Origin of the sequence: Bacteroides sp. AM16-24 (assembly GCF_003471885.1) — a bacterium.
GTDB lineage: Bacteria > Bacteroidota > Bacteroidia > Bacteroidales > Bacteroidaceae > Bacteroides.
In genome coordinates this window covers 57,672-102,385 of record NZ_QRKI01000007.1, presented here as the reverse complement: position 1 = coordinate 102,385, position 44,714 = coordinate 57,672, and the positions used below count along the sequence as shown (strand labels likewise).

The window sequence follows — 44,714 nt, the reverse complement described above, 5'->3', positions numbered from 1 at the left end:
ACCTCCCGATAGTTCTGATAAAAACTGCCTGCTCTCATGGTCTATTTCATGCAGGAATTTAGTCCGAATACACCTGCCAGAGCAGATGCTATGGCAATTACAACTTTGATAATGACACTCCAGGTCGAGTTTGATTTTTTTTCCATATAACTGATTATTTATTAATTGTCAACAGTCAACTGTCAACTGTCAATTTATCCCAGTGGATCATCCTCTATCCCCCCGTCGCCTCCGGCATTTCCACCTCCGGCGTTTCCTCCGGGAGTGGATGTTCCTGAAATATCCACGGTTGTCTGTCCGGCTTTTTGTGCTTTCAGCACAGCACGGGTGGCGGCACGTGTAGGTACCGGTGAACATTCCATACCGGCAAAGATGTCTTTTAAGTCTTCTCCGGGAATGAATTGAATATTGACGCCTGTGATATTGGCGGCGGTGAACTTTTCGGCCGTTTCCGCTCCACGGCTGGTGAGTTGCAGACGGAATTTTCCCAGGTCTCCGAAATCCACCTGTTCGCCTGCACGTAGGCCTTCGATCATATTCTCTACGGTGGCGATGATGACTGCGGATACGTCCGCCCTGCTGACGGTGGTCTGTGAGGCTACACGTCTGCTCAGTTCCTTCAGGGTCAGTTCGCCTGTAATTTGCGACTTGGCATAAGCCTTGGGCTCTTCGTCCGCTTTCTGCGGATTCTTGAGCATTGCAATACTGTAATTTTGCATAAACAAGAATAATTTAAAAAATTAAAATTAAAAATTAAGACTCTCTGTGTGGTGGGGAGGACAGTTCGTTTCTCCCTTCCGACAGGTCAAAGATACAATAACGGGAGGGTGTGAAAATGAGTGACATTGAGAGGTGATAAACCTGCTTCGGAATAAGTGATATCTGATGATTTTTCAGTACTTTTATAGCATAAAAGAACTTGAAAATTAATCAGAAAATTATCAGAAAATGAAGAAAATCGTTTGTGAACAGACTGCGGATGCCGCCATCGAAGAATGGCCCGTCCGTCCTTATTCCAAGAGTGAACTGGCGCATGCTTATGCTCCCGAAATCGGAGAGCGTTCCGCCCTCAACCGCCTGTCCCGCTGGATACGATTAAACGAGGCGCTGTCCCGTGCCTTGCGGGAGACCGGTTACCGGCTGACCCAGCAAATTTTTACGACCAAACAGGTGGAACTGATTTTCTTGTACTTGGGAAGGCCGTAGGGAAGTTGGGAATGGAGAGTTGAGAGTTGGGGGATGAACGCTTGCGGGAGTGAAGGGCTTCACTTGCGCAAGTGAGGGCGCACACTCCCGCAAGCGTTGGCATTCGCAGCCGCAAGTATGAGTATCCGTCATCCTGAGCGTAGTCGAAGGATGACGGATGGTTCTCAACTTCCCCAAGGTTTCTGGTCTTTCGCCATGACCCTGCCTTGCGCTTCCGCTATTATCTGTTTTTCGGATTCCCGTTCGTCGTAGCGGCCGCAGGGCTGTCGGACGAAGAGGACGCTGCCTGTCTGGCACAGGTCCTGGTCGCGCACCTTCAGCATGTCGAGCCTTGTATAAGCCCGGTCCTGCTCTTTGATGCGGGAAATGGAGAAGATGAAGTCGGCGAGGTTGGCCCAGTTGGCGCTGCCTGAGATGGTGTACATGTCTATGTCCTCCAGCTCATTCTTTCCGTTCTGCTTTTTCAGGCTGCGCGGATGGGCTACGATGATGACCCATATATGGTTGGTACGGCCCCATGCCTGCAACTGCGTCAGCATGGCCTTGATGGCTTGCGTCTCGGTGTTGTAGCGTCCCGTTTCCACTTCCATAAAGAGGTACGGGTCGATGATGAGATATTTCAACGGTGCCGTGCGGCGCACCATGTCGGCCCGTGCGAGGATGTTGGCGGGAGTGGGGGAGACTTCATGCAGGTCGAGGTGAACCATGTGCTCGTTCAGATAACTGACGATGGGTTGCAACTGCTCCCGGGTATAGTTGGCGGTGTTCACCTTGCCCAGCATCAACTGGACGAGATGCGCCATGTGCTTGTTCTTGTCCGGCACTTCGAAAGAGAGATAACAGACGTAACGCCCGGTTTTGGCCATCAGCCTGCAGGTGAGGTCGTTCAGGAAGTCTGTCTTTCCGCTGTTGGGCTTTCCGGTGCCGATAATCAGGCCTCCCTGGTCGGTGGGGTGAAATACGTGGTCCGTCAGCGGGCCGTAGCCTACGTCATACCCGTGGTCGTATTCACCGTTCAAGGCGTCCAGAATCTCATCTGTCCGCTCGCTGACGGTGATGATATCCGAGGTGTGTTGCGGGCGTGCCGCTTCGATAATTTCATGTACCACTTCCACGCCGTAGGCGGCAAGTACGTCGGAGATATCCTTGCAGTCGCCGGGCAGCGTGGTGAGCAGGCAGCGGGCGCCGAAGTAGTCGGTCAGGTGTTTGACGAGTGTCCGTCCGGGCAGGTCGCGGTCTCCGCAGATTACGATGTCCTGCACCTGGTCCAGCCAGGAGTCGAAGGCTTCGAAACTTTTGGGCAGGTCGCTTGCCGCCCCGTTGGGCACGCTGATGACGTAAGGGTATCCGGCTTCATTCAGGGTCAGCACGTCCTTTCCTCCTTCGGTGATAATCAGGCGCCGGATGTGTTCTTCGGACACGCGTAGCGGATTGATGCAGTCGATGTGATAGGGCGCACAAGGAGTGGTGGGAGAATCCTGGCTCCAGAACTTGGTGTATCCGGCAGGCTTTCCGTCGTCCGTGCGGCTGGCGGTGGACGGATCGCACGAACGGTACTTTACATTCACGGGTTGCCCGTTGACGTAGTTCACATAGGCGATGCAGTGATACATGGTTCCGCCGGATTTCTTCTCATCGTCCTTGCCGTAGCAGCGGTGCGTGAGGCAGCCGATATGGGCGCTCATGGCTGTCTGTAGCGAGATGCCCTGGTCGGCAAGGTAACGGCGTGCTGCCAGTTGGTCCGGGTCGGTTGTTTCAGGGTCGTCGGTCAGGGGCTTGATTTTAGAGAATATTTCGGGCGGAAGGCTTTTGTAGTCTTCAGGAATCATGGGCACTTCCGATGCGTGTTTTCCGCTATCGCCTGTTGTGCTGCTGCTTTTGCAGGTGTAATTTACGGATTTTCCCATGCCGGAAGATGCCCGGTTCATACCGGAAGCCGCTCCGCCGTTGCTGAATGAAGAATTGGAGTAGGGGCGTTCTTCCCAGAAGTCCTTGAGCTTTCCGTTGAAGTCGCATCCGGCATAGAAACAATGATAGGCTCCTGTCGCTTTGGATATGGAAAGATGTTTCTTTCCGCATTTGGGGCACTCGGCTACGAAATTCTTTCCTGCGTTTTTACGATCGGGAAAGTCACTGAGATAATAAAAGGGTTTCAATAGATTTATGATTTATAATTTATGAAATTGAACTATCTGTCATTCTGAGCTTGTCGAAGAATCTACTCTCTATGTCCATTGGTTGCTTAGCACATTCCAAATGGCTTTTGCCGAGGGTCTGGGTTGCGCTTCTTCGGGTATGTTTACTGTCCCTTCATCGACATCGTCATAGAATCTCATTCCCGATTCCGGGTCTGTCCATTCAAACTCACTGAGGGGATGATTATTCCGTTGATTCGTGCGGTTCTCTTGAGCCGCCTGTTCCCGCTTCTGCCTGCCGCCCCGTGCCGCATCGTTCAGCAAATGCTGCCCATGCGCCGACTTCAGCAGATTGTTCAGCCAGCAGAGCCTTCCGGTATGGTTGGATTTCATGAACCGGGCTTGGGAGGCGAAGTAAGGAATCAGCAGTTCGTTGACCATATACACCAGATTTTCGCAGGCGTGTTTACGTGTCAGCCCTTCGTGCGTCTGGAACCAGTTAATCAGGGGAGTCAGTATCTGCGCTTTCTGCGCGGAGTCCTCGTTGATGAGATGGAAAAACTCTTTGGCGGCAGCCAAAGATTCCGGCGTAACGATATTTTTCTTATCAGAATTATCATCTAAAGGTGTATCGCCGGTAGGCGAAAGTTCTTCCGAAGAAGAACTCCCTTTAGTATATATATTATATATATTATCCACCGCAGAAGTTTGCGCAGGAGTCTGCGGTAAAATTTGCGGTAATCCGGGTTGGATATCAGTCTCATTTGTCAGTTTTTCGGATTCGTTGTCATGCCATAGCGGTGAATAAAAGGCAGTGATCTGTTTCCGGTCCTCATTCTGGATAAATCCAAAAGACTGGCAATTCTTCACGGCTTCTATGAGTGCCTGTGTGGTGGTGAATCTTAGTGAGAGTCTGATGTCGTAGAAGTTTTCCACCGGATAAACTTGCTCGCTGTTCATATAAGGAGTCAGTCCGAGGTAGAGGTTCAGAAGTTTTGGAATGGCTGAATCTGTAATCTTCCGTTTTTTCCACAGACCGATGGTCTTTTGGAGTTCCGTTATGGAGATGGTTGTTTTTAGTGCTTTCATCGCTTTTTGTTTTTGAAATATGGCCCGAAGTTAGAGAGAATTCAAAAATGCATCGTACCAACATGTTGGTACGATTGCCCCGATAATTATCGAATATTAACATTTAATTTATATAAAATCATGCTTGAATCAGCAGAAGACTCATGTGAACATGAGAGTTTAGGTGAATATATCAATCAGCTCCGTCTCCATTTGGGTGTGAGTATTAAGCAACTTTGCGCGGACTGCCATATCAGCCGCCGCACCTATTACGAGAGTTCGGGCTGGTAAAGATTTAAAACTGAGCTTTTATGTTCGCATATTCAATGCTTTCCATGAGTATGAAACGGAAGAGGAATTCGGAGAAATGTGGAGGGAGATTGCTTCGTTGCTGTTCTGAGTGTTTACTACCACAGCGGTATCTTCCTTGTTAACTTGTTACCTGAAGCCTTGTCAACCGCGAAACTTGAGTTATAAATAAGTGGGTATTGGTTAGGAAAAAACGGATAGATTTTGTTACTTTGCAGGTAAACAAAGGTGGAAAGAAAATAATGGATATGATGCAGCAGAGACAACTTTACCCGATAGGGATACAGACTTTCTCGGAAATCCGTGGAAAGGGCTATTTGTATATAGACAAGACGGAGTATGTTTATAGAATGACGCATTCTGATTCTAAGTATGTATTTTTGAGCCGCCCTCGTCGTTTCGGCAAGAGTTTGCTCGCCAGTACGCTGCACGCTTATTTTGAAGGTCGTAAGGATCTGTTTGAAGGTCTTGCCATTGAGAAGTTGGAGGCGGAGTGGGCCCGGTATCCGGTGCTTCACTTTGATATGAGCATAGCGAAGCATGTGGATAAGGAACGACTGAACGGAATGTTGAACTATATGCTGTCCGGATATGAGCGGGAATATGATTGCCGTATAGCGGATCCTGACGCTAACGTCCGTCTGACAAATCTGATAAAATGTGTTTTTGCGCAAACCGGCAAGCAGGTTGTCGTCCTCATCGACGAATACGACGCCCCGCTTCTCGACGTTATCCACGAAGAAAAGAATCTTCCCGTGCTTCGGGATGTGATGCGCAATTTCTATAGCCCCCTGAAGGCTTGCGACCCTTATCTACGTTTTGTATTCCTCACCGGTATCACGAAGTTCTCCCAACTGAGCATCTTCAGCGAGTTGAATAATATCAAGAACATCAGCATGGATGTGTCATACGCAGCTATCTGCGGCATCAGTGAAGAAGAAATGCTGACTCAGATGGATAGTGATCTGGATTTGCTGGCTGCACGCATAGGTGTCTCTCGTGAGGGAATGATTGCGAAACTGAAAGATAACTATGACGGTTATCATTTCACCTGGCCTTCGCCCGATATTTACAATCCTTTCAGCCTGTTGAACGCTTTTGCCGACGGTAAGATGGATTCTTATTGGTTTGGTAGCGGCACGCCTACTTATCTGATAGAGATGCTGAACAAGTTCGGTGTGGTCCCGTCGAAGATAGACGGCGTGGAAGCCGTGTCCGCAGAATTCGACGCTCCCACGGAGCGCATGGCCAGTATCACTCCGTTGCTCTATCAGAGCGGCTATATCACTATAAAAGATTGCGATAGCGAATTTGGCATTTACACGCTCGACATTCCTAATAAAGAAGTTCGCACCGGATTGATGCGTAACCTGATACCTTCGTAGTTTCTCTCCACCATTCCCTATTGCGACAATGCCGATTCGGAGGGTCACTACCAGCAAGTGTTCTATATCATCTTCAGCCTTCTGGGGTATTATATAGATGTAGAGGTGCATACTCCTCGAGGCCGTGTAGATATTGTTCTCCGCACTCGTACCACACTGTACGTCATAGAGCTGAAGCTTGATAAGACAGCGGATGCTGCTATGGACCAGATTAATCTGAAGAATTATCCCGAACGCTTTGCGCTGTGCGGTCTGCCGGTGGTGAAGGTGGGGATTAATTTCGATAGCGAGCGGAGGACGCTGGGGGATTGGAAGATAGAGTAATTCGAATCTATAAGCTCTATTATAAAAGTTAAATCAATAAATCTATGATTATTGAGATAAAAGTTTTATTTTTGTGTAAGAATTAAATGCGTTAATTATATTATCAATGTCAAATCGTAAAGAATACATACTGCATTCCATTAAGGAGACAGTAGCGCAAGTTATGCCAACTGGTGCTAAGGTGATTCTTTTTGGGTCTCAGGCTCGAGGAGATGCTCGTGAAGATTCTGATTGGGACATTCTGATATTGCTTGATAAGGATAAATTGGAAGAAGCCGATCATGATAAATATTCTTATCCTTTATTTGAATTAGGATGGCACATTGATGCACAGATTCATCCGCTCCTTTATACCTTTAAGGACTGGTTAAAAAGGAATATTTCTCCTTTTTATAGAAATGTAGAACAAGACGGAATAGAATTATGCTAAGTATTGATGAGAAAAAAGCAATTATTGATTATCGCAAGCAGAAAGCTTATGACAATTTGAATGAGGCTAAAGAAGTCGCAAAATTAGGCTTTTGGAATTTGGCAGGTAATCGACTTTACTATTCTGCATTTCATATGGCTTCTGCATTATTATTAGATAAAGGTTTCACTGCTCGTTCTCATAGTGGTGTCATTCATTTGGTAGGTGCCCAATTTATAGCGAAGGGGCTTTTGGATAAGAGTTATGGGCGTTTGTTTTCTCGGCTTTTTGGATTACGTCAATCTGGTGATTATGACGATTTGTATGATGCAACAGAAGATGAGGTTTTACCTTATATAGAGAGAACGTTAGTCTTTATTACAGATATGGAAAATCTGATAACTCTTAAGGAAAAATAAAATTGATAGCGAACTGTAAGCCCTCAAATTAGGATTCAAAAATGCTGCCCCGTCATAACAGTTAAATCAATAAATCTATTTTCTTTAGTAGAACATGTTACCGGCTGAAAATCAGTCGGAGCAGTCTTTGCACGCAGAAAATAGGACATCCGATAAAATGAACAAAGTAATTAATTTCCATGAACTTCACGATCCGGTTTGGTTTGAGAAGGTAGTTGTGTACCTGAAAAGCAGGTATACAATGGTCGGCTCCCGGGACTTGTATGAGTATTATTACAACCATACGCCTTTAAGGAATGCCTGTCTGATAACCGTGGACGACGGACACAGTACATCGTATGATGTGATTTATCCGGTTCTGAAAAAGCATAAAGTTCCCGCAATATTCTTTGTGTCGCCGGAAATAGCTAAACGGGAAGAGGCTGTTAACTTCTGGTTTCAGGAGATCAGGGGGTATGATGAAGATAAATTAAGGAAGATTGCATTCGACTTCCTGAATATAACTCCTACTGAAGCAGAGATACAATATATATTTGATAAGACCTCGATTGACAATATGTGGGAAATAATATCCCGTTATCGTAAGTTGTATCACGTAGAGCCTAAAGCAGCTATGAATATGACTGTGGAGCAAATCCGGCAGATTGATAAAGAAGGTTTGGTAGAGATAGGAGCCCATACGCTGACTCATCCTTTCCTGGCAAGGGAAACGGTTGAAAGATCGATGAATGAAATAAAAGGTTCCATCAGTCAGTTGGAAGGATTATTGCAGCATCCCGTCTTGACCTTTGCTTATCCTAACGGGCGACCGGTTCTTGATTTTGGTGAGCGGGAAATGCAAATGCTGACCGATACATCCATCAAGTTGGCTTTCTCTACCCGTCCTCACAATTTCTCACTGTCCGATGATGTCTTTGCCATACCGAGATATGGATTGTCATGCGGTTCGATGAATTTTGTCAGGTTGAAACTCTTTTTGGGTAAATATTATCCTTTGTTGAGATATGCCTTAAATAAATAGGTCAGAAATCTTCATAATATATTCGTGGTATAAATAATCAGTGGCAGATGTTTTTGGAGTTAATTAATAAATCTTATTGGGTTATAGGATTCATATTGTATATTTGTTTCTCTGTGTCAATAAAGTCTTCAGAGTATTTTTATATGTATATTGTCTCTTTTGCTACTTTTTTTATTCTTGGTATTATTATTAATATATGGAGAAAGAGCATATCTAATTTTACAAGACAAAATCTATTTTTCACAGTTCTGGTGTCTTTGATCATAGAATCTACATTAATTCAGATGGTTTCCTTTTATATTGATGGTGATACTTTCATATTTTCTAAAATAGATGCTTTAATTTATTACAGGGAATCGTTGAAAATGTGTAAAATGAGTATTATTGAAAGTTTTCGGTATTTAACTAATAATTATGATTTTGATGATTGGGGAACTTCTTTGTGGATTTCTTCTATATTTCGTATTATACCCTCTAAATTATTCTTGAATTTCTCCTATTACATTTTAAGTTCTATTTCAGCAATAATGATGTTTGATATAGGGAGATGCTTAATGCCTAAACGGTATGCTTATATTGCAGCATTAACGTTTTCAGTATCCTCCTTCTCTGCAGCTCAGGGTTCAATGGTTTCAAAAGAGATAATTACAGTCTTTTTAGTGATAACATCGTTCTATCTGTTTTATTCATTTTTGAGACGAAAAAATAAGATATATCTTGTTTGTTCTCTTTTATTTCCATTGTTACTATTGTTTTTTAGGATTCCTGTCGCTTTATTGTTGATATTTTCCTTTGGATTAACTTTAATTTTGATGTACTCTAAAAGGATTTTTAGTATCATACTGGGGGGCATATTGTTACTAATGATATATTCAAGTTCGTTCTTTACAATGACAAATGAAAGATATCTGCGTGGTGGAGATACCGAAGCTATTATCGAACAAAAAATGGAAATGGCTGGTGGAGGGGGAGTTGTCAATCAAATGGCTGATCCCTTAGCTGCCTTGGCTGGCCCTTTTCCTTCTATTATGATGTATACAATAAAGAATACTTCTTTATTTGCTTCTGGGCTTCTTTATAGAGTATTACTTACGGCCCCCTTTTTTTTAGGTGTATATTATGCTTTTCGCCACAAATATCAAAGGATATATCCTTTAATTTTTTTCTTTTTGACTAATGCTATAGGGGTAGTAATTTCTGTTAAAGGACTGGAATTTAGATTGTCATTTCCTCATTTATCAATGGTGTATTTAGTTGCGTTCTGGTGGTTATCGAGATATGATTACTGGCAAATAAAGAAAAGGTTGCCTAGTATAATTATATGTGTATATCCTATTATTATTGCTGTGATTTGCTTTGTTTGGAATTTGAGATATGCTATATAAGAAATATCGTTGTTTATTGAAAAATGGATTGATTGAATAATTTTGCTTAATAAATTTTAAAAATGAAAGACGTTGTTGTTATTGCAGGGGCTCTTGGGAGTTCTTTCTCTATATGTAAAAGTATTAGGAGTAAATATTTGATAAAAACATATATTATATTTCTAAATAGTGATATAGAACATTTTTCTTGTCCAACAGGGCTTGTTACCGAGACTGTTAATTGGGTTGCAGATTCTGCTAATATTTTTTTTGAACGTATAAATGAATGGTATAGTTTGCATACATTCAAGGAATTACCTGTACTCTATTGTACTTCTGATGAAAGTTGTATGTTTGTTGCTCAATTTAGGGAGTGGTTTGAATTGAAATTTATACTAACGATTCCTGATAATTCAATAATAAACATTTATAATAACAAAGGGAAGTCTGATGTCTCTATAAAAAGAACCGACCTATTGGCTCCTAAAACATTAACTATCAAAACTCATGATGATATTGAGACCGTTAAAAAAGCGTTTAGGTTTCCTGTTATTATAAAGCCTATCGATTATCAAAATCAAAGAAAAATAGGTTTTAAGGTGAAAGTGTGTGATAGTATCGATGATTATTCTTTGCAATCTTTTGGTATATTATCTCGTAGAATACATTTCTTGTGTCAAGAATATATCCCAGGTGGTGATGATAAATCTTGGTTCTATATTTTTTTTCGAATGGCAAATGGTACAATTGTAGATTGTATGGGGAAGAAAATTGTCCAACATCCAAGAGGAAAAGGCAATATGGCTATGGGAATAACATGCCGTAATGAGAAGTTAGCTAAAATTAGTCAATCATTTCTTAAAAAAATAGGCTATGTAGGTATTGGGGGAATAGAGTTTAAAGAATATATGGGAGATTTCTATTTTATTGAAATGAGTACACGCCCAGAGGGCTTTATTCAAATTTCTAATGTTGCTGAAACTCCTCTGCCGCTGATTGCTTATTATGATGCCAATTTAGAAGTGATGGATGTAGGGCGGCAGTTCATTCAGAAAGATGATAGGGTATATGTGGATATTATAATATATCTGATAGAGATTATAAAAAGTAGAAAATATATAGAATTAATCTCACTTCTAAAAATATTATTTGCAAAAAAAACAACTTTTAATCCACTGCCATTTTCATATTATATGCTATGTTTGAAAAACTTTTTTTTGGTGTTTTTGAAATGAATTGTAATCTAAATACAAATAATAAGATGATGAAGATCATGGCTGATGAATCTAATGTGTATAAATTGTTTTTTTAAGATTATAATAAATGAGATGAAGAATTGCTTTATCGGTAGGTTTTGTACAATAAGAAAGGCTTTGCTAAAATCAGATAATCTGAGAACTCGGTTAGCTACTAAAAATATATTATATGGTTTTGCAATTAAAGGTCTATCCATTCTTTTTTCTTTACTATTAGTTTCTTGTACTTTAAATTATGTAAATTCAGCGGTATATGGCATTTGGTTAACTCTTACATCTATAATTTCGTGGTTCTCCTTTTTCGACTTTGGTCTAACACATGGTTTTAGAAATAAGTATGCTGAAGCAATGGCCAATGGCAATATAGAAAGTGCTAAGCAATATGTGAGTACTACAATGGTAATGCTAATATTAATATTTTGTATCTTTTTTCTGGTTGCCTTTTTTCTTAATGTTAACTTAGATTGGAATACTATATTACATACTGATGATATTAGTAATCATGAAATGAGACAGACGGTTAATGTTATTCTGATATTTTTCTGTTTACAGATGGTTTTAAGTATTTCTAACACAATCCTTATTGCAGACCAAAAGCCGGCGTTGTCTTCGTTTTTGCGGTTAGTAGGGCAATTTGGTTCATTAGTTTTGATATATGTATTTACATTAACAGTGAATAGGACATTGGTGCCATTGGCTTATGCTATATCAGGAGTGCCAACATTAGTGATGTTTGTATATAGTATATGGATGTTTTCTCATAAATATAAATTTTTACTTTTTAGTATCAAGAATATAAATTTAAAGCTTTTCAATAACATATTTGGATTGGGTTTTAAGTTTTTTTTAATTCAAACATCAATGTTAGTAATATATCAGTTTGCTAATGTGATTATTTCTAGAGAATTAGGGGCGGAATATGTAACTCAATATAATATAGCATACAAGTATTTTAATATTGTATATATGGGATATATAATAATAATACTTCCTTTCTGGTCAGCATTTACAGATGCCTATACAAAGAATGATTATTCTTGGATGAGAAAAAGTTATAAAGTACTGTCCAGAATTCAAATGGCACTTTTTATACCAATTGTTCTCTTAATTATTATTTCTCCCTATGTCTATAGAATATGGCTTAATAGTAGTGTGGAAATTCCTTGGCAATTATCAATTGTTATGGGTATATATATGTTTATTATTAGTCGTGCAAATTTATATATGCATTTGATTAATGGCATGGGAAAGGTTGTAATCCAATTGATAATATACGTATCCTGTTCGCTATTTGCACTTCCTGCAATGCTTTTTATGTGTAGATTTAAGGGGCTTATAGGATTAATTTCAATTATGGCATTTGTAATGTTGCTACAAGCGATATGGGGACATATACAATTAAGTAAGTTGTTGAGGCAAACGGCTCAAGGTATTTGGGCGAAATGATAGAATAGACAGTCGAATTTAACTTCTTCGTTAAGCCATATTGGCATGAAATACAGAGTATTGTAGTTGAAAAGTTACGATTGTACATTTTATAATAGCAGATTGCTTTTTATGAAATTTGTACTCTTATTAGAACGTATTTTTGAGACTTTATTTTAAATATTTATGAGAATATGAAAAATGTAATTTATTATGTGAGTGGTGCCTATTCGGATTGTGAGAATTATCGCAATTTATCTATTTCTCCTTCTGCTATAACTAAGATTAATTATATTAAATCTGTATTGAAAGAAATAGGCTTCTATGTTTCATTATGTTCTTTTGCAGAATGTACAGGGGAAAAGAACTGTATGAATTTTACCGAAACGGTAAAAATTGATGAGCAGGAAGAAGTTTATTATATGTTTTCGTTTGGGAGGACAAATTTTGCATTAAAATATTTATCTCGAATAGTTAAAACGATTCAACTTTTTATTTTTTTCTTATTCAAGGTTGGTAACAATGATAAGATTTTGATTTATCATTCATTGCAGACACAAAAGATAGTAAATATTGTAAAATGGATTTGTAAACGCCAAATATATTTTGAGGTTGAAGAAATATATCATGCCAAATATGGATCTTCTGAAGTAAAAATTAAATCAGAAATAGAACATCTAAAAAGAGCGAAAGGATATATTTTTGTTAATGACATTATTCAGAAGAAATGTGGCATAGATGGTAGTTCAGCAGTTTGTTATGGATGTTATAATATGCCACAATCTGTAGTGCCTAAATGTGTTTTAGACGATAAAATACATATAGTATATGCTGGTGAAATAGGGCCTGTTGGTTCGGATGTTTTCTTAGCGCTTGAAATAGCAAAATATCTTCCATCCAATTATCATATTCATATATCAGGCTATGGAAATAAACAAGATGTCAATATGCTTCAGGAATGTATAATGAATATTAAAATGAGTAATTGTTGTTTGGTAACTTATGAAGGATATTTGCCTGAAAAGGATTATCTAAATTTTCTTTCAAAGTGCGATATTGGCTTGTGTACAAGAGTGCTGGATGATGAAATGTCTGACTATGAGTTTCCGTCCAAAATATTAGTTTACTTGAATAATAATTTGTTTCCAATTTGTCCTCCAAAGCGTTCTATTCAAGAATCTCAAATAAGCAATTATGTTGTATTTTATAAAAAACCATCAGCAATAGCTATCGCTAAAGCTATTTCATCGGTTGATGTAACAAAAAAAAATAATTATCAGGAAGTATTACAACGGCTTCATTTGGAGTTTGTACAACAAATGAAAGGTATATTTGCTTCAGAAATATGATGCCTCTGTATGGCGGTATCGGAAAACGCCAAAGTGATAGAGACTTTGAAAGATTATAAATAAGTGGGTATTGGTTAGGAGAAAATGGATGAATTTTGTTACTTTGCAGGTAAACAAAGGTGGAAAGGAAAAAAATAGATATGATTCAACAGAGACAACTTTACCCGATAGGGATACAGACTTTCTCGGAAATCCGTGGAAAAGGCTATTTGTATATAGACAAGACGGAGTACGTTTATAGAGTGACGCATCCGACTCTAAGTATGTGTTTTTGAGTCGCCCTCGTCGTTTCGGCAAGAGTTTGCTCGTCAGTACGCTGCACGCTTATTTTGAAGGCAGGAAGGAGTTGTTTGAAGGTCTTGCCATTGAGAAACTGGAGGCGGAGTGGACCGGGTATCCTGTGCTTCACTTTGACATGAGCATGGCGAAGCATGTGGATAGGGAACGGTTGGAGCAAATGTTGAGTGTTCAATTATACAGATATGAAGAAACGTACGGTAAAGTGAATGAGGAAGTGACCTTGAACGATCGTTTCTCCGGACTCATCCGCCGGACTCACCATCAAACCGGCCGGCAGGTTGTCGTCCTCATCGACGAATACGACGCCCCGCTTCTCGACGTTATTCATGAAGAAAAGAATCTTCCCGTGCTTCGGGATGTGATGCGCAATTTCTACAGCCCCCTGAAGGCTTGCGACCCTTATCTACGTTTTGTATTCCTCACCGGTATCACGAAGTTCTCCCAACTGAGCATCTTCAGCGAGTTGAATAATATCAAGAACATCAGCATGGATGTGTCATACGCAGCTATCTGCGGCATTAGCGAAGAAGAAATGCTGACTCAGATGTCCGATGACCTGGATTTGCTGGCTGCACGCATAGGTGTCTCTCGTGAGGAAACGATTGCGAAACTGAAAGATAACTATGATGGTTATCATTTCACCTGGCCTTCGCCCGACATTTACAATCCTTTCACCCTGTTGCTCTATCAGAGTGACTATATTACTATAAAAGATTGCGATAGCGAATTTGGCATTTACACGCTCGACATTCCTAATAAAGAAGTTCGCACCGGATTGATGCGTAACCTGATACCTTCGTAGTTTCTCTCCACCATTCCCTATTGCGACAATGCCGATTCGGAGGGTCACTACCAGCAAGTGTTCTATATCATCTTCAGCCTTCTGGGGTATTATATAGATGTAGAGGTGCATACTCCTCGAGGCCGTGTAGATATTGTTCTCCGCACTCGTATCACACTGTACGTCATAGAGCTGAAACTTGATAAGACAGCGGATGCCGCTATGAAGCAGATCAACCTGAAGAATTATGCCGCACGCTTTGCATTATGTGGACTGCCAATAGTGAAAGTAGGCATTAATTTTGATAGTGAACGGCGGACGCTGGGGGATTGGACGATAGAGTAATTGGGTTTATTATAGAAAGCTGCAAGATGAACGGGCTTCGTCCCGCTAAATATATTATAGCTATACAGTGAGTGCTTACAGTTAAATGAGATGTGGAATGCGGGAAAGGCGCTCTGGAAAGTTTGGTGATGATCTTCTATATAATTTCTAAAAAGATTTGGGTGTTACAAAAAAAATAGCGTCCTTTGCCATAAAGAATAAGAAGGAATAAAGTCATGAAAGTATCCGAACCCTCAGCAGCTTATAATACACCTTATCTTCAGGGTCTGAAGAACAGGTTGATAGCTTCTATTGATGAAACCAACGATGAGGAGAAGTTGCAAGAATGTCTTGAACTGCTTCATGAAAAGACTATGCCTTGCTGTTTTACAGAAGAGGAGTTGGATGAAGAAATTAGACAGTCTGAAGCAAGCGGCGTTGCTACTGATGAAGAAGTAGCTGCTATGTTTGCGAAATGGGGACTTTAAAAATAAAGTGGCAGAAGAAAGCACAAGCTAATTTCAAAGAGATAGCTGCTTGGTATGCGTATAATATGGGATATACGGCTGAAATGCATTTTGCCAAAGATACTTATGATACAATTAAAACATTATCCCATTTTCCTCAGATAGGAACTCTTGATGAAAGACGCAGTACGTCTAAAACAAAATATTATAGTTTTTTATCTCATCCCAAATGTAGAATTTTTTATCGTTTCACTAAAACTACTTTATACGTGGTGACTATTCATTCCACACAAATGAAGCGTAGCTAATCTTCTTTCCTCTTAAGAAGCTTTATTTATGATAGACATTTTTGATGCCTTCTATCATGGAAAGCGTGTGTTTGTGACTGCTCATACCGGTTTCAAGGGAAACTGATAACATGGCACTTCTGCTAATAAATATTGCCAAATAATTTAATTATTAATCAAAAATATAACTCGATGTGGACTACAATACCATGCAAGGTATTATAGCCATACAGGGAGTGCTTATGAGTATATGAAAGTTTTAATAGTAGCGAACAAAAACTCCGGTAGCTTTTCTCCTTTTGTAATAGAACAAGGTAGTTCAATTGCCTACGAAGGAGTTGAAGTGGAGTATTTTGGTGTCATAGGCAAGGGGTGGACAGGTTATTTATCCTGTAGAAAGAAACTGATAAAAAAAATAGAGGAGTGCAAACCGGATTTGATTCATGCACATTACGGATTGTGCGGCTTATTAGCAAATTTGCAAAGGAAAGTGCCGGTGGTTACCACCTTTCATGGTTGTGATGTTCAGTCGACTACAATGCTTCGTTGTTTATCAAGACTGGCAATGTACCTGTCTAAGTATAATATTTTTGTTTTGAAGAGCATGCCTGATAGGGCCGGATATAAAAAGAAGAATTATTCTGTTGTACCTTGTGGAGTGGATCTGTCTGTTCTTAAACCGATGGATATGGAGGAAGCTAGAAAACTTTTAAACTGGAATACAAAAGATATTTATGTGTTGTTTGCGGGTAGTTTTGATGAGCCGGTGAAAAATCCTCTTTGGGCTAAGAAGTGTATTGCGCTGGCGGGTAACTACAAATTGGTGGAACTGAAAGGGTATAAAAGAAGTGAAGTTAATTTACTCATGAATGCTTGTAACTTATTGCTTGTGACATCTATTAGGGAATCTGGCCCGTTAGTAGTAAAAGAAGCGATGGCATGTAATCGTCCTATTGTTTCGACAGATGTAGGAGATGTGAGATATGTATTAGGTGAAACTAAGGGCTGTTATATTACTTCTCGTGATGAAACAGATTGTGTTGAGCAGATAAGGAAAGCGATTCAGTTCTCGATGAAATATTCACAAACAGATGGGCGTGACAGGATTATAGATTTAGGGCTGGATATTCATGAAATTGCAAAAAAAATTATATGCCTGTATAAACAGTTTTAAAAAGTAGAAATATGTGTGGAATTTGTGGAATTATTAATTTGAAAAATAAGCCTATCCGGCAGGCGACGTTATTCCCCATGATGCAACGTATGAAACACCGTGGCCCCGATGACGAAGGGATTTTTATACATCAGAATGTGGGCCTTGGTTTTGTCCGCTTAAGTATTCTTGACTTATCGGATGCCGGTCATCAGCCGATGAATGACGGTAGTGGCAGATATACGATTGTATTTAACGGTGAAGTTTATAATTATATAGAATTGCGGGAGGAACTGAAAAGGCAAGGGCTCAGCTTTTGTTCGGGAACGGATACGGAGGTGGTTCTGAAAGCTTATATACATTGGGGAGAGAAATGCTTGGAACATTTCAATGGCATGTTTGCCTTTGCAATATATGATGAAGAGAATGATGTGCTTTTTGGAGCAAGAGACCGCTTTGGCGTGAAGCCATTTTATTATTGCATGACTGAGGACCAGTTTGTTTTTGCTTCGGAAATACCTCCTATCCTGGAAACGAAATGCATAAAGCCGAAGGCGAATAACCAGGCGATTTTTGACTATTTGGTTTTCAACCGGACTGACCAGACAGAAGCAACCTTTTTTGCGGGAATAAAAAAGCTACAGCATGGGCACTCTTTCACAGTCAAGAATGGAGAATATAAGAGCAAAGAATGGTATAACCTCAGAGAACGGGTAGAAAAAGCAGCACCTTTTGAGGATGAGCAAGCGTATAGAGCTTGCCTTAATTCCTCCATTAAGTTACGGCTGAGGAGTGATGTCCCGTTGGGGGTATGCCTGAGTGGAGGTTTAGATTCGTCATCTATAGCCTCTATTGTATATGAAGACTTTGGGAATACCGGTTTGAATACCTTTTCTGCGGTTTACAATAAGGGGGAGCATGGAGACGAGTCGGAATATATAGATGAATTCAGGGGAACTTTAAGGAATATGTTTTTTACGCATCCCACAGTGGAAACCCTATATCAAGATATTCCCAATTTTGTATATATTCATGCGGAGCCTGTGCCTTCTTTAGGACCGTATGCCCAATATAAGGTTATGCAGAAGGCAAAAGAGAATGTAACCGTCACGCTGGATGGGCAAGGGGCTGATGAGGAACTGGCGGGTTATCATTACTTCTATGGATTTTACTATAAAGATTTGCTTCGTTCCTTCCGGATGCGTAAACTGCTTTGCGAGATGAAAGGCTATTGGCATGTGCACCGCTCTATCTATGCTTATAAAACTTTCCTGTATTTTCTGCTTCCCAAGCGTATGCGTACGTTGGCTCGTGCCAACGAATATGGTTATATCAGTCAGAATTTCATAAAGCGCTATTCGAAGCGGAACAATATTGCCGGTAATCTATATGGTTCTTCTTCTTTGAATGATGCATTACTGGATCACTTTGAATATAAATTGGAGCATCTTCTGAAGTGGGATGACCGGAATTCGATGGCAAGTTCAGTTGAGTCACGGGTTCCATTTCTGGATTATCATTTGGTGGAGAGAACTTTGGCAACACAATCTTCTGAGAAAATCAAGGATGGGGTCACTAAGAGTATTCTCCGGAGAGCCATGAAAGGGACATTGCCGGAGAAAATCAGAAACCGGATGGATAAAGTAGGGTTTGACACTCCTCAGGATGAATGGCTTAGAACATCGGTATTTCAGGAATATATAGAGACGCTAATTAGTAGCAAGTCGTTCAAAAACAGAGGATACTTCAATGTACAAAAAGTGCATGAACTTTATCAAAATCACTTAGACGGGAAAATTAATGTTTCTAAGGAAATCTGGAAATGGATTCATCTGGAATTATGGTTTAGAGAATTTATTGACAAATAGTTCATTAAATCACTTTGCAGGCTCATAATCATATATTTTGTTGATTCGGCTCAATGTGAGCCGGAAAAGATATTACTACAGAGCTTTTTGAGCCGAATTGATAAATAGGTAAGATGTGTGTAGTAGTTGAGGACTGCTAAAATAATAAAGAAAATAGATGATAACTGTAGGTGAAGAAATAGATGTGATTGCTTGGAGAGAGTTGATGAGTACTTCATCAACCGCTAACTTTTTTCAGTCAAAAGAATGTTTCGATTTCTATTCAAGCCTTTCTTTTTTTGAAGCATTTGCATTGGGAGTTACTGAAGACGGGGCACTGAAAGGTGTAATTGTAGGGTATATACAAAAAGAGGGGGGAAGATTGAAACGATTCTTTTCCAAGAGGGCAATTATAACAGGAGGGGCTCTACTGGCCGATGATATAAGTGAGGATGCATTGTTTCAATTATTAATATATTGTAGAAAACGACTAAGCAGGAAAGCCATTTACATAGAGTTCCGTAATTTTAATGATTATGGTATTCATAAGAAGGTGTTTCTAAAAAGTGGTTTTAGTTATGTTCCGCATTTAAATTTTCACGTTGATTGCTCTTCTGAGGATGTTGTGAACCGGAATATAGGTAAGAGCAGGAAGAGGGACATTAAGACATCTTTAAGGGATGGAGCTTCATATTTGGTTAATCCTACTCTAAATCAAATACATGACTATTATGATATTTTGAATGAACTATATACCACAAAAATCAAAACGCCTTTACTCCCATTTGCTCTTTTTGAAAGATTGTACGGTGAACTCTTTGCCAGATTTCTTCTAATTGAGTTGAATAATAAAGTTATTGGAGGAACAGTTTGCGTGGTTTGGAATGATAGAGTTATGTATGAATGGTTTGCGTGTGGATTAGATAACAAATATAAAAATATATATCCATCTACTTTGGCAACATATTCAGGAATAAAATACGCATTTGAAAATGGAATATCTCGCTTTGATATGATGGGGGCAGGGAAGCCTGAAGAAGGATATGGAGTACGTGACTTTAAAGCAAAGTTCGGAGGAAAGCTGGTAGAGCATGGACGGTTCCTATGTGTATTGAATCCTGTGCTGTATAATATTGGGAAAATAGGAATTAAAATAGTAAAGATAATAAAATGAGAATACTGATAGACATAGGGCATCCGGCGCATGTGCATCTGTTTAAGAACTTTGCCCATGAAATGGAGAAAAGAGGACACGAATTGTTGTTTACTTGTCGGGATAAAGAATTTGAAATTGCCCTCTTGGAGTATAATAAATTGAAATATGTTTCTTTTGGAAAAAAATACAAATCAATTGTAGGGAAAATATGGGGAATGTTTAAATTTGATTATTTAGAATGGAGAACATGCCTACGATTTAAACCGGATATATTGCTGAGTCATGGTTCCATTTGTGCTGCTCATGCGGCTTGGCTGATAGGAAAACCTCATATTGCATTTGAGGATACTTTTAATTTTGAACAAGTAAGGTTATACAAACCTTTTACAGATACAATTCTTACTTCTGATTATGACAATCCATTAAAAAATGAACGAAATGTAATACAGTATGCTGGTTACCATGAATTGGCTTATCTTCACCCTAATCGTTTTACTCCCAATAAATCGATTCTAAAAGAGTTAGGAGTTGATGGAAATGAGAAATATGTGATTATACGTTTTGTCTCGTGGAATGCATCTCATGATATTGGACATAGAGGAATTTCATTTGACAATAAGTTGAAAGCAATAATGGAGTTAAAAAAACATGCAAAGGTGTTTGTTTCTTCTGAAGGAGAATTACCTGAAAGATTAAAAACACATCAAATTGAAATAGCTCCTCATAGGATGCATGATGCGATGGCGTTTGCCAGTCTCTTGTTGGGTGAAAGTAGTACAATGTCGGAAGAGGCTGCTATAATGGGAATTCCTTCTGTTTATTTGCATACTGGTACGATTGCATATACTAAGGAACTTGAAGAGAAATACCAATTAATATACAATTATTCTGAATCTTTAGAAGATCAAGAAAGAGCTATAAAAAAAGGTATTGAATTACTTCAAATGGATAAACAGGGATTGCATGATAACTGGTTGAGAAAAAGAAATAAATTATTAGACGAAAAAATAGATGTGACCGCTTTTTTGGTTTGGTTTATAGAACATTATCCGGAAAGTAAAAGCATAATGAAAAACAATCCGGATTATCAATTAAATTTTAAATAATGGATTTCACTCTCAAAACCTACCATTCCTTACTTTGCGCTCTGCAAAAGGCAGATTACCGTTTCTATACTTTTGAGGAGTATTGCGAAAGGAAAGAAGATTTGTCCGATTCCAAATTTGTCATTCTGCGCCACGATGTGGACGAAATAGCGTCTAATGCGCTTAAGATAGCACTCTTGGAGCATGAGTTGGGAATCCGGGCTACATATTATTTCCGGATTGTGAAACAAAGCTTTGACCCTGACATCATCTGGAAAATAGTGGCTTTGGGACACGAGGTGGGCTACCATTATGAAGACCTGGTTTTTGCTGATGGTGATATGTCCAAAGCTATCGGGACATTTGCAACTCATCTTCAAGAAATACGGAAATTTTATCCGGTACGTACTGTGAGCATGCATGGCAGTTCATCTTCTATCTATGATAACCGGACGTTATGGCAACACTACAGGCTTGCTGATTTTAATCTTATCGGAGAACCGTACCTGACAACTGATTTCCGGCGGGTGTTTTATCTGACTGATACCGGCTACGCCTGGGACGGGAAGAAGTATGCGGTGAGAGATATAGTGGAAGACCATTTTGGCATATCATTCCATACGACCCGACAAGTTATAAATTGTATCGGCAGGAATGAATTTCCGGAACGATGTATGATACTTGCCCATACACTTTGGACAGATAGCATGTGGCAATGGACCTTGCTCCATCTCCGGGAATTTTTTAAGAATCGCGTGAAAAGGTTTTCAAAGCATAACAAAGCGGTAGGTTTCCTATATAGTCACTTCGTAAAATATTATTGGACACATGGCAAATCATTTTAAAACCAGAGAGCCACGGCTTATTCCTTTTTTCGACCATGATGAAAAGAGCCTTTGGCATACTATCCGGAACTCCGGCAAGAGGCGGCAGATGAATCCTTTGCATTTTGCTTTCAGGAAGATGAGGAATATCATTCTTTTCCGTTTATCTTTTTTTTGTCCGCTGAACTCATGGCGGGTGAGAATGCACAGGTGGAGGGGAATACATATTGGGAAGCATGTCTATGTCGGGCAGCTTTGTGTACTGGACAATGCGTATCCTGAATACATATACATTGAAGATCATGCCTCGATGGCGGGGGAGGTATCTGTCATAGCCCACGTAAACCCGTGTGAGCATTTCTCATTTATGCTGGAAGCTAAAGTGGCTCCCGTAGTCATTAAAGAGGGGGCATGGATTGGCATCCGGTCTGTCATCTTACCGGGAGTCAGCATTGGGATGAAATCAATCGTTTCGGCGGGTACTGTGGTGGATTGTGATGTGCCCGATTATACATTGGTGCAGGGAAACCCTATGAAAAAGGTTACTACTTATAAAAAATTATCGGATATTTATGAAAGGAATCGTTCACTTGACCAATGACGTGGAGACCACTTCCATCGTGAACGGTGGCTTGCGGGATGACACGGGAGTGAAGGTCTGGAAAGAGGGATTGCCCCGCTTGCTTGAGCTATATGCAAAATATGATGTGAAGGCAACTTTCTTCTTTATAGCGGACTTTGCCGCGCAACATCCGGAAATGATAAAGAGGGTGCAAGGAGGCGGACATGAGGTGGCGGTACACGGTTTAAGCCACGAGCATACGAAAGCGTTCGATGTCCTGTCAGCGGAAGAGCAGGTGTATCATTTGTCGGCGGCAAAGAGGATTATTGAGGATATTGCCGGAGAAGAGGTAGTTTCATTTCGCGCTCCGGCTTTACGGGTGAATGGGAATACGCCCCGGGCGTTGAAAGAAACGGGGTATCTGTTCGACAGTTCGGTGGCTCCGCAGCGGATGGATATGTTCATGTCGTTGGGCAGTAAAGGAAAACTGCAATGGCTAAAGGCTCCCAGAGTGCCTTATCATGTGAAGCAGGATAACCTGGCACGACGGGGGGACATGGAACTTATAGAGGTTCCGGTGTCTTCGTTTATAGTGCCTTACATCGGGACGTTCATGCGCATCTCTCCCCGGTTAACTTGTTGGATACGCCATTTCCTGTATTGGGAGACGAGGAATACAAACAAGAGGATTAATTTCCTGATTCATCCCAATGAGGTGATTACAGAGGAGGACATGCATGGGAAAATAGAACGCCAGGCGGACAGTTATATTTCTTATCTGTTTTCGGACGTGCTGAGGCATAAACTGAAACTGCGGAATCTGGGCATACCTGCATTGGATTTGTATGAAAAAGAAATTGCTTTCTGGAAGAACTGCGGTTACGGGTTTGAAAGAATAAAAGATGTTAGAGTAGGGGAATGAGATTCGTTTTTTTAGTTTGCTTCTTTATTTTTTCTTCCAGAGTATTCGCCCAATACTCGGATGGAACTACCGGTTTGCTCCATACACCCTCGGCTGAGATGCAGCCGGTGGGAACGGTGATGCTGGGCGCAGGCTTTCTGAATAAAGAATTAACTCCCAATTCCAACTCTCTTGCCTGGCCTTATCATACCTATAATTATTATGTCAATGTCACTTTTCTGTCGTGCCTGGAACTGTCGTATATCTGTACGTTGTTTAAACGGAGTGTAGGCGACCTTCCCAGGAAGTGGAGAGGGCAGGACAGGCATTTAGCCTTTAGGCTGAGGGTGCTGAAAGAGGGACAATTCTGGAAATATATGCCAGCGGTGGTGCTGGGAACTTCTGACCCGGTGACGGGATTCCAGTCGCCGGGAGAAGAGGGTAATGGGCATTTCAATAAATATTATGTTGCGGCAACCAGGCATATACAAACAAGAGGAGGTGAATTGGGTGTTCATCTTTCTTATCTTTACAGTGCCAGGAAAACATATAGATTGAATGGCCCTGCGCTGGGAATATCTTATGACTTTGCCGTTTTGAAAGGATTCCGCCTGATAGCGGAGTATGACGCAAAAGATTTTTATGTAGGTTTCCATTACCGGGTGATACGTCCGTTGATGCTGCAGGCAATGCTGCAGGACGGACAATACTTTTCGGGAGGGTTCACCTTTCTGATTCCGCTTAAGTTGTAGAAATAGTAAACAATAAAAATAATCAATGAACAAGATGAAAATGTGGGGAGGCATAGCCATGATGTTATGCTTCCTGACCGGCTGTACTTCCACAAAGCAGATTGCGTATTTGCAAGATACGCCGGAGAATTATAAGCAGGAGATAGCGCAGGAGTATGAAATCAAAATCCATTCGGATGACTTGCTTTCCATTATGGTGAATAGTAAAGACTTGGAACTGGTGCAGATGTTCAATCTGCCAAGCGTGCGCTATGAGTTCGGAAGTAAGGGGGCCTATTCGGGAGGGTCCAGCGGAATACTGGGTTATCTGGTGGATAAAGAAGGAAATATCGATTTTCCGCAACTGGGAAGAATCAAGGTGAAAGGAATGACCCGTTCGGGACTGACGGACTATATCAAGGAACAACTGATCAGTAAGGGGTTGGTGAATGATCCGATTGTTACCATTCAGTTCCTGAACTTTAAAGTTTCGGTGATGGGGGAAGTTAATAATCCCGGTACATTTGAGGTAAGCAGTGATCGCATTACTCTATTGGATGTGCTTAGCCGGGCAGGAGACTTGACAATCTACGGCAAGCGTGAGAATGTGAAGGTGATTCGGGAAGAAAACGGGGAACGGCTGGTGGCTACCGTGGACTTGCGGAGCAATGACTTGTTCGCTTCACCTTATTACTATCTCCGGCAGAATGACATCGTATATGTGGAGCCTAATTCGGCAAAGGCGGGGCAGAGGGAGATTAATCAAAACCGATCTATCGGTACGTTCGCTTCCATTGTATCGGTATTGATTTCATTGTCGGTACTTATATTTAAGTGAGTTGTGAAAAGAAAGCAGTTTAATCAGAGTAATATTTTATGAGAAAAGATAAATTTGAAGATTTTGACTTTATAGATTTCAATGAGAGCCGGTCGGAGGAGAGCACGGTGATGGCTGATATGATTGGTGTATTGGCGCATCATCGTAAGTGGTTTATACTTTCGGTTGCCGTGTGCCTGCTGGTCGGCTTTATCTATGTGAGAAGCACACCGAAAACTTTTTCACGCACAGCCACCATATTGGTGAAGGACGAACAAGGGGGCGGGAACATGGGTGAATCCGCCGCTTTCCGGGATGTGTTTTCATTGGGTAACAGCAAGGTGGACAACGAAATGGGGTTCTTTAAAAGCAAAAGGCTGATGATGGAGGTAACCCGGCAACTTCGTTTGGACGTCAGCTACAAGGAACGCAACGGGCTGCGCAAACGGGAACTTTATAACTCCACTCCGTTTACGGTGGTCTTTCAGGATGCGGAACCCGGCCAGGAAATCAGTCTGACGGCTACGGCGATTGACGGGAACAGGGCGTTGTTGTCGGATTTCGTACTGGATGAAAACGATTTTGACGAGGTGGTGACGGTGCAGATGGGTGACACGACGGATACTCCGGTGGGGAAAGTTGTTGTCGCTTCGACGCTGTTCATGAACGAGGAGTATATGGGCAAGCCCGTTTATGTGAAGAAGGGCAACCGGAAAAACGTGTCGGACAATTATAATGCCAATCTGCAGGTGGAAGTGGTTGACAAATCTTCGCTGATTAACCTGACCATAGAAGACGAGAACATCGGGCGTGCGGAGGATGTGCTGAATACATTGATTGAAGCCTACAAGAATGATGCGATAGAAGATAAGAACAAGGTGGTGATTAATACCGCCAATTTCATTAAAGACCGCTTGACGATTATAGAGGCGGACCTGGGCGTGATTGACACGGAAATAGAGGATTATAAACGGGAAAATAAGCTGACGGACGTTACCTCGGAAAGCGCACTGCTGCTGCAAAACTCCAGCCGTCTGGGAGGGGAGTCGCTGAGCATTGAAAACGAGGTCGTTATGGCCGAATACATAAAGGATTATCTGCAGGATAATTCGAAAACCGCTGAATTGATACCGTCGAGTATCGGCATCAATGACAATGGTATCCAGAATCAAATCAACGAATATAACACGACGCTAACTAAAAAGAACAAACTGATGGCTAACAGCAGCGCCAATAATCCGATAGTGCGGGAAATGAACGCGAGCCTGGTATCTATGCGTGCGTCCATCTCAAAGGCTGTGGACAATCTGGTGGCGGGATTGAAGATGCAGGTGCGGAATATGAAGCGGAAGGAACTGGAGAATATGAACCGGAAAGCGTTTGTGCCCACCCAGCAGAAGTATGTGATCAGCATCGAACGCCAACAGAAAATTAAAGAAGAGTTGTATCTCTATCTGCTGAACAAGAAGGAGGAGAGTGAACTGCAACTTTCCATCACGGAAAGTAATTGCCGCATTGTGGATCCGGCGGACGGACCGGACTTGCCTGTTTCGCCACGTAAGGCACAGGTGCTTCTGATTTGCATCCTGCTGGGCTTTACGATTCCGACTCTTTGGCTGTATATTCGTTCGTTGCTCAATACTACCGTGCAGACAAAGAGGGATTTGAAAGCGGGCGTGAGCGTTCCTTTCCTTGGGGAGATTCCTCTGAAAAAGGGGAAGCGTGAAAAGGATATTGTTGTGAAAGAGGGCAGTCGGGAATATATCTGCGAAGCGTTCAAGATACTCCGTGATAATCTTGACTTTATGGATACGGAGAAGAAAGCGGGCGGAAAAGTGGTGCAGGTGACGTCTTTCAATCCGGATTCGGGCAAGACTTTTATCATTGCCAATCTGGCCATGAGTATGGCACTTTCGAATGCAAAGGTAATTGTGCTGGACCTGGACTTACGGAAGGGCTCGCTGACGAAGAATTCGGGCATCGGTACTAAGGAAAAAGGTATGTCGGCTTACCTGAGCGGCAAGGTAAATCGAGTGGAAGAGATTATCCGTCCTTATGAAGAAGGAAGCCGCCTGGATATTATTACTTCGGGGGCATTGCCTCCCAATCCGGCGGAGTTGCTGAAGAGTGATAAGTTGGATGAATTGATAGCCGGACTGAAAGAAACTTATGACTACATTCTGCTGGATAATCCTCCTTACGGCATGGTGGTGGATGCATCGCTTTGCGCACGACTGGTGGACCAGTCTGTGTATATTGTCCGTGCGGGAATGTTTGACAAGCGCTTGCTGCCGGAATTGCAGGAACTTTATGATTCCGGTAAGATGAAACACCTGAGCGTGGTGCTGAATGCGGTGAACTATGAGAAGGGAGGCTATGGTTATGGCTATGGCTACGGCTACGGTTACGGCTATGGCTATGGTAATGATAACGATAGGAAGCCAAAGAAAACGGCGTTCTGCAAAAGGGTTTTTGGTATTTAATGCGGGTAGGTTATGTTTTTCTTACGGCATAAAGTAAAGTTGATTGAGACCGGGTTCTTCCGGGGATATACAGATTTTCACAGCCATATCCTTCCCGCTGTGGATGACGGCATCGGCACGCTGGAGGAGGCGTTGGAAACGCTCGGATACTTCACCGAACTGAAAGTGAATAAAGTGATTCTGACCCCTCATGTGATGAACGGGGTGGGAGAAGACCGGGAGAAAGTGACCCGGGCTTATGAAATGCTTTGCGGACAATATAAAGGGGGGATTATTTTGAATCTGGCGGCTGAATATATGTTGGATTCCGGCTTCAGGGAACGGTTGGAAAACGGCTTGAATCATCTGGAAAAAGACAGGGTACTGGTGGAGACCTCTTATCTATCGCCACCGAATAACTTGTACGAACTGCTGTATGACATCGTGATGGCCGGCAATACACCGGTCATTGCCCACCCCGAAAGGTATCTCTATATGAACCATGCCGATTTCCACAAACTGAAGGACAACGATTGCTTGCTGCAACTGAACCTGCTTTCATTGGCGGGGTATCATGGAAAGCAGGCATTGAAAAATGCGGAGTACTTGCTGGAGGAGGGCATGTATGACTTGTCGGGAACGGACCTGCACCACTTGGGCACTTTTAAAAAGTGGATAGGGGCATTGAAGGTGACGGATAAACAATTGGACCGGTTGTGCCGGCTATGCTTCAGATGAGCTTGTGCGGGAAATACCGGTGGTGGCTGACGCTTTTCTTGATATTCGCCGGTACTCAGGATAAACTCTATGCGGATGATACGTATGCACGGATGTTGGAGAAGTTGGGCTTTGAGGATGTCCGGACAAGAGTGCAGGGAAATACCTTATATATAGCGATGGAGAATACCGCCTATCGGGGTACTTTCGGGGGATGGGCTGAGGCGTTGCGTATGCTGGATGCCCGGATCGGGATCGTTGACAGTGTCGTTATTGTAGCCCTTGAACAACAAGTGCCGCAGGTGAGAATCTGTGCGCGGGTTCATCCTCTGGAAGTGGTGGAGGTGGATTATGATATAAGCGAAGCGTGGAGAATATTACACGGCGTTCTGGTTGCGAATTCTTCTTTCGGAAAGATTGACTGGGTGTTTTATCCGCAGGTGTCGCTGGCTAATCACCGTTATGACATTATCTATGAGGGAGCTGTGAATTTAGCTCCTGCCTTCGAAGTGTCTTTGTGGAAAGGCGCGCAGGTCACGGCCCAGGTAGTTATTCCTGTGTGGAATAATATCTCCGGTGAGGCGGACCGTGTGCGCCCGGGATTTATGACGTTCAGCCAGACGGTAGCCTTCCATCCCCGGCTACATGCAACCGGGGGGATCGGGCTGTTCAATAACAACCGGGCAGGCGTATGCGGAAGTCTTGAATACAGGTTGAATAATTGTCTGTCGGTAAAAGGGAGGTTTGGTCTGACAGGCAAGTCGAGCTTTGAGGATAAAAAGTGGAATCTCTCCACTTGGAGGAAAATAGACGGTTCGCTGGGGCTTTCCTACTTTGAGGCTTGTAGCGCCTTGCAGTTTGAAGGTTCGTTGAACCGTTATGTTTACGGGTATTACGGGGCAAGGGCGGACATTACCCGTCACTTCCGTGATTATGCCATCGGCGTTTACGGTATCGCGGTGGAAGGGGGATACAATGCCGGTTTCCATTTTGCCATCCCCATACAAGGGAAGAAAGCATACCGGCGCAAATGGTTCCGTGCAAAGCTGCCTGACTACTTCGATTGGGAATACAACGTGCTTTCCAATAAGAAAGAGTGGAGTGAGGACCATTTGAAAAGTTATGATACCCGTCCGGACGAGAACCATAGCGACCGTTACTGGCAGGCGGAATACATACAGAGAAATATAAACCGGGAAATAGGAAAATAAATCCATTTACTAACAATTTTAAAAAAAGTAAGTTATGAAGAAGTTTAATTATTTGTTTATGAGCATGCTCGTCTCGTTCATTGCGTTTACCGCTTGTGGAGATGACGATGAAGAGACTCCCGCCGATCCGACTATTACGGTGACGGAAAGTTACTCAATCGAAGGTGTAGTTTCGGGGGCAACAGGGGTTAAGGTAGAGTTGTTTAAAGGTGCAACGTTTGCAAAGAATGTGACCACTGACGGTGCCTATTCTTTTTCTGATCTGGAAAAGGTAGCCTATACGGTAAAAGCTACGGCTGCCGGATGCATTGATCAAAGCGTAGATGTTGCCTTTGGTGAGAAAACCTCGCAGGTGCTTGATTTTGCGATGGTCGTGGCTTCTACTGAAACCAAGGCAGTGGATGAAGTGGTTGGGCAAGACAAGGAAACGACTATTACTAATGATGAGAGTAACCAGTCGTCGAGTGCTGCTGAAACGGCAGTTACGGTTCCTGCTTCTACTACGATTACAAATACGGAATCCCTTCCTGAAAATGCGACTTTCTCTGTGACGGCTTATGTGCCTGCTGCCCCTACTTCAGATGTTGCGGAAGGTGCAAAGACGGAAGAATCTGCTGTGTTGGCATTGAACTGCCAACCTTCGGGTGCGAAGTTCAGTCAGCCTGTCACTTTGAGCGCCGACTTGAAGGAAAAGGATATACCTGCATCTAACATGAAGCTGGTGAACGGTTCGGAAAGTGTGTCTGTTAACTTGGATGGTACGGTTTATAGCGCTCCGGTTACTCACTTCTCTACCTGGACTTTCCAACTGGAAGCTCCGGTAAACATTGGTGCGGCTACTACTGAGGCAGCTAATAAGACGAAGTATCTTAAGGTGGGTGATAATGCGGTTACTTATGATGAAAAATGTGGCTATGAAGTTGTAAGTAATCCGTTCTCTTCTTCCAAGATTGTAAGTGCTTTCCTGACTACAAGATTCGGGTCTAAGGTCAAGAGCGTCACTAAATCATTCAAGGCTAACTCAGAAGCTAACGGAACTTTGTCATACACTGTCAGACAGAGTTATAAACCTGCCACTATCACGATTGGCGGAAAAACGGTCAATGTGAAGGTATATAGTGCTGCATCCGTAGAAACAACAGGATTCAAGGCTGAAGAGCATGATGGAGGTAGCGGTCAATAGACAGGACATTGCTTTGTTACGGAGAAAGATGTAAGTGAAACATATATAATAGCGAATAAAGGGTATGTTAGGAATAAATCCTAATGTACCCTTTTTTTATAGATTATCCTTGATGTCCTGCAATTCCACCAGCTTATTCACAATAGCGTAAATGGTGAGACCTGCCGGAGAATGTATTTGCAGTTTACGGGCGATGTTCCGACGGTGGGTGATAACGGTATGGATGGAGAGGTAAAGTTGGTCGGCGATGGCTTTATTGGTCATGCCTTTCACAACGCAGGTTATTATTTCTTTTTCACGCTGGCTGAGGGTTTCCTGCTCATTTTCTTTCTCTTCTTCTTCGTCGGTACAAAGCAATTGGTTTATTTTAGTGGAGATTGTTTCTGCATCATCGCAGATAGAGAGGTGGTCGTCGTACTCTTTTAGTGAATTATTGTCGATGACCGAGCATACAAGTGCCAGATATTTAGTTTCTACCTTGCCGTTTTCTGTTTTGAACGTTGCAATGTCAAACCAACCGCCGAAGGTTGGATTGACAATGAGGACATCCGGTGTGTTCAAGTGGATGTAACTCTGCAGGGATTCTGGGGAAGAGATTTCTATTGGATGTACATTCAGGTTGGGCAAACGCTTTAGTACTGTTGTAAGTCCACTCCGGATGATGACTGAAGTCTCCGCAACTGCTATTTTTATAGAAGAGGCATTATTGTTCATTTTTCAATCTCCTTTCCAATTGTGCCACAGCAGGAACAAACATGTAGTCTTCTACCTGGCAGTGTGAAGCAAGGTCATGTTCGCAGTTGAAGATATCGAAAAGAACGGCGTTGAGCTTGTTGTTATTCTCTTTTTCCGGATAATATTTAATGATGATATTTTTCAGCTCTGTCAATTTGGTCTCTATCTGATTGTGTTTACTGGCAAAGGTTGCTATGTCGTAATCCTCGGCAAGCTTGCCTTCCAGGAGTTTTTCTACATAGGTGAACACTGCCTCGTTTTCATACTCCATGTGGCGGCGTACTTCTTTGGCATATTCATCGAAAAATTTCAGAATAAGATAGGCGATGTTGTCGGTTCCTGAGCAGTCGATGGACTCGATGAGCTTACGTCGAATGACCGGCAACTTGAAATCAAGAAAATAGGTGTGTGCCTGTTTCAGATAGTCCATGAGTGCAGGGATGGAAAAAGCGTCTTCATCTTCACTATAGGTATAGGCATATTGTTCTTCACTGATGAAATTGGCTACTGCGAGAAAGGTGCGGTAGTCTACGCCTTGTGCCTCACAAACGTCTTTTACACTCTTATCTCCAAAACCCAGTGAGAGACCAAAGCGGCTCATAACCATTAATAAGGAGTAGTTATCACAGATAAGGTCGCTCATTTTGTCTGTAGCGCGATACTTATGCGGTTCATTCATTGCAGATTATCCTTTCTTTCTTTGTTTATTCGTGCGCAAAGGAACGGATTTTCCTTGAAAATAGCAATCGCTATTTGTAGGTATTTTGGGGTTTAGTCTTATTTAACGAGAAAAATTAGTTTATAAACTAAATATTTTAGTTATTTGCAGAAAACAAATAAAAACTATGAAAGGATTGACTGCTAAAGAAGAAGAAATCATGGGATTTTTCTGGGAGAAAGGTCCGTTGTTTGTGAAGGAGATGCTGGCTTTCTATGAAGAACCGAAGCCACATTTCAATACTTTATCCACGATTGTAAGGGGGCTGGAGGAGAAAGGTTTCCTGGCGCATAAGACCTACGGTAACACGTACCAGTATTATGCTGTGCTGAACAAGGAGGATTTTAGCAAAGGAACACTGAAGAAAGTAATCAGTAAATACTTCAATAATTCGTATCTTAGCGCAGTATCTTCATTGGTAAAAGAGGAAGATATCTCACTGGAAGATCTGAAGCAGCTGATTGCAGAAGTAGAGAGAGGGAAGATATAGTAACTTTAAATATCGAAGATTATGAAAAACATTGCTATAACTTGTTTGGTGTTGGTAGCTGTTTGCGTAGGCTTGCAGGCGAAGAAGGTGGTGAAAGCTCCTTATTTCATGGCAACGAGTACCAACCAAATAGAATTCCAGAAAGTAATATTAGGGAAAGATACGACATGGATAGAGGCTAAAATATATTCCAGACCGGGTGAAGGAGTAAGAATAGACTCGACTGCCGTTGTACAGGTGGGGGAGAAAATGTATGCTTATCTGGGTGGCGATGGATTTTCGAAAGAGTTTTGGACAAATCTTCCGGCTTCGGGTGAATTGGCTGTGACTTTGAAGTTTGAACCGATTCCTATGGATGCGGAAAGTCTCGACTTTTATGAAATGCCTGCAAAGAAGAGTGAAGGATGGAATATTTATGGGGTGCGTTTGGATGGTAAGAAGCCGGAAATCGGAATACCTGAGAAATTGTTAAATCAGCAGTTGGATTATTCTCAGCCTTTGCCTGATCCTGATTTGAAAAATGGAAAGACGGTGATCCGCGGACAGATATTAGGTTACAATCCGGTATATGGAACTACTCTGAATTTCAATTGCAGTGACTGGTTCTTTTTTGATGTATTTGGTCAATCCCTTCCGATAGCTGAGGATGGAAGCTTTTATTATGAAACAAACTTGATGATACCGGGTGATGCTACATTGCATGTGGGGCGGAAGAGGTTTGAGATATTTCTGGTACCGGGTGGTGAGCTTGAAATAACATTTAATTTACCGGAAATTTACTGGTCGGAAAGCCGTTTGTTCGGGAAGAAAGATAGAAGACCACTGGTTTGGTTTGAGGGTACGTATGCCGGTCTGAATACTGAACTGACAAAGTATGCCGGACTGACGAGTATTTACAGTGCGGATAATTTTTATGAGAATATTTGCGGCGTCACTCCTGCCCAATATAAAAAGTATGTGACGAAGATTTACGAAAAAAATCGTGATGAAATACTAAAGAATAAGTTGCTGAGTGATGCTGCACGCACATACATGATAAACAATCTGGAAATGTCGTATTTCTTTGCTATCAAGGGGTATAAGGGTACAATCAGTTATGCCCCGATGATCAGTGGAAAAAAAGGAGTGAAGCGGGCGGATATGACGGTAGGTGAGAACTATTATGATGATATCCTGAAATTGGATTTTATATATTCTCCTTATATACGATATGGCGGTTATCCTGATTTTGTCCGTGCTGCAACCGAGGATTTCAAAGGTAAGTTTGAACCGCAACCTATCTGGGAGGATATCTTACGGGCGAAACCTTTAGGAGCTACTCTTGCCCGCTTGAAACCTTTGTTGGAGAAACAGATGCTGACGTTGGATAGCATATCCGAACCGGAAATAAAGAAAGCTTTGACTATCAGGAATCAAAAAGTGGTGGCTTTACTTGCGGAAAGTGCAAAGAAAACTGGTTATACGGTCTGTCAGCTTGATACGGCAGTTACAGCGGACAGTTTGTTAGCAGTTATTACTCGTCCTTATCGTGGTAAAGTGGTTCTGATAGATATGTGGAATACTTGGTGTGGTCCTTGTATGCGAGCTATGAATAGTTTGAAACCTGTTAAAGAAGAACTGAAAGATGTAGTATATGTCTATGTGGCGGATGAAAGTTCGCCTGAAGGAAAGTGGAAAATTACGATACCCGATATTCACGGAATTCATTACCGGATTACGAATGAACAGAGTGCTGCATTAGGCAAGTTATATGAGTATCCGGGAATACCTACATACTTTGTGATAGATCGGGAGGGGAAACTTTCATACAAAGTTACCGGATTTCCTGGTGCGGAGGTGATGAAAGAAGAATTACTGAAGGCTGGGAAATAGTAGCTGTAAATTATTAAATAGTACATCAATATGGGAATTTTCTTTGTCTATATACTGAAGTCGTCGGTTTGTTTGGCGGCATTCTACTTGTTCTACCGTCTGTTGCTGAGCCGTGAGACGTTTCACCGTTTCAACCGGGTAGCGTTGTTGAGCATATTGTTGCTGTCTTGTCTTTTGCCATTGGTGGAAGTTACTGTAGAGAAGCAGACAGAAGTTCATCAAACCATGATGACACTGGAACAATGGCTGATGCTGGCGGATATGATGAACACAGCTGAGTCTATGGATTTACAGGCAGAGGAAGTAACGGTGACTTGGATACAGGTTGCATTGTTGGTATATCTGGCAGGTATTTTATTTTTTGCTCTACGCAACGGATATTCGTTGTTGAAATTAGGCGGATTACTAAAGTCTGGTAGGAAAGAGAACTTGAGTAAATATACCGGGGATGGTGAGAAAGTGACTTTAATAGTGCACGAGCATGATATAGCTCCGTTCAGTTGGATGAAATATATCGTTATTTCGAAAAAAGATCTGGATGAGAATGGTCGGGAGATACTTATTCATGAATTGGCTCATATACAGAACCGGCACTCATGGGATTTGCTGGTGGCGGATATCTGTATCTTTTTTCAATGGTTCAATCCGGCTTCGTGGCTATTGAAGCAGGAATTGCAGAATATCCATGAGTATGAAGCTGATGAAACAGTGATTGAAAAAGGCGTTGACGCGAAACAATATCAACTATTATTAATCAAAAAAGCTGTCGGCACAAGGCTCTACTCTATGGCCAACAGCTTTAATCACAGTAAACTTAAAAAACGTATCACTATGATGTTAAAAGAAAAATCGAATCCGTGGGCAAAATTGAAGTATTTGTATATGCTTCCAGTAGCAGCTATTGCAGTAACAGCTTTTGCCCGTCCTGAAATCTCGGAAACCGCAGAAGAGATTTCTGCCGTCAAAGTTAATGATTTGACAGCAATTGTGGAAGCAAAAGTCACAAAAACTATCGAGGAGGCTGTGCAGGTAAGCACAGTATTGAAAGATACAGCGAAGCCTGTAGAGGTGAAGTACATACCTGCGGAGGTGGGTGACAAACTGCAAGGTTCTCCGGTTTTTGAAATGGTTGAACAGATGCCGGAATTCCCCGGTGGCGGAATGTCTGCTGCTTTGGAATACATTCAGAAGAATATGCAATATCCTGAATCTGCAAAGGAAAACGGTACGCAAGGGCGTGTCACGGTGCAGTTTGTTGTTGATAAAGCAGGAAATGTGACGGAACCTAAAGTTCTCCGTCCGGTAGATAAAGAACTGGATGCTGAGGCTATCCGATTGGTGAAGTCGATGCCGAAGTGGAAGCCGGGAATGCAAAAGGGACAGGCGGTAGCGGTGAAATTTACGATGCCGGTGTTGTTCAGATTGGAGGGCGGAGAGATGAAGAATTCTCAGGTGGCGGTGAGTTCGAAGTCGACAGACTTCTTTATAGAGGGTATGGATGCTCCTTTGTATGTTGTAGATGGTAAAGAAGTCACTTCCTCGATAATGTCTGCTTTAAATGTTAATAAAATAGAGGCTATGACTGTCTTGAAAAACGAATCAGCTACTGAACTGTATGGCGAAAAAGGAAAGAATGGCGTCATCCTGATTACCCTGAAGGGAAGTGATAAAAAGCCTATTACTTTATCAACCAAGAGTTCGGTAGTCAGCGTACCCGGAGTGAATGCTGTTTATCTGAATAATAGAAGGGCAGACTGGGCAGATGTGGATGTGTTTGTTGATGGAGAGAAAATCGAATTGTCCGGTAAAGCATTGGATGAAGTTGTATCTCCCAATGAGATAGAGAGCATCAATGTTGAGAAAAATGCAGAAGATGCAAATAGAGGGAAGATCTATATCACTACCAAGAAAAGCAAAGGGAAATACACTACGGTTACTAGTGAAGGCAAGGAGAATATTTATTTTACCGTCAAAGGTGGTGAGAAAGCTTCTGTCAAAGGTGAAATGAGAGTTGAAGGTGTTGTTCAGGATAAAGATGGAGAGCCTGTCATTGGTGCCGCTGTTCTGATTGAAGGAACAAACAGAGGAACAGTCACTGATGTGGACGGACGCTTTATTATGTCTGCATCAAAGGGCGATAAGTTGAAGGTATCCTATGTGGGCATGAAATCTGCTAAGGTGAAAGCTGAACCGAAGGTTACGATTACTTTAAAAGACGAATAATAAAATCGATTTTATATGAAACGGAATTCTCTCTTTTTGTTTCTCTCTTTGATGTTTGTTTGGGCGGGGCTTTGCTCTGCCCAGACCACCAGTGATAAATATTATCTTATCGATGGATATTTCTTTAATGGTATGCCGCCGGGAATCAGGAATGCGCAAGGAGACCGCTTTGTCATGCTAAAAGATGACGAAGGGCACATGGCTTTGGAGATTAGGTTGCCTAAGGGAAAAACGCTGCCGGAGTACGCTGTCAAATATCGGATTCCGGTAGAAGAAGTACCCGGAGGGGAAGAACTTTTGAGAATTTCCCGTGCGGGAACAGAACCGATGATAAGCATAGCCAGCAATACGGTTACCCTTGATGAATGGGTGGGAAAGCCGTTTCCGGACTTTAAAGTAACGGATACCGCAGGCCGTGTCTGGACGAAGGCAGATATACTTGGAAAGCCTTTTGTCCTGAATTACTGGCATACCGGTTGCGGACCCTGCATCAAGGAAATGCCAGATCTGAACGAGTGGATGAAAGTGTGTCCGGATGTAACTTATTTCTCTACTACCTGGAACACTGCGGAGCAGATAAAGAAGATTGTGGAAAACCGTCCATTCCTCTTCACTCATATCGCTGATGAATTGTTCTTTTTCAACCTGTTTAAGGTGCAGGTGACGCCGACTACGTTGTTGATTGATAAAAAGGGCATCATTCGTTATTGGGAAGAAGGCACCAGCACCAGCAAGCGCGAGTTTCTGCTTGATAAATTGAGGGAATTGTCTGCCGAATAGACACTTTGTTTCTTATTTCTTTGTTTAAGTCATTACTTTTAAGTAATTTTGTTTGAGACGGTTTAGAATCTAATCACTTAAAAGATAATGCTATGAGACAAGGAAAACGAATTTACCGGGGATATAGCTTCTTTTGGGGAGTATTTCTATTATTAGTGATATCTGCCGCTATATCTATTCATGCTGAAACCTCTTTCATGAAAGAGCTTGTAATTTTCAAAGATACTTTGAAGAATGACACACTTGTGACACGATCTCCTAAGAAAGATGGCACATTGGTTGTCAGAGACCGCTTCCCTATTCCATCCAATGAGCCTTTGTACATCGTAAATGGGATAGAACTTCCTTATGAAATCTTTGCGGCATTGAATCCTATGCACATTGAAAGCATTGATATTTTGAAAGATGCTTCGGCTACTGCTATTTATGGTACGCGTGGAATAAATGGGGTCATAGTTCTGAAACTGAAAACTCCACAGCAGGTAAAGGAAGAAAAAACGATTAAGCAGATTGATGATTTGTTGAAACCGAGAGGTGTTGACAGGAGGAATGCACGTTACTATATTGACGGCAAAGAAGTTACGGCCAGTACTGCGTATCAAACGAGTATTGAGCAAATGGAGGTGAAGACCGGTGCTGACGGAATACTGGAAATTTATATTAAACCAATGATCTTTATAAGGGGGGAATACGAATAAAAGTAATTATTGTATCGGCTTTCCCAATACCTGATGACTTATGTTGAAACAAATATCCTTATTAATCCTGTGTGCGGTGGCAATCGTTTTCTTTGCTACTCCTGTGCATGCTTGTACTTCTGCTGTTGTATCGGGTAAAGTGACACCCGACGGGCGCCCCCTGCTTTGGAAAAACCGTGATACGGACTTTATGCGAAATCATGTTGACTATGTGAAAGGCGAGAGGTATGACTTTATTGCTGTAGTGAATAGTGCCAATGCATATCTGAAAGAGGCATGGATGGGAACTAACTCTGCAGGATTCGCTTTGATGAATACACAATCGTATAACTTGGTGGATGTAAAAGGCGATGAAGAACGGGGAGCAGCCAATGGGCGTGTTATTTATCGTGCACTTGAAGTTTGTGCTACGGTAGAGGACTTCTGTCATTTTCTGGATACCATTTCCAAGCCCAGTGATATCGAAGCTAATTTTGGTGTAATCGATGCACAAGGTGGGGCAGCTATGTTTGAAGTAGATTATTATAAATATGTGATGTATGATGCCAATAATCCGAAAGATGCTCCTTATGGTTATATTGCCCGTACCAACTTCTCTTTTGCAGGTAAAGTGAACGAGGGTGCCGGCTATGTGCGCTATATGGAAGCAGACTAGGTACTGATGAAGGCTTCGGCTACAGGTAGTATTACCCCACAGTTTATTTTCAATGATTTATCGCGTTCGTTCCGTAACCGTATGCTGGATATTGATTTGCGTAGCGGGGGGTATAATCGTCCTCAGGCATCGGGCTGGTTTGTAGATCAGGACTTCATTCCGCGTAGCAGTACATCGTGTTCGGTGGTGGTACAGGGGGTAAAACCGGGTGAGAAGGCCGAACTGACTACCATGTGGACACTGTTAGGTTATCCTCCTACCGGTATAGCTGTCCCGCTGTGGGTGAAAGATGCCGGAAAACTCCTTCCCGGAATGGTACGTTTCAACAAAGAACATGAGGCAGCTCTGCTCAGTGATTGGTCACTTCGCTTGGCAGACAGAGTTTTCAGCTATAAGCAGGGAATGGGCACCGGACGTTATCTGAATTGGGAGAGGTTGTATAGTCCTGGGAAAGGTGACGGTTATATGACAGTGATTACTGAAGTGGAAGATGAAGTATTCCGTACGACGAAGCCATTGCTGGAAGAGTGGTACAAAAAAGGAAGCCTCGATACCCAAGCAATACCGAAGCTGTACGATGAACTGGAGTCATCCATTAGAATGATTTATCAAAGTTTACTGGAATCAGAATAGAACTTACATTACCGAACGGAGGTACGCTAGTATCTCCGTTTCTTGTTCCGGATGGAACCAACGGATTTCTTCATCTCTCCTGAACCATGTCATTTGCTTGCGCGAATAGATGCGGGAGTTCTGTTGGATTTTCTCTATGGCAAAAGGCAAGGTCCATTCTCCGTCCAGATATTTGAACATTTCTTTATAACCTACCGTATTCAATGAATTAAGTGCCCGGTAAGGATATACCTTTCTGGCTTCTTCTTCCAGGCCATCCTCTATCATAATCTCTACCCGTCGGTTTATGCGTTCGTAAAGTTCTTCCCGATCGCGCGTCAATCCTATTTTGATGATGCGGAAGGGGCGCTCTTTTTTCTGTTGGGTGCGGAATGAAGTGTAAGTTTTTCCAGTCATATAGCATATCTCCAGTGCATGGATTACACGTTTAGGATTCTTCAGATCCACTATTCTGTAGTATTCCGGGTCGAGTAACTTTAGCTCTGCGCACAATCTTTCCAGACCTTCCGTTTCATACTTATGCAGCATCACTTGGCGTGTTTCAGTATCCACGGTCGGAATATCGTCAATGCCTTTGCAAACGGCATCCACATACATCATAGAACCACCGGTAAGTAATACTGTGTCTTGCTCGGTGAATAAAGTTTCCAAGAGTCTCAGTACCTCCGCTTCGTATTGGGCGGCACTGTAGTAATCGGTGAGTTGCAAGGTTCCTACAAGGTGATGTTTCACGCGTTGCAGTTGCTCGGGGGTAGGGGCTGCCGTCCCTATTTTCAAATCGGCGTAGAGTTGCCGGGAGTCTGCGGAAACGATGCAAGTTTGGTAATGCTCTGCCAGCCGCAGGCTGAGTTCGGTCTTTCCGACTCCGGTCGGTCCAATAAGCACTATCAGGGTTTTCATACAGATATTATGTAAAATGGTTTCAAAGATAAAATGGAGATTATCCTTTAGACACAGATTACGCGGATAACACGGATTCTAAACTAAAAAAATCTGTGTAATCCGCGTAATCTGCGTCTAAAAATATACTATAAAGAGTATGGTTCCTCTCTTGGTATATTCAAATTTAGAATTTTTCTTCCTCAAACGATGCTGTGCCACCTTCACCGCCTCCCATATCGAATCCTTCCTGGTCGAATTCTTCCAGATCAAAGTCTTGATCTCCATAGAAGTTTTCATCCAGATCGAGTGATCCGCTGTTGGCTGCCATTTCTTCGAAGTCAATAGTCTGTTTCGGGGCATCGCCTTCCTTCTTGGTACATTTGGCACCTTTCATTTCCTTTCCGGTAATGATCTCGGAAAGTTCAATAAAGAAACAGCGTTCTGTCATGTAGTCGAACACATAGAGTAACTTCTGCTTTTCATCTTCTATCAGTTCGCTGATAGTGGTGTCTTTCATTACCCAACTGTCCATTTCCGGATTGTCATCCATCTCTTCCAGTGTGATTTCCTTTTCTTTTTCCCAATCATCATCACAGATGAAGAAAGAAGTCATCTGGTCGTTAGTATAGCCTACTGACTTCACTATAGCCTCATGGAAGTCGTAGAATGTAGCTTCCGGGTCAATTTGTATTTCTCTTACGAAGTCGTCCACTTCATCGGAGATAAGTGTAAATCTGTATATCATATTCTAATTACTTTATCGTTTTATCACCTAATAATACCACGTTCGGAGTCACGGATGAAGCTGACAATGTATTCTATTTCCGGGCTCGTCGGAATTTCTTCTTCTATTTTCTTTAATGCATCTGAAGTGTTCAAGCCACTTTGGTAAATGATACGGTATGCATTGTGTATGTTCTCAATGGTTTCATTGGAGAACCCGCGACGACGCAACCCGATAATGTTGATACCACTGTAAGCAATCGGTTCCCGACCTGCAATGATGTATGGCGGAATATCCTTACTGAAACGGCACCCGCCTTGTATCATGCCATATCCACCTACACGGCAGAATTGATGCATCAATACATTAGCGCTGATAATGGAGAAATCGTCTATAACTATCTCACCTGCCATTTTGGTAGAGTTACCTATGATACAGTAATTACCGACAAGAGCGTCATGAGCTACATGCACACCTTCCATCAACAGGTTGTTGTTACCAATAATGGTTCTGCCTTTGGCAGCCGTACCGCGATTGATGGTGACATTTTCACGAATGGTATTGTTGTCACCGATTTCAGCGGTACTCTCTTCTCCCTGAAATTTCAGATCCTGAGGGATAGCACCGATAACAGCTCCCGGAAAAATAGTATTTCCATTGCCGATACGTGAACCGTACAGAATGTTGGCATTTGCCATAATCTTGTTGTTATCGCCGATTACCACATTCTTGTCGATGAATACAAAAGGAGCAATCTCTACGTTTTCCCCGATTTTTGCCTCGGGATGAATATACGCTAAGGGACTTATCATGCTTTGAATTATTTGTTCTTAACTATTTGTGCCATAAACTCTGCCTCGCAAACCACTTTCTCGCCTACGAACGCATAACCTTTCATCGTGGAAATGCCACGGCGGATAGGTGCAAGTAGTTCCACACGGAAGATAAGGGTATCACCCGGCACTACCTTCTGACGGAACTTCACACCATCTATCTTCATGAAATAGGTAGAATAGCGTTCGGGTTCGTCTACGGAGTTCAATACAAGCAGGCCACCTACCTGTGCCATAGCTTCAACCTGTAATACACCCGGCATTACCGGTTCCTGTGGGAAGTGTCCTTGGAAGAAAGGCTCGTTGGCGGTGATATTCTTCACGCCTACAATATAATTGGCACCTATTTCAATCACCTTGTCCACTAATTGGAATGGGTAACGGTGCGGCAACAGTTCGCGGATACGGTTTACATCCATGATGGGTTCGCGGTTACAGTCGTAAGTCGGAGCCTGTATATCGTGCAGGCGGATTTCCTTACGCATCTGGCGGGCGAACTTGTTATTAATGGTATGTCCCGGACGGGTAGCGATGATACGTCCCTTGATGGGTTTGCCTATCAAAGCCAAGTCACCGATTACGTCGAGCAGTTTGTGACGGGCACATTCATTGGCCCATACCAGTGGTTTGTGGTTGATGTAACCCAATTGTTTGGCATCCATGTGGGGAACCCCCATTACGTCGGCCAGTTTATCGAAGTCTTCCTGAGACATTTCACGTTCGTAGATTACGATAGCATTGTCCAGATCCCCCCCCTTGATAAGGCCGGCTTGCAATAATGGCTCTATTTCGCGTACAAATACGAATGTGCGGCTGGCAGCTACTTCGTCTTTGAACTTTGACATATCCTCCAGAGTTGCAAACTGGTTGGGAATGATGGTCGAGTCGTAAGATACCAGCACATTCAGACTGAAGTTCTCGTCGGGCAACACGATGATGGAAGAACCAGTCTTTTCATCGCGGAACTCGATCTTTGACTTGATAATATAGAAATCTTTAACGGCGTTTTGTTCTTCTGTACCGACGCGCTCTATCTCTTTTGCATAGTATTGGGCGCTACCGTCCAGAATGGGAAACTCGGGACCGTTGACTTGTATCAGGCAGTTATCGATACCTAAGGCATAGAGGGCTGCCATGCCGTGCTCTACAGTACTAACCTTCACGCCATTCTTGGAAAGAACAGTGCCGCGAGTGGTTTCAGTCACGTTGTCCGCAACCGCATCAATGATAGGTTGTCCCTCCACGTCGGTGCGCTGGATTTTATATCCGTGGTTGTCCGGAGCCGGATTGAAAGTAACGGTCAGGTCAAGTCCCGTGTGAAGACCTTTACCACTGAGGGAAAAACTGTCTTTCAGAGTCTTTTGTTTCAACATTTGTTACTTATTTATTTGTTGTTTTAATTCATTCAGTTCTTTACGGAGCTGGCGGAGTTCTGTTAGCATATCCGGCAGGTTCCGTTGGGCAACGGAGGCTTTAAAGTATTGTTTCAGCTCCATGGGAGGAGTACCGATTAACTGGCTGCCATCCTTAATATTACTGGGAACACCGGACTGTGCTCCGAGGTTCACTTTATTTCCGATATGGATATGTCCTGCAATGCCTACCTGACCGCCGAACATACACCATTCGCCTATCTTGGTAGATCCTGCAATACCCACTTGCGCCGCCATAACAGTGTTTGCACCGATTTCGTCATTGTGGGCTACCTGTATCAGGTTGTCCAGTTTCACACCTTTGTGTACGATGGTTGCACCCATTGTAGCACGGTCCACGCAAGTGTTTGCGCCTATCTCTACATTGTCTTCCAGTATTACGATACCGATTTGAGGTATTTTTTCGTAACCTTCGGGAGTTGGAGCGAAACCAAAACCATCCGCACCGATCACACTGCCGGAATGCAGGATGCAATGATTGCCTATCCGACAGTCATGATAAATGGTTGTATTGGCATATAAGATACAATCGCTGCCCACTTTGGCACCACTGCCTACGGTAGCATGCGGATGTATCATTGTATTGTCTCCTACTTCTGCATACTCACCAATGCAAGCAAAGGGCGCAATGTAAACATCCTTGCCAATCTTTGCAGTCTCGGCAACGAAAGCCAACGGATCAATACCCACACGCTTAGGCTTACTTTGTTCGTAAAGGTTGAGCAATTTAGCCAAACTTTCGTAGGCATTATCCACCTTAATTAAAGTGGTTTTTATTTCTTGTTCAGGAACGAAGTCTTTGTTTACCAGTACAATACTGGATTTTGTTTCGTAGATGTAAGATGTATATTTGGGGTTGGACAGAAACGATATAGCACCGGGGATGCCTTCTTCTATCTTGGCAAAAGTATGTACAGTTGCATTCTCGTCTCCAACGATTTCTCCTTGGATAAATGTTGCAATTTGTTTAGCAGAGAACTCCATTGTCTTATTCTTGTTAGATGGTTTCAAATCACAAATAACGGACTTTTTTTTTATATTTCCTTGTCCTTGGGTGAATATTTTATACTTACCTATGCAAACGTTGGTAGCAAAGATAGTATTTTTTTACCTTTTTAGAAAGTAGGGAAATGTTGAGCATGTCCGATGCTTCAGCAATATTCTTGATACTTCCGTCTTTATAAAGGATATCAATACTATCGTCTGCCGGGTCGTACATATTCTTCTCGATGCTGGGGGTAGAGACGAAATAGCTCGCTTCAGAGAGGGGTATGTCCAGTTGCTGACTGATTTGCAAAGTTAACTCTTTTTTCCTTTCTTCACATATTGGTTCGGTAGAAATTTCCACTTTAAAGATATTACGGTTGATCATACCGAGGCTCAGCGTGGATAAAACCTTGTCACTGTGGGTGCTCCAGACCTTTAATGCGGTCCATATATCATTGTCGTCCAGTTGGATAAAGTTCTCCAGGCACTCCGGATTGTTATAGAAAGTTTCCTTGTTGATATCGTTGTAAAGGAAAAAACGCAATGCCGGTGAAGCAAATAATTCTACACCTT

At 42.2% G+C, this 44,714-nt stretch carries 41 protein-coding genes and 3 pseudogenes (1 of these 44 only partly in view); 32 read left to right on the top strand and 12 right to left on the bottom strand.

Going from position 1 to position 44,714, the window contains the following annotated elements; translation table 11 throughout:
• Nucleotides 1-41: 41 nt before the first annotated feature.
• Nucleotides 42-146 (bottom strand): smalltalk protein, encoded by a 105-nt coding sequence (locus tag DW182_RS22140; protein ID WP_158580779.1) that lies wholly within the window; start codon nucleotides 144-146, stop codon nucleotides 42-44.
• Between the two features lie 48 nt (nucleotides 147-194).
• On the bottom strand, nucleotides 195-719 hold the full coding sequence (locus tag DW182_RS10325) for an HU family DNA-binding protein (RefSeq protein ID WP_118295454.1): 525 nt from the start codon (nucleotides 717-719) through the stop codon (nucleotides 195-197).
• 229 nt (nucleotides 720-948) lie between these two features.
• On the opposite strand from DW182_RS10325, the gene DW182_RS10320 reads away from it, so the two are divergent.
• A complete protein-coding gene (locus DW182_RS10320) occupies nucleotides 949-1,206 on the top strand; it encodes a DUF4248 domain-containing protein (protein ID WP_118295453.1) in 258 nt (85 codons plus the stop codon).
• 164 nt (nucleotides 1,207-1,370) lie between these two features.
• On the opposite strand, the gene DW182_RS10315 is transcribed toward DW182_RS10320, so the two are convergent.
• Together DW182_RS10315 and DW182_RS10310 are read right to left on the bottom strand one after the other, a co-directional pair.
• Complete coding sequence (locus DW182_RS10315) at nucleotides 1,371-3,362, bottom strand: bifunctional DNA primase/helicase (protein ID WP_118295452.1); 1,992 nt, start codon at nucleotides 3,360-3,362, stop codon at nucleotides 1,371-1,373.
• A gap of 69 nt (nucleotides 3,363-3,431) precedes the next feature.
• Entirely contained in the window at nucleotides 3,432-4,430 is a 999-nt protein-coding gene (locus tag DW182_RS10310; protein WP_118295451.1) for a hypothetical protein, read from the bottom strand.
• A 120-nt stretch (nucleotides 4,431-4,550) separates the two neighbouring features.
• Between DW182_RS10310 and DW182_RS10305 the strand changes: the two genes are divergently transcribed.
• The 25 genes and pseudogenes from DW182_RS10305 to DW182_RS10185 all read left to right on the top strand — a co-directional run bounded on the left by DW182_RS10305 (nucleotide 4,551) and on the right by DW182_RS10185 (nucleotide 30,478).
• On the top strand, nucleotides 4,551-4,700 hold the full coding sequence (locus tag DW182_RS10305) for a transcriptional regulator (RefSeq protein WP_118295450.1): 150 nt from the start codon (nucleotides 4,551-4,553) through the stop codon (nucleotides 4,698-4,700).
• Between the two features lie 266 nt (nucleotides 4,701-4,966).
• A pseudogene (locus DW182_RS10300) lies at nucleotides 4,967-6,427 on the top strand (ATP-binding protein).
• Nucleotides 6,428-6,533: 106 nt separating this feature from the next.
• Nucleotides 6,534-6,857, top strand: a complete 324-nt coding sequence (locus DW182_RS10295; RefSeq protein ID WP_118295449.1) for a nucleotidyltransferase domain-containing protein — start codon at nucleotides 6,534-6,536, stop codon at nucleotides 6,855-6,857.
• Nucleotides 6,851-7,255, top strand: coding sequence for a HEPN domain-containing protein (locus DW182_RS10290; RefSeq protein WP_118295448.1), 405 nt, complete (start codon nucleotides 6,851-6,853; stop codon nucleotides 7,253-7,255). Before DW182_RS10295 ends, DW182_RS10290 begins: the two co-directional genes overlap by 7 nt.
• Before the next feature lie 157 nt (nucleotides 7,256-7,412).
• Nucleotides 7,413-8,276, top strand: coding sequence for a polysaccharide deacetylase family protein (locus tag DW182_RS10285; protein WP_158580799.1), 864 nt, complete (start codon nucleotides 7,413-7,415; stop codon nucleotides 8,274-8,276).
• A 374-nt stretch (nucleotides 8,277-8,650) separates the two neighbouring features.
• Nucleotides 8,651-9,661 (top strand): hypothetical protein, encoded by a 1,011-nt coding sequence (locus DW182_RS10280; protein ID WP_147400122.1) that lies wholly within the window; start codon nucleotides 8,651-8,653, stop codon nucleotides 9,659-9,661.
• 62 nt (nucleotides 9,662-9,723) lie between these two features.
• Complete coding sequence (locus DW182_RS10275) at nucleotides 9,724-10,875, top strand: hypothetical protein (protein WP_118295445.1); 1,152 nt, start codon at nucleotides 9,724-9,726, stop codon at nucleotides 10,873-10,875.
• 93 nt (nucleotides 10,876-10,968) lie between these two features.
• Nucleotides 10,969-12,342, top strand: a complete 1,374-nt coding sequence (locus DW182_RS10270) for a lipopolysaccharide biosynthesis protein (RefSeq protein ID WP_158580798.1) — start codon at nucleotides 10,969-10,971, stop codon at nucleotides 12,340-12,342.
• A gap of 173 nt (nucleotides 12,343-12,515) precedes the next feature.
• Complete coding sequence (locus DW182_RS10265; RefSeq protein ID WP_147400121.1) at nucleotides 12,516-13,670, top strand: glycosyltransferase family 4 protein; 1,155 nt, start codon at nucleotides 12,516-12,518, stop codon at nucleotides 13,668-13,670.
• Nucleotides 13,671-13,810: 140 nt separating this feature from the next.
• Nucleotides 13,811-15,096 (top strand): annotated as a pseudogene (locus tag DW182_RS10260) (ATP-binding protein).
• A 215-nt stretch (nucleotides 15,097-15,311) separates the two neighbouring features.
• Nucleotides 15,312-15,563 carry a hypothetical protein gene (locus tag DW182_RS10255; RefSeq protein ID WP_118295442.1) on the top strand — a complete coding sequence of 84 codons (252 nt, stop codon included), beginning with the start codon at nucleotides 15,312-15,314 and terminating at the stop codon, nucleotides 15,561-15,563.
• A complete protein-coding gene (locus DW182_RS10250) occupies nucleotides 15,551-15,850 on the top strand; it encodes a type II toxin-antitoxin system RelE/ParE family toxin (RefSeq protein ID WP_118295441.1) in 300 nt (99 codons plus the stop codon). The genes DW182_RS10255 and DW182_RS10250 overlap by 13 nt, the downstream gene beginning before the upstream one ends.
• Nucleotides 15,851-16,079: 229 nt before the next feature.
• Nucleotides 16,080-17,003: a glycosyltransferase gene (locus tag DW182_RS10245; protein ID WP_118295440.1), complete on the top strand. Its 924-nt coding sequence runs from the start codon at nucleotides 16,080-16,082 to the stop codon at nucleotides 17,001-17,003.
• 11 nt (nucleotides 17,004-17,014) lie between these two features.
• Entirely contained in the window at nucleotides 17,015-18,850 is a 1,836-nt protein-coding gene (gene asnB, locus DW182_RS10240; RefSeq protein ID WP_118295439.1) for an asparagine synthase (glutamine-hydrolyzing), read from the top strand.
• A 157-nt stretch (nucleotides 18,851-19,007) separates the two neighbouring features.
• Nucleotides 19,008-20,003 carry a peptidoglycan bridge formation glycyltransferase FemA/FemB family protein gene (locus DW182_RS10235; RefSeq protein WP_118295438.1) on the top strand — a complete coding sequence of 332 codons (996 nt, stop codon included), beginning with the start codon at nucleotides 19,008-19,010 and terminating at the stop codon, nucleotides 20,001-20,003.
• Nucleotides 20,000-21,091, top strand: coding sequence for a DUF354 domain-containing protein (locus tag DW182_RS10230; RefSeq protein ID WP_118295437.1), 1,092 nt, complete (start codon nucleotides 20,000-20,002; stop codon nucleotides 21,089-21,091). Before DW182_RS10235 ends, DW182_RS10230 begins: the two co-directional genes overlap by 4 nt.
• Nucleotides 21,091-21,915: a hypothetical protein gene (locus DW182_RS10225; protein WP_118295436.1), complete on the top strand. Its 825-nt coding sequence runs from the start codon at nucleotides 21,091-21,093 to the stop codon at nucleotides 21,913-21,915. Before DW182_RS10230 ends, DW182_RS10225 begins: the two co-directional genes overlap by 1 nt.
• Nucleotides 21,899-22,495 carry an acyltransferase gene (locus tag DW182_RS10220; RefSeq protein ID WP_118295435.1) on the top strand — a complete coding sequence of 199 codons (597 nt, stop codon included), beginning with the start codon at nucleotides 21,899-21,901 and terminating at the stop codon, nucleotides 22,493-22,495. The genes DW182_RS10225 and DW182_RS10220 overlap by 17 nt, the downstream gene beginning before the upstream one ends.
• Complete coding sequence (locus DW182_RS10215) at nucleotides 22,467-23,378, top strand: polysaccharide deacetylase family protein (protein WP_199678574.1); 912 nt, start codon at nucleotides 22,467-22,469, stop codon at nucleotides 23,376-23,378. The genes DW182_RS10220 and DW182_RS10215 overlap by 29 nt, the downstream gene beginning before the upstream one ends.
• A complete protein-coding gene (locus DW182_RS10210; RefSeq protein ID WP_118295434.1) occupies nucleotides 23,375-24,109 on the top strand; it encodes a YjbH domain-containing protein in 735 nt (244 codons plus the stop codon). Before DW182_RS10215 ends, DW182_RS10210 begins: the two co-directional genes overlap by 4 nt.
• Nucleotides 24,110-24,134: 25 nt before the next feature.
• On the top strand, nucleotides 24,135-24,926 hold the full coding sequence (locus DW182_RS10205) for a polysaccharide biosynthesis/export family protein (protein ID WP_233564124.1): 792 nt from the start codon (nucleotides 24,135-24,137) through the stop codon (nucleotides 24,924-24,926).
• 38 nt (nucleotides 24,927-24,964) lie between these two features.
• Entirely contained in the window at nucleotides 24,965-27,388 is a 2,424-nt protein-coding gene (locus DW182_RS10200; RefSeq protein WP_118295433.1) for a polysaccharide biosynthesis tyrosine autokinase, read from the top strand.
• A 12-nt stretch (nucleotides 27,389-27,400) separates the two neighbouring features.
• The gene (locus DW182_RS10195; protein ID WP_118295432.1) at nucleotides 27,401-28,105 is read left to right on the top strand and encodes a CpsB/CapC family capsule biosynthesis tyrosine phosphatase; all 705 of its coding nucleotides are present in this window, start codon (nucleotides 27,401-27,403) and stop codon (nucleotides 28,103-28,105) included.
• Complete coding sequence (locus DW182_RS10190; RefSeq protein WP_147400120.1) at nucleotides 28,084-29,295, top strand: hypothetical protein; 1,212 nt, start codon at nucleotides 28,084-28,086, stop codon at nucleotides 29,293-29,295. The genes DW182_RS10195 and DW182_RS10190 overlap by 22 nt, the downstream gene beginning before the upstream one ends.
• A 34-nt stretch (nucleotides 29,296-29,329) precedes the next feature.
• The gene (locus DW182_RS10185; protein ID WP_118295430.1) at nucleotides 29,330-30,478 is read left to right on the top strand and encodes a hypothetical protein; all 1,149 of its coding nucleotides are present in this window, start codon (nucleotides 29,330-29,332) and stop codon (nucleotides 30,476-30,478) included.
• A gap of 96 nt (nucleotides 30,479-30,574) precedes the next feature.
• On the opposite strand, the gene DW182_RS10180 is transcribed toward DW182_RS10185, so the two are convergent.
• Nucleotides 30,575-31,192, bottom strand: coding sequence for a response regulator transcription factor (locus DW182_RS10180; RefSeq protein ID WP_118295429.1), 618 nt, complete (start codon nucleotides 31,190-31,192; stop codon nucleotides 30,575-30,577).
• Nucleotides 31,182-31,892: a hemerythrin domain-containing protein gene (locus DW182_RS10175; protein WP_118295428.1), complete on the bottom strand. Its 711-nt coding sequence runs from the start codon at nucleotides 31,890-31,892 to the stop codon at nucleotides 31,182-31,184. The genes DW182_RS10180 and DW182_RS10175 overlap by 11 nt, the downstream gene beginning before the upstream one ends.
• Nucleotides 31,893-32,058: 166 nt before the next feature.
• On the opposite strand from DW182_RS10175, the gene DW182_RS10170 reads away from it, so the two are divergent.
• The 6 genes and pseudogenes from DW182_RS10170 (at nucleotide 32,059) to DW182_RS10145 (ending at nucleotide 39,282) form a co-directional block, all read left to right on the top strand.
• Entirely contained in the window at nucleotides 32,059-32,421 is a 363-nt protein-coding gene (locus tag DW182_RS10170) for a BlaI/MecI/CopY family transcriptional regulator (RefSeq protein ID WP_118295427.1), read from the top strand.
• Between the two features lie 21 nt (nucleotides 32,422-32,442).
• Nucleotides 32,443-34,293: a TlpA disulfide reductase family protein gene (locus tag DW182_RS10165; RefSeq protein ID WP_118295426.1), complete on the top strand. Its 1,851-nt coding sequence runs from the start codon at nucleotides 32,443-32,445 to the stop codon at nucleotides 34,291-34,293.
• Nucleotides 34,294-34,323: 30 nt separating this feature from the next.
• Nucleotides 34,324-36,516 carry a M56 family metallopeptidase gene (locus tag DW182_RS10160; RefSeq protein WP_118295425.1) on the top strand — a complete coding sequence of 731 codons (2,193 nt, stop codon included), beginning with the start codon at nucleotides 34,324-34,326 and terminating at the stop codon, nucleotides 36,514-36,516.
• 15 nt (nucleotides 36,517-36,531) lie between these two features.
• A complete protein-coding gene (locus tag DW182_RS10155; protein ID WP_118295424.1) occupies nucleotides 36,532-37,296 on the top strand; it encodes a TlpA disulfide reductase family protein in 765 nt (254 codons plus the stop codon).
• Between the two features lie 92 nt (nucleotides 37,297-37,388).
• On the top strand, nucleotides 37,389-37,994 hold the full coding sequence (locus DW182_RS10150) for a TonB-dependent receptor plug domain-containing protein (protein WP_118295423.1): 606 nt from the start codon (nucleotides 37,389-37,391) through the stop codon (nucleotides 37,992-37,994).
• Nucleotides 37,995-38,034: 40 nt separating this feature from the next.
• Nucleotides 38,035-39,282 (top strand): annotated as a pseudogene (locus DW182_RS10145) (carcinine hydrolase/isopenicillin-N N-acyltransferase family protein).
• A gap of 3 nt (nucleotides 39,283-39,285) precedes the next feature.
• On the opposite strand, the gene miaA reads toward DW182_RS10145, so the two are convergent.
• From miaA to DW182_RS10115, 6 genes are all read right to left on the bottom strand, one after another.
• Nucleotides 39,286-40,182: a tRNA (adenosine(37)-N6)-dimethylallyltransferase MiaA gene (gene miaA, locus DW182_RS10140; protein ID WP_118295422.1), complete on the bottom strand. Its 897-nt coding sequence runs from the start codon at nucleotides 40,180-40,182 to the stop codon at nucleotides 39,286-39,288.
• 166 nt (nucleotides 40,183-40,348) lie between these two features.
• Nucleotides 40,349-40,909, bottom strand: a complete 561-nt coding sequence (locus DW182_RS10135) for a hypothetical protein (RefSeq protein WP_118215909.1) — start codon at nucleotides 40,907-40,909, stop codon at nucleotides 40,349-40,351.
• A 23-nt stretch (nucleotides 40,910-40,932) separates the two neighbouring features.
• A complete protein-coding gene (gene lpxA / locus DW182_RS10130) occupies nucleotides 40,933-41,700 on the bottom strand; it encodes an acyl-ACP--UDP-N-acetylglucosamine O-acyltransferase (protein WP_007212551.1) in 768 nt (255 codons plus the stop codon).
• An 8-nt stretch (nucleotides 41,701-41,708) separates the two neighbouring features.
• On the bottom strand, nucleotides 41,709-43,094 hold the full coding sequence (locus DW182_RS10125) for a bifunctional UDP-3-O-[3-hydroxymyristoyl] N-acetylglucosamine deacetylase/3-hydroxyacyl-ACP dehydratase (protein ID WP_007666781.1): 1,386 nt from the start codon (nucleotides 43,092-43,094) through the stop codon (nucleotides 41,709-41,711).
• A gap of 3 nt (nucleotides 43,095-43,097) precedes the next feature.
• A complete protein-coding gene (gene lpxD, locus DW182_RS10120) occupies nucleotides 43,098-44,138 on the bottom strand; it encodes a UDP-3-O-(3-hydroxymyristoyl)glucosamine N-acyltransferase (RefSeq protein ID WP_118295421.1) in 1,041 nt (346 codons plus the stop codon).
• A gap of 85 nt (nucleotides 44,139-44,223) precedes the next feature.
• A protein-coding gene (locus DW182_RS10115) for an HD domain-containing protein (RefSeq protein ID WP_118295420.1) crosses the window boundary here: on the bottom strand, nucleotides 44,224-44,714 show its end. The gene runs 736 nt beyond the window's last position; the window shows 491 of its 1,227 coding nt (coding positions 737-1,227); its start codon lies beyond the right edge, outside the window; it ends in the stop codon at nucleotides 44,224-44,226.

What these genes read in the sequence shown, in the direction of transcription:
- DW182_RS10180 (WP_118295429.1), bottom strand. Translation starts at nt 31,192, where the DNA reads ATGAACAATAATGCCTCTTCTATAAAAATAGCAGTTGCGGAGACTTCA.
- DW182_RS10205 (WP_233564124.1), top strand. Translation starts at nt 24,135, where the DNA reads ATGAACAAGATGAAAATGTGGGGAGGCATAGCCATGATGTTATGCTTC.
- miaA (WP_118295422.1), bottom strand. Translation starts at nt 40,182, where the DNA reads ATGAAAACCCTGATAGTGCTTATTGGACCGACCGGAGTCGGAAAGACC.
- DW182_RS10285 (WP_158580799.1), top strand. Translation starts at nt 7,413, where the DNA reads ATGAACAAAGTAATTAATTTCCATGAACTTCACGATCCGGTTTGGTTT.
- DW182_RS10280 (WP_147400122.1), top strand. Translation starts at nt 8,651, where the DNA reads ATGAGTATTATTGAAAGTTTTCGGTATTTAACTAATAATTATGATTTT.
- DW182_RS10305 (WP_118295450.1), top strand. Translation starts at nt 4,551, where the DNA reads ATGCTTGAATCAGCAGAAGACTCATGTGAACATGAGAGTTTAGGTGAA.
- DW182_RS10165 (WP_118295426.1), top strand. Translation starts at nt 32,443, where the DNA reads ATGAAAAACATTGCTATAACTTGTTTGGTGTTGGTAGCTGTTTGCGTA.
- DW182_RS10245 (WP_118295440.1), top strand. Translation starts at nt 16,080, where the DNA reads ATGAAAGTTTTAATAGTAGCGAACAAAAACTCCGGTAGCTTTTCTCCT.
- DW182_RS10160 (WP_118295425.1), top strand. Translation starts at nt 34,324, where the DNA reads ATGGGAATTTTCTTTGTCTATATACTGAAGTCGTCGGTTTGTTTGGCG.
- DW182_RS10235 (WP_118295438.1), top strand. Translation starts at nt 19,008, where the DNA reads ATGATAACTGTAGGTGAAGAAATAGATGTGATTGCTTGGAGAGAGTTG.
- DW182_RS10225 (WP_118295436.1), top strand. Translation starts at nt 21,091, where the DNA reads ATGGATTTCACTCTCAAAACCTACCATTCCTTACTTTGCGCTCTGCAA.
- DW182_RS10200 (WP_118295433.1), top strand. Translation starts at nt 24,965, where the DNA reads ATGAGAAAAGATAAATTTGAAGATTTTGACTTTATAGATTTCAATGAG.
- DW182_RS10230 (WP_118295437.1), top strand. Translation starts at nt 20,000, where the DNA reads ATGAGAATACTGATAGACATAGGGCATCCGGCGCATGTGCATCTGTTT.
- DW182_RS10265 (WP_147400121.1), top strand. Translation starts at nt 12,516, where the DNA reads ATGAAAAATGTAATTTATTATGTGAGTGGTGCCTATTCGGATTGTGAG.
- DW182_RS10155 (WP_118295424.1), top strand. Translation starts at nt 36,532, where the DNA reads ATGAAACGGAATTCTCTCTTTTTGTTTCTCTCTTTGATGTTTGTTTGG.
- DW182_RS10310 (WP_118295451.1), bottom strand. Translation starts at nt 4,430, where the DNA reads ATGAAAGCACTAAAAACAACCATCTCCATAACGGAACTCCAAAAGACC.
- asnB (WP_118295439.1), top strand. Translation starts at nt 17,015, where the DNA reads ATGTGTGGAATTTGTGGAATTATTAATTTGAAAAATAAGCCTATCCGG.
- lpxA (WP_007212551.1), bottom strand. Translation starts at nt 41,700, where the DNA reads ATGATAAGTCCCTTAGCGTATATTCATCCCGAGGCAAAAATCGGGGAA.
- lpxD (WP_118295421.1), bottom strand. Translation starts at nt 44,138, where the DNA reads ATGGAGTTCTCTGCTAAACAAATTGCAACATTTATCCAAGGAGAAATC.
- DW182_RS10275 (WP_118295445.1), top strand. Translation starts at nt 9,724, where the DNA reads ATGAAAGACGTTGTTGTTATTGCAGGGGCTCTTGGGAGTTCTTTCTCT.
- DW182_RS10295 (WP_118295449.1), top strand. Translation starts at nt 6,534, where the DNA reads ATGTCAAATCGTAAAGAATACATACTGCATTCCATTAAGGAGACAGTA.
- DW182_RS10290 (WP_118295448.1), top strand. Translation starts at nt 6,851, where the DNA reads ATGCTAAGTATTGATGAGAAAAAAGCAATTATTGATTATCGCAAGCAG.
- DW182_RS10195 (WP_118295432.1), top strand. Translation starts at nt 27,401, where the DNA reads ATGTTTTTCTTACGGCATAAAGTAAAGTTGATTGAGACCGGGTTCTTC.
- DW182_RS10325 (WP_118295454.1), bottom strand. Translation starts at nt 719, where the DNA reads ATGCAAAATTACAGTATTGCAATGCTCAAGAATCCGCAGAAAGCGGAC.
- DW182_RS10135 (WP_118215909.1), bottom strand. Translation starts at nt 40,909, where the DNA reads ATGATATACAGATTTACACTTATCTCCGATGAAGTGGACGACTTCGTA.
- DW182_RS10125 (WP_007666781.1), bottom strand. Translation starts at nt 43,094, where the DNA reads ATGTTGAAACAAAAGACTCTGAAAGACAGTTTTTCCCTCAGTGGTAAA.
- DW182_RS10175 (WP_118295428.1), bottom strand. Translation starts at nt 31,892, where the DNA reads ATGAATGAACCGCATAAGTATCGCGCTACAGACAAAATGAGCGACCTT.
- DW182_RS10255 (WP_118295442.1), top strand. Translation starts at nt 15,312, where the DNA reads ATGAAAGTATCCGAACCCTCAGCAGCTTATAATACACCTTATCTTCAG.
- DW182_RS10250 (WP_118295441.1), top strand. Translation starts at nt 15,551, where the DNA reads ATGGGGACTTTAAAAATAAAGTGGCAGAAGAAAGCACAAGCTAATTTC.
- DW182_RS10320 (WP_118295453.1), top strand. Translation starts at nt 949, where the DNA reads ATGAAGAAAATCGTTTGTGAACAGACTGCGGATGCCGCCATCGAAGAA.
- DW182_RS10150 (WP_118295423.1), top strand. Translation starts at nt 37,389, where the DNA reads ATGAGACAAGGAAAACGAATTTACCGGGGATATAGCTTCTTTTGGGGA.
- DW182_RS10170 (WP_118295427.1), top strand. Translation starts at nt 32,059, where the DNA reads ATGAAAGGATTGACTGCTAAAGAAGAAGAAATCATGGGATTTTTCTGG.
- DW182_RS10215 (WP_199678574.1), top strand. Translation starts at nt 22,467, where the DNA reads ATGAAAGGAATCGTTCACTTGACCAATGACGTGGAGACCACTTCCATC.
- DW182_RS10220 (WP_118295435.1), top strand. Translation starts at nt 21,899, where the DNA reads ATGGCAAATCATTTTAAAACCAGAGAGCCACGGCTTATTCCTTTTTTC.
- DW182_RS10270 (WP_158580798.1), top strand. Translation starts at nt 10,969, where the DNA reads ATGAAGAATTGCTTTATCGGTAGGTTTTGTACAATAAGAAAGGCTTTG.
- DW182_RS22140 (WP_158580779.1), bottom strand. Translation starts at nt 146, where the DNA reads ATGGAAAAAAAATCAAACTCGACCTGGAGTGTCATTATCAAAGTTGTA.
- DW182_RS10210 (WP_118295434.1), top strand. Translation starts at nt 23,375, where the DNA reads ATGAGATTCGTTTTTTTAGTTTGCTTCTTTATTTTTTCTTCCAGAGTA.
- DW182_RS10185 (WP_118295430.1), top strand. Translation starts at nt 29,330, where the DNA reads ATGAAGAAGTTTAATTATTTGTTTATGAGCATGCTCGTCTCGTTCATT.